At 73.0% G+C, this 57,671-nt stretch carries 44 protein-coding genes, 1 tRNA gene and 1 pseudogene (2 of these 46 running past the window's edge); 30 read left to right on the top strand and 16 right to left on the bottom strand.

Translation table 11 applies throughout. The annotated features are described in order from the left end of the window. Nucleotides 1-389, bottom strand: partial view of a DEAD/DEAH box helicase gene (locus ACZ7DY_RS24845; RefSeq protein WP_471138515.1) — the 5' portion only. The gene continues 2,074 nt to the left of window position 1, outside the view; the window shows 389 of its 2,463 coding nt (coding positions 1-389); it begins with the start codon at nucleotides 387-389; its stop codon lies beyond the left edge, outside the window. Nucleotides 390-469: 80 nt separating this feature from the next. Between ACZ7DY_RS24845 and bldG the strand changes: the two genes are divergently transcribed. From bldG to ACZ7DY_RS24900, 11 genes are all read left to right on the top strand, one after another. After that, a complete protein-coding gene (gene bldG, locus ACZ7DY_RS24850) occupies nucleotides 470-811 on the top strand; it encodes an anti-sigma factor antagonist BldG (protein WP_003975386.1) in 342 nt (113 codons plus the stop codon). 164 nt (nucleotides 812-975) lie between these two features. Further along, nucleotides 976-1,416 carry an ATP-binding protein gene (locus tag ACZ7DY_RS24855; protein WP_471138518.1) on the top strand — a complete coding sequence of 147 codons (441 nt, stop codon included), beginning with the start codon at nucleotides 976-978 and terminating at the stop codon, nucleotides 1,414-1,416. 474 nt (nucleotides 1,417-1,890) lie between these two features. Then, entirely contained in the window at nucleotides 1,891-4,293 is a 2,403-nt protein-coding gene (locus ACZ7DY_RS24860; protein WP_471138520.1) for a sodium-translocating pyrophosphatase, read from the top strand. 207 nt (nucleotides 4,294-4,500) lie between these two features. Further along, complete coding sequence (locus tag ACZ7DY_RS24865; protein ID WP_471138522.1) at nucleotides 4,501-5,088, top strand: small secreted protein; 588 nt, start codon at nucleotides 4,501-4,503, stop codon at nucleotides 5,086-5,088. A gap of 138 nt (nucleotides 5,089-5,226) precedes the next feature. Further along, nucleotides 5,227-6,741 (top strand): DUF7059 domain-containing protein, encoded by a 1,515-nt coding sequence (locus ACZ7DY_RS24870; protein WP_471138524.1) that lies wholly within the window; start codon nucleotides 5,227-5,229, stop codon nucleotides 6,739-6,741. Between the two features lie 192 nt (nucleotides 6,742-6,933). Beyond that, nucleotides 6,934-7,131 (top strand): hypothetical protein, encoded by a 198-nt coding sequence (locus ACZ7DY_RS24875; RefSeq protein WP_471138526.1) that lies wholly within the window; start codon nucleotides 6,934-6,936, stop codon nucleotides 7,129-7,131. Nucleotides 7,132-7,638: 507 nt separating this feature from the next. After that, on the top strand, nucleotides 7,639-10,485 hold the full coding sequence (topA, locus tag ACZ7DY_RS24880; protein WP_471138528.1) for a type I DNA topoisomerase: 2,847 nt from the start codon (nucleotides 7,639-7,641) through the stop codon (nucleotides 10,483-10,485). Between the two features lie 189 nt (nucleotides 10,486-10,674). Continuing rightward, nucleotides 10,675-13,878 carry a dTMP kinase gene (gene tmk / locus ACZ7DY_RS24885; RefSeq protein WP_471138530.1) on the top strand — a complete coding sequence of 1,068 codons (3,204 nt, stop codon included), beginning with the start codon at nucleotides 10,675-10,677 and terminating at the stop codon, nucleotides 13,876-13,878. A gap of 149 nt (nucleotides 13,879-14,027) precedes the next feature. Further along, nucleotides 14,028-15,233: a DNA polymerase III subunit delta' gene (locus ACZ7DY_RS24890; protein WP_471138532.1), complete on the top strand. Its 1,206-nt coding sequence runs from the start codon at nucleotides 14,028-14,030 to the stop codon at nucleotides 15,231-15,233. Nucleotides 15,234-15,359: 126 nt separating this feature from the next. Then, a complete protein-coding gene (locus ACZ7DY_RS24895) occupies nucleotides 15,360-16,937 on the top strand; it encodes an alpha/beta hydrolase (RefSeq protein WP_471138534.1) in 1,578 nt (525 codons plus the stop codon). 85 nt (nucleotides 16,938-17,022) lie between these two features. Next, a tRNA-Thr gene (locus ACZ7DY_RS24900) sits at nucleotides 17,023-17,099 on the top strand. Nucleotides 17,100-17,153: 54 nt separating this feature from the next. Here ACZ7DY_RS24900 and ACZ7DY_RS24905 read toward each other — a convergent pair. From ACZ7DY_RS24905 to ACZ7DY_RS24915, 3 genes are all read right to left on the bottom strand, one after another. Further along, complete coding sequence (locus tag ACZ7DY_RS24905) at nucleotides 17,154-17,495, bottom strand: VOC family protein (protein WP_471138535.1); 342 nt, start codon at nucleotides 17,493-17,495, stop codon at nucleotides 17,154-17,156. Nucleotides 17,496-17,568: 73 nt separating this feature from the next. Then, nucleotides 17,569-18,363: an RICIN domain-containing protein gene (locus tag ACZ7DY_RS24910; protein WP_471138537.1), complete on the bottom strand. Its 795-nt coding sequence runs from the start codon at nucleotides 18,361-18,363 to the stop codon at nucleotides 17,569-17,571. A gap of 242 nt (nucleotides 18,364-18,605) precedes the next feature. Beyond that, entirely contained in the window at nucleotides 18,606-19,394 is a 789-nt protein-coding gene (locus ACZ7DY_RS24915) for a serine/threonine-protein kinase (protein ID WP_471138538.1), read from the bottom strand. A gap of 422 nt (nucleotides 19,395-19,816) precedes the next feature. Here ACZ7DY_RS24915 and ACZ7DY_RS24920 point away from each other — a divergent pair, with 422 nt between their 5' ends. Both ACZ7DY_RS24920 and ACZ7DY_RS24925 read left to right on the top strand, forming a co-directional pair. Next, nucleotides 19,817-20,377, top strand: a complete 561-nt coding sequence (locus tag ACZ7DY_RS24920; RefSeq protein ID WP_471138540.1) for a cupin domain-containing protein — start codon at nucleotides 19,817-19,819, stop codon at nucleotides 20,375-20,377. Between the two features lie 127 nt (nucleotides 20,378-20,504). Further along, complete coding sequence (locus ACZ7DY_RS24925) at nucleotides 20,505-21,293, top strand: SDR family NAD(P)-dependent oxidoreductase (protein ID WP_471138542.1); 789 nt, start codon at nucleotides 20,505-20,507, stop codon at nucleotides 21,291-21,293. A 248-nt stretch (nucleotides 21,294-21,541) separates the two neighbouring features. Here the strand turns inward: ACZ7DY_RS24925 and ACZ7DY_RS24930 are convergent, their stop codons facing one another. The 3 genes from ACZ7DY_RS24930 to ACZ7DY_RS24940 all read right to left on the bottom strand — a co-directional run bounded on the left by ACZ7DY_RS24930 (nucleotide 21,542) and on the right by ACZ7DY_RS24940 (nucleotide 24,441). Further along, complete coding sequence (locus ACZ7DY_RS24930) at nucleotides 21,542-22,186, bottom strand: LuxR C-terminal-related transcriptional regulator (protein WP_471138544.1); 645 nt, start codon at nucleotides 22,184-22,186, stop codon at nucleotides 21,542-21,544. Further along, on the bottom strand, nucleotides 22,150-23,514 hold the full coding sequence (locus ACZ7DY_RS24935) for a sensor histidine kinase (RefSeq protein WP_471138546.1): 1,365 nt from the start codon (nucleotides 23,512-23,514) through the stop codon (nucleotides 22,150-22,152). Before ACZ7DY_RS24935 ends, ACZ7DY_RS24930 begins: the two co-directional genes overlap by 37 nt. A 108-nt stretch (nucleotides 23,515-23,622) precedes the next feature. Further along, nucleotides 23,623-24,441 (bottom strand): alpha/beta fold hydrolase, encoded by an 819-nt coding sequence (locus ACZ7DY_RS24940; RefSeq protein WP_471138547.1) that lies wholly within the window; start codon nucleotides 24,439-24,441, stop codon nucleotides 23,623-23,625. Between the two features lie 214 nt (nucleotides 24,442-24,655). On the opposite strand from ACZ7DY_RS24940, the gene ACZ7DY_RS24945 reads away from it, so the two are divergent. From ACZ7DY_RS24945 to ACZ7DY_RS24965, 5 genes are all read left to right on the top strand, one after another. Next, on the top strand, nucleotides 24,656-25,984 hold the full coding sequence (locus ACZ7DY_RS24945; protein WP_471138549.1) for an aminotransferase-like domain-containing protein: 1,329 nt from the start codon (nucleotides 24,656-24,658) through the stop codon (nucleotides 25,982-25,984). Between the two features lie 151 nt (nucleotides 25,985-26,135). Continuing rightward, nucleotides 26,136-26,735, top strand: coding sequence for a hypothetical protein (locus ACZ7DY_RS24950; RefSeq protein ID WP_471138550.1), 600 nt, complete (start codon nucleotides 26,136-26,138; stop codon nucleotides 26,733-26,735). Nucleotides 26,736-26,882: 147 nt separating this feature from the next. Further along, entirely contained in the window at nucleotides 26,883-27,701 is an 819-nt protein-coding gene (locus ACZ7DY_RS24955) for a response regulator (RefSeq protein WP_471138551.1), read from the top strand. After that, a complete protein-coding gene (locus ACZ7DY_RS24960; RefSeq protein ID WP_471138553.1) occupies nucleotides 27,691-29,853 on the top strand; it encodes an ATP-binding protein in 2,163 nt (720 codons plus the stop codon). Before ACZ7DY_RS24955 ends, ACZ7DY_RS24960 begins: the two co-directional genes overlap by 11 nt. A 519-nt stretch (nucleotides 29,854-30,372) precedes the next feature. Next, nucleotides 30,373-34,095, top strand: a complete 3,723-nt coding sequence (locus ACZ7DY_RS24965; RefSeq protein WP_471138555.1) for an AfsR/SARP family transcriptional regulator — start codon at nucleotides 30,373-30,375, stop codon at nucleotides 34,093-34,095. A 96-nt stretch (nucleotides 34,096-34,191) separates the two neighbouring features. Here ACZ7DY_RS24965 and ACZ7DY_RS24970 read toward each other — a convergent pair whose 3' ends face one another. Further along, nucleotides 34,192-35,976 (bottom strand): bifunctional 3'-5' exonuclease/DNA polymerase, encoded by a 1,785-nt coding sequence (locus ACZ7DY_RS24970; protein WP_471138556.1) that lies wholly within the window; start codon nucleotides 35,974-35,976, stop codon nucleotides 34,192-34,194. Between the two features lie 895 nt (nucleotides 35,977-36,871). Between ACZ7DY_RS24970 and ACZ7DY_RS24975 the strand changes: the two genes are divergently transcribed. Then, nucleotides 36,872-37,714, top strand: coding sequence for a nitrilase-related carbon-nitrogen hydrolase (locus ACZ7DY_RS24975; protein WP_471138557.1), 843 nt, complete (start codon nucleotides 36,872-36,874; stop codon nucleotides 37,712-37,714). Here the strand turns inward: ACZ7DY_RS24975 and ACZ7DY_RS24980 are convergent. Further along, a complete protein-coding gene (locus ACZ7DY_RS24980; protein WP_471138558.1) occupies nucleotides 37,689-40,367 on the bottom strand; it encodes an FtsX-like permease family protein in 2,679 nt (892 codons plus the stop codon). The genes ACZ7DY_RS24975 and ACZ7DY_RS24980 overlap by 26 nt on opposite strands. Before the next feature lie 248 nt (nucleotides 40,368-40,615). On the opposite strand from ACZ7DY_RS24980, the gene ACZ7DY_RS24985 reads away from it, so the two are divergent. Further along, nucleotides 40,616-41,785 carry a DUF2786 domain-containing protein gene (locus ACZ7DY_RS24985; protein WP_471138559.1) on the top strand — a complete coding sequence of 390 codons (1,170 nt, stop codon included), beginning with the start codon at nucleotides 40,616-40,618 and terminating at the stop codon, nucleotides 41,783-41,785. Between the two features lie 37 nt (nucleotides 41,786-41,822). Here ACZ7DY_RS24985 and ACZ7DY_RS24990 read toward each other — a convergent pair whose 3' ends face one another. The 3 genes from ACZ7DY_RS24990 to ACZ7DY_RS25000 are packed head-to-tail and all read right to left on the bottom strand — an operon-like array spanning nucleotide 41,823 to nucleotide 44,634. After that, nucleotides 41,823-42,389 (bottom strand): hypothetical protein, encoded by a 567-nt coding sequence (locus ACZ7DY_RS24990; RefSeq protein ID WP_471138561.1) that lies wholly within the window; start codon nucleotides 42,387-42,389, stop codon nucleotides 41,823-41,825. Then, nucleotides 42,383-43,936: a sensor histidine kinase gene (locus ACZ7DY_RS24995; protein WP_471138562.1), complete on the bottom strand. Its 1,554-nt coding sequence runs from the start codon at nucleotides 43,934-43,936 to the stop codon at nucleotides 42,383-42,385. The genes ACZ7DY_RS24990 and ACZ7DY_RS24995 overlap by 7 nt, the downstream gene beginning before the upstream one ends. Further along, nucleotides 43,933-44,634, bottom strand: coding sequence for a response regulator transcription factor (locus ACZ7DY_RS25000; RefSeq protein WP_471138705.1), 702 nt, complete (start codon nucleotides 44,632-44,634; stop codon nucleotides 43,933-43,935). Before ACZ7DY_RS25000 ends, ACZ7DY_RS24995 begins: the two co-directional genes overlap by 4 nt. A gap of 169 nt (nucleotides 44,635-44,803) precedes the next feature. Here ACZ7DY_RS25000 and ACZ7DY_RS25005 point away from each other — a divergent pair, with 169 nt between their 5' ends. The 5 genes and pseudogenes from ACZ7DY_RS25005 to ACZ7DY_RS25025 all read left to right on the top strand — a co-directional run. Beyond that, on the top strand, nucleotides 44,804-45,442 hold the full coding sequence (locus ACZ7DY_RS25005) for a lyase family protein (protein WP_471138564.1): 639 nt from the start codon (nucleotides 44,804-44,806) through the stop codon (nucleotides 45,440-45,442). Next, on the top strand, nucleotides 45,442-46,560 hold the full coding sequence (locus ACZ7DY_RS25010) for a peptidoglycan-binding protein (RefSeq protein ID WP_471138566.1): 1,119 nt from the start codon (nucleotides 45,442-45,444) through the stop codon (nucleotides 46,558-46,560). The genes ACZ7DY_RS25005 and ACZ7DY_RS25010 overlap by 1 nt, the downstream gene beginning before the upstream one ends. Then, nucleotides 46,557-47,378, top strand: a complete 822-nt coding sequence (locus tag ACZ7DY_RS25015; RefSeq protein WP_471138568.1) for an ABC transporter ATP-binding protein — start codon at nucleotides 46,557-46,559, stop codon at nucleotides 47,376-47,378. The genes ACZ7DY_RS25010 and ACZ7DY_RS25015 overlap by 4 nt, the downstream gene beginning before the upstream one ends. 3 nt (nucleotides 47,379-47,381) lie before the next feature. Continuing rightward, entirely contained in the window at nucleotides 47,382-48,611 is a 1,230-nt protein-coding gene (locus tag ACZ7DY_RS25020) for an ABC transporter permease (RefSeq protein WP_471138569.1), read from the top strand. A gap of 117 nt (nucleotides 48,612-48,728) precedes the next feature. Next, a pseudogene (locus ACZ7DY_RS25025) lies at nucleotides 48,729-50,981 on the top strand (FUSC family protein); the annotation flags it as partial. A 755-nt stretch (nucleotides 50,982-51,736) separates the two neighbouring features. On the opposite strand, the gene ACZ7DY_RS25030 reads toward ACZ7DY_RS25025, so the two are convergent. The 3 genes from ACZ7DY_RS25030 to rpmB form a co-directional block, all read right to left on the bottom strand. Then, a complete protein-coding gene (locus ACZ7DY_RS25030; RefSeq protein ID WP_471138571.1) occupies nucleotides 51,737-52,312 on the bottom strand; it encodes a hypothetical protein in 576 nt (191 codons plus the stop codon). 68 nt (nucleotides 52,313-52,380) lie between these two features. Beyond that, complete coding sequence (gene rpsN / locus ACZ7DY_RS25035; RefSeq protein WP_471138573.1) at nucleotides 52,381-52,686, bottom strand: 30S ribosomal protein S14; 306 nt, start codon at nucleotides 52,684-52,686, stop codon at nucleotides 52,381-52,383. An 11-nt stretch (nucleotides 52,687-52,697) separates the two neighbouring features. Next, complete coding sequence (rpmB, locus tag ACZ7DY_RS25040) at nucleotides 52,698-52,934, bottom strand: 50S ribosomal protein L28 (protein WP_471138574.1); 237 nt, start codon at nucleotides 52,932-52,934, stop codon at nucleotides 52,698-52,700. 116 nt (nucleotides 52,935-53,050) lie between these two features. On the opposite strand from rpmB, the gene ACZ7DY_RS25045 reads away from it, so the two are divergent. The 3 genes from ACZ7DY_RS25045 (at nucleotide 53,051) to ACZ7DY_RS25055 (ending at nucleotide 55,251) form a co-directional block, all read left to right on the top strand. After that, nucleotides 53,051-53,308, top strand: coding sequence for a type B 50S ribosomal protein L31 (locus tag ACZ7DY_RS25045; RefSeq protein WP_471138575.1), 258 nt, complete (start codon nucleotides 53,051-53,053; stop codon nucleotides 53,306-53,308). Beyond that, entirely contained in the window at nucleotides 53,308-54,501 is a 1,194-nt protein-coding gene (locus ACZ7DY_RS25050; RefSeq protein ID WP_471138577.1) for a CobW family GTP-binding protein, read from the top strand. Before ACZ7DY_RS25045 ends, ACZ7DY_RS25050 begins: the two co-directional genes overlap by 1 nt. Before the next feature lie 510 nt (nucleotides 54,502-55,011). Next, the gene (locus tag ACZ7DY_RS25055) at nucleotides 55,012-55,251 is read left to right on the top strand and encodes a DUF397 domain-containing protein (protein WP_223775964.1); all 240 of its coding nucleotides are present in this window, start codon (nucleotides 55,012-55,014) and stop codon (nucleotides 55,249-55,251) included. A 107-nt stretch (nucleotides 55,252-55,358) separates the two neighbouring features. On the opposite strand, the gene ACZ7DY_RS25060 is transcribed toward ACZ7DY_RS25055, so the two are convergent. Next, nucleotides 55,359-55,859, bottom strand: coding sequence for an ATP-binding protein (locus ACZ7DY_RS25060; protein ID WP_471138578.1), 501 nt, complete (start codon nucleotides 55,857-55,859; stop codon nucleotides 55,359-55,361). Nucleotides 55,860-56,162: 303 nt separating this feature from the next. Between ACZ7DY_RS25060 and ACZ7DY_RS25065 the strand changes: the two genes are divergently transcribed. Both ACZ7DY_RS25065 and ACZ7DY_RS25070 read left to right on the top strand, forming a co-directional pair. Further along, complete coding sequence (locus ACZ7DY_RS25065; protein ID WP_471138579.1) at nucleotides 56,163-57,026, top strand: helix-turn-helix domain-containing protein; 864 nt, start codon at nucleotides 56,163-56,165, stop codon at nucleotides 57,024-57,026. A 100-nt stretch (nucleotides 57,027-57,126) separates the two neighbouring features. Beyond that, nucleotides 57,127-57,671, top strand: partial view of an aldehyde dehydrogenase family protein gene (locus ACZ7DY_RS25070; RefSeq protein ID WP_471138580.1) — the 5' portion only. It continues 913 nt past the right edge of the window; only the first 545 of its 1,458 coding nucleotides appear in the window; the start codon lies at nucleotides 57,127-57,129; the stop codon falls past the right edge of the window.

The following is a 57,671-nucleotide window of genomic DNA, read 5'->3' on the forward strand; positions in this document are numbered from 1 at the left end:
GCCAGGGACTTGCCGGAGGCGGTGCCGGTGGCGACGACCACGGATTCGCCGTCCAGGGCGTGCTCGGCGGCCCGTGCCTGGTGGGCCCACGGGTGTTCGATGCCCGCCGCGCGGACGGCGGATATGACCTCGGGGCGGATGCGGTCGGGCCAGACTGCATACCGGGCCTCACGTGGGGGCAAGTGCTCCGTATGAGTGACGCGCGATGCACGGCTCGGCCCCGCGGTGAGCCGGTCAAGAACGGTCCGCGGGGACGTGCGTGCCGGGGCGCCCGCAGAGGGTCCTCCGGGAGAGGAATTTTTGGCCATCGGCATCGAGTGTGTCACTGGCGGGATGGACAATGGTCCCAAGGCGTCGTGCACGCCTGCCGGTAAGTGATTGAATGCCATCGCGGCTGGCGATCCGTCCTGGGGGCTCTGCCGAGGTGTCCCGAGGGATGACCGCTCGATAGCAAGGTGCTGGAGGATCCGTGGACCTGTCCCTGTCGACCCGTACCGTCGGCGATCGTACGGTCGTCGAGGTCGGTGGCGAAATCGATGTTTATACCGCGCCCAAGCTGCGCGAACAGTTGGTCGAGCTGGTGAACGACGGCAGTTTTCATCTGGTCGTCGACATGGAGGGCGTGGACTTCCTCGACTCCACCGGGCTCGGCGTGCTGGTCGGCGGCCTGAAGCGTGTGCGTGCCCATGAGGGCTCGCTGCGCCTGGTCTGCAACCAGGAGCGCATTCTCAAGATCTTCCGTATCACCGGTCTGACCAAGGTGTTCCCCATTCACACCTCGGTCGAGGAAGCGGTCGCGGCCACCGACTGAGTGGCCACCACCGGCCGTGCGGCCGCCGTCCACCGGGTGGCGGCCGATGGCCGGCCGACCGGAAGCCGGTTCCCCCGGGCCCTGGGCCCGGGGCGGCAGTACAGCAGGGGACCGGGCCTGCGGCCCGGCCCCCTGACAGCACGCGCGTATGTCGAGGGGGATGCATGGCCACCGTTGAACTCCGCTTCAGCGCGCTGCCCGAGCACGTCAGGACCGCCCGTCTCGTGGCGGCCGCGGTGGCGCGCAGGGCCGGAGTGGACGAGGCCGTTCTCGACGAGGTCAGGCTCGCCGTCGGTGAGGCCTGCACGCGCGCCGTCGGGCTGCATCAGAGCAGCGGGGTGACGGCGCCGGTGCGGGTCGCTCTCATCGAGGACGAGAAGCAGTTCTCCATCGAGGTCGGCGACGAGGCGCCGCGGGTGGCGCCCGGTGACCGGGCCCCCGGTGCCGGGCTCGGCCCGGGCGAGGAGCTGGAGGCCGAGGGCGAGGACGAGATGGGCCTCGCGGTCATCAGCGGTCTCGTGGACGACGTGGAGGTCACGGCCGGCGAGTCCGGCGGCCTCATCCGCATGAGCTGGCCCACGACCGTGGCCACGCTCCTTCCCTGACCTGCCCCAGTCGGCCCCCCAGCCAGGCCCCTCGGCCGCCGCGCGCCGCGTCACCCCCCTCGGGCCGTAGCCGGCCTCTCCCCGCGCCGCGATCTTTTCCCTCGCGCCCCCGGCCCCCTCCCGGCGCCCCCGCCCCCCCCCCGGCGCCCCCACCCTCCCGGCTCCTACCGGCGTGCCGTATCCCGCCGTCTTGCCGCCCCGCCATACCGCCGTCCCACCCTGCGGCCCTCCGTCCGTACCACGGTGAACAGGGTTTTTTCTCTTTCTGATCATTTGCTGACCTGGATCGACAGGCCGGCGATGCGGCGTCAACGGTTTTGAGGCATTACCGCTTTTGGGGCCAATCCTCGGGCGCGATCATTTGCTGAGAAGCAATCTCAGGTCAATTCCGTTTGTGGCGCTCTGTTTTGATCAGGTTCCGCTCCCTACAATCCGTCCACATCTTGAGCTCAGCCCAAGCGTCAAGGAGGACGAATGGCGGGGCTTTCTACCCCTCATCAGTTTGACCACCCCTCAACCTTCGCAGCCGCAGTCCTGACAGATGACAATCGCCTCATCGTGATCGTCGTCGCGGCCGTCGCGCTCGCGGCGCTCGTCGTCGCCGGCGTGCTGGTACGCCAGGTGCTCGCGGCGGGCGAGGGCACCGACAGCATGAAGAAGATCGCGGCAGCGGTCCAGGAGGGCGCCAATGCCTATCTGGGCCGGCAGCTGCGCACGCTCGGCGTATTCGCCGTCGTGGTGTTCTTCCTGCTCATGCTGCTGCCCGCGGACGACTGGAATCAGCGCGCCGGACGATCGATCTTCTTCTTGATCGGTGCGGCGTTCTCGGCGACCACCGGCTATATCGGTATGTGGCTCGCCGTGCGCAGTAATGTGCGCGTGGCCGCCGCCGCCCGAGAGGCCACCCCCGCGGAAGGTGAACCCGAAAAGGATCTCACCGCCGTTTCGCACAAGGCCATGAAGATCGCTTTCCGCACGGGCGGCGTCGTCGGCATGTTCACGGTGGGGCTCGGTCTTCTCGGCGCCTCCTGTGTGGTGCTCGTCTACGCGGCCGACGCGCCGAAGGTGCTCGAAGGCTTCGGGCTCGGCGCCGCGCTGATCGCGATGTTCATGCGTGTCGGCGGCGGCATCTTCACCAAGGCCGCCGACGTCGGCGCCGACCTGGTCGGCAAGGTCGAGCAGGGCATTCCGGAGGACGATCCGCGCAATGCCGCGACCATCGCCGACAACGTGGGCGACAACGTCGGCGACTGCGCCGGTATGGCCGCCGACCTCTTCGAGTCGTACGCCGTGACGCTGGTCGCCGCGCTGATCCTCGGGAAGGTGGCGTTCGGCGACTCCGGACTCGCCTTCCCGCTGATCGTCCCGGCCATCGGTGTCGTGACGGCGATGATCGGCATCTTCGCGGTGGCGCCCCGGCGCTCCGACCGCAGCGGCATGAGCGCGATCAACCGCGGGTTCTTCATCTCCGCGTTCATCTCGCTGGCGCTCGTGGCCGCGGCGGTCTTCGCGTACCTGCCGTCCTCGTACACGGACCTGGACGGCGTCACGGACGCGGCGATCAAGGGCCACGACGGCGATCCGCGGATCCTCGCGCTCGTCGCCGTCGCCATCGGCATCGTGCTGGCCGCGCTGATCCAGCAGCTCACCGGCTACTTCACCGAGACCAACCGGCGCCCCGTCCAGGACATCGGGAAGACCTCGCTCACCGGCCCGGCCACCGTGGTCCTCGCCGGCATCTCGCTCGGTCTGGAATCGGCCGTCTACACCGCGCTGCTCATCGGGCTCGGCGTGTACGGGGCGTTCCTGCTCGGCGGTACGTCGATCATGCTCGCTCTCTTCGCGGTCGCGCTCGCCGGTACGGGACTGCTGACCACGGTCGGCGTCATCGTCGCCATGGACACCTTCGGTCCCGTCTCCGACAACGCGCAGGGCATCGCCGAGATGTCCGGCGACGTCGAGGGCGCGGGCGCGCAGGTGCTCACCGACCTGGACGCCGTGGGCAACACCACCAAGGCCATCACCAAGGGCATCGCCATCGCCACCGCGGTCCTCGCGGCGTCGGCGCTCTTCGGCTCGTACCGCGACGCCATCGCGGAGGCGGCCAAGGACGTCGGCGAGAAACTGGGCGACGGCGCCCCGATGAACCTCGTGATGGACATCTCCCAGCCCAACAACCTGGTGGGGCTGATCCTCGGCGCCGCGGTCGTCTTCCTCTTCTCGGGGCTGGCGATCAACGCGGTCTCCCGCTCCGCGGGCGCCGTGGTCTACGAGGTGCGGCGGCAGTTCCGCGAGCACCCCGGGATCATGGACTACACCGAGGAACCCGAGTACGGGCGCGTCGTCGACATCTGCACCAAGGACGCGCTGCGCGAGCTGGCCACGCCGGGTCTGCTCGCCGTGCTCACGCCGATCGCGGTCGGCTTCTCGCTCGGCGTCGGCGCGCTCGGCTCGTTCCTGGCGGGCGCGATCGGCACGGGCACGCTCATGGCCGTCTTCCTCGCCAACTCCGGTGGCGCCTGGGACAACGCCAAAAAGCTCGTCGAGGACGGCCACCACGGCGGCAAGGGGAGCGAGGCACATGCCGCGACCGTCATCGGTGACACGGTCGGCGACCCGTTCAAGGACACCGCGGGCCCGGCGATCAACCCCCTGCTGAAGGTGATGAACCTGGTGGCGCTGCTCATCGCGCCCGCGGTCATCAAGTTCAGCTACGGGGACGACGCCAGCGTCGGGGTGCGGGTGCTGATCGCGGTGCTCTCCATCGCGATCATCATCGGCGCGGTCTACATCTCCAAGCGGCGGGGCATCGCCGTCGGGGACGAGGGCAACGCGGAGCGGGTGGCCAAGCCGGCCGACCCGGCCGTGGTCTCCTGACCCCTGCCCGGCAACGGGCCCAACGTGCGGGCGGGCGGCGCTTTTTGAGGCGCCGTCCGCCCGTCGGCATGCCCGGAGGAGGTCGTGAGGCTTCTCTCGCACCGGAGCCTTACTCCGCTTGGTGCAAATGGCTGCAATAGGGGTGGTAGCGCGCCCCCGACATGCGGTTGTCGCCCAGTTGGCGTGTAAGTTCCGGGGCCGAGAGCCATGGAAGGGACCAATCCGGTGAACAAGAAGCTTGCAGCCGCACTGTCCGGCGGTGCGGTACTGGTACTCGCTCTGTCGGGATGCAGCAGCGACGACGGCAACGAGAAGCTCGACAACTGGGCCAAGAAGGTCTGTGACTCCGTACAGCCCCAGTCGAAGAAGATCGCGGACGCCAACGCGGCGATCCAGAAGGAGACCTCCGACAACAGCTCGCCCTCCGACGTCCAGAAGACCGACTCCAAGGCGTTCAAGGACATGTCCGACGCCTACAAGTCGATGGGCGACGCCGTGAAGCGCGCGGGCGCGCCGCCGGTGGACGACGGAAAGAAGAAGACGGACGACGCCGTCAAGGAGCTCAACGCCATCTCCAAGTCGTACGGGGACCTGAAGAAGCAGGTCGACGGCTTGGACACCAAGAACCAGGCGGACTTCGCGGACGGCCTCAAGGACGTCGCCGGCGAGCTGGACAAGCTGAGCAAGAGCGGCAACAAGGCGCTGGAGAAGCTGCAGGAGGGGGAGGTCGGCAAGGCGATGAGCAAGCAGGACAGCTGCAAGAGCGCTTCCGCCACGCCCTCCACCAAGAGCTAGCCCGACGCCCGACGCCCGCGGCCCCCGGGTCACCGGGTATCCCGGTGTACCCGTTTCGACGGTCGTACGTTCCCGAAGCCCTCGGCTCCCCTGGCGGGGCCGAGGGCTTCGGCGCACCGGCCGGGCCACAATGGAGGGGTGAGTAACGCCAGCCTCCCCCTGCCCTCGTCCGACCGCGCCGACGTAGCCGCTTCCCTGCGGGAAGCGTTGCTCGGCGCCGACTTCACCGCCGACGGACTGCTCGAACTGCTCGGGGCGCCCGCGTACACCGCGCTCGCCCGCAGCGAGACCGTGCCCGCGCTGCGGGCCACGCGCGGGGACGGCGCGCTCGCCGCGCTCGTACGCCTCTTCCTGCTGCAGGAAACGGTGGCACGCGCGCGCGTGGCCGACGTTCTGCCCGTCGACGCGCTCCTGGAGAGCGGCTGGCTGACGGAGCGGGAGGGGGAGCTGCGGGCGACGGTGGACGTGCGGCCGTACGGCGGGCCGAACGGCGAGGACTGGTTCATCGTCTCCGACCTGGGCTGCGCGGTCGGCGGCGCCGGCGGAATCGGCAAGCACGAGGAAGGCGTCGTCCTCGGGGTCGGCGGCGCGTCCACGACCCTCGCGGGGGTCACGGTGCGCACGCCCGTGGCGAGCGCCCTCGACCTCGGCACCGGCTCCGGCATCCAGGCGCTGCACGCCGCGCAGCACGCCACGCGCGTGACGGCGACCGACCTCAACCCCCGCGCCCTGCGGTTCACCCGGCTCACGCTGGCGCTCTCCGGCGCTCCGGAGGCCGACCTGCGGGAGGGCTCGCTCTTCGAGCCGGTGGCCGACGAGACGTACGACCTGATCGTCTCGAATCCGCCGTTCGTGATCTCGCCCGGCGCCCGGCTCACCTACCGGGACGGCGGGATGGGCGGGGACGATCTGTGCCGGTCGCTCGTTCAGGAGGCGGGGGAGCACTTGAACGAAGGGGGGTACGCGCACTTCCTGGCGAACTGGCAGCACGTGGACGGCGAGGAGTGGCAGGACCGGCTGCGCTCCTGGGTGCCGCGCGGCTGCGACGCCTGGATCGTGCAGCGCGAGGTGCAGGACATCACGCAGTACGCCGAGCTGTGGCTGCGGGACGCGGGGGACCACCGCAGTGACCCCGGCGAGTACGCGGCGCGGTACGACGCGTGGCTGGACGAGTTCGAGGCGCGGGGGACGCGGGCCGTCGGGTTCGGCTGGATCGCGCTGCGGAAGACCGGGGCCGCCGAGCCGAGCATCACCGTCGAGGAGTGGCCGCACCCCGTCGAGCAGCCGCTGGGCGAGACGGTCCGGGAGTTCTTCGACCGCCAGGAGTACCTGCGGACGCACGACGACGCCGCCCTGCTCGCCGGGCACTTCAGGCTCGCCGACGAGGTCGTGCAGGAGCAGGTCGGGCTGCCGGGCGCCGAGGACCCGGAGCACGTCGTCCTGCGCCAGAACCGCGGGATGCGCCGGGCCACCAAGGTGGACACGGTGGGCGCCGGGTTCGCGGGCGTCTGCGACGGCTCGCTGAGCGCCGGACGGATCCTGGACGCCATCGCCCAACTGGTCGGCGAGGACCCGGTGTTGCTGCGCGACCGCACGCCCGCGCAGATCAGGCTCCTCGTGGAGCAGGGGTTTCTGCTGCCGGTCGGGGAGTGACCACCGCGCTAGGGGAGTGACCACCGCGCCAAACCGGCCAACATCCCCTTCCGCGCCGGGAGATCCGGGCGCCCGGCGCGACGGCAGAGAGGTGGCACGGGCAGGCCCTTTGCCGTTCACCTCGATGTCGCGCTCCCGATTCCCGGGCGTGTCAGCCTCCCCGCAGGGGTACTCGGCACGGGGAGGCAGGCCATGGAGAGCGGACCAGCGATCTTCGCGGGAACGGTGTTCGCGCTGTTCGGCGCCGGGCTGCTGCTGTGGACCGGAGCGCGTGTCGCGCACCGCGCCCCCGTCGCCCAGGGTGTGAGCCCTGTCGCATCGGCGACGGTCGCCACGATCGCCGGATCGGTGGCGGTGCTCCTCGGACTGTGGTGTTTCACGAGGCTGTGACGCGGCACCGGCGGCCGGGCGGACCGTACCGTTCCGGTTGACCGGTGGCCGACCTTCCGATGGCGCCGGCGCCCGCGCCCCGGCAGGGCCGACGCGCCCTGCCGAGCCAGGCGGACCCGTCCCGTCACGCCCGTCCCGGCCTGCCGGACGATCTCCCCGTACCACCGCGGACGCTCCCCTTCCACCCCGCCGGAGACTCCTCTCCCAGTGATCACGCCGGTGTCGTACGGCGAGGGGGCGCGCCGGGCGCGGAAACAGCGGGTCGCTACTCCGGGCGGCAGGAATGGCGGTAGTCGGGTTACCGTTCGAGTGGCCGTTGCGGGCTTTTCCCGTTTGACACGGGGGCGGGATGTACCGTCACACTCCGCAGCGACAGCGCAACGCAAGCCATGCGGGCACTGCCACCGCACTGTCACGAGCACTGCCACCGCGCACTGCGACCGGCATTGCGACCACGTGGTGCCGCCGCGCACTGCCACCGAGTGTCGACCGGAGAGAAGAGCGAAGTTGTCCCCGACCAGCGAGACCGCACAGGGCGGCCGCCGACTCGTCATCGTCGAGTCGCCTGCCAAGGCGAAGACGATCAAGAGCTACCTCGGCCCCGGCTACGTAGTCGAGGCCAGCGTCGGGCACATCCGCGACCTCCCCAACGGCGCCGCGGAGGTGCCGGAGAAGTACACCGGCGAGGTGCGCCGCCTCGGCGTGGACGTCGAACACGACTTCCAGCCCATCTATGTCGTCAACGCCGACAAAAAGGCACAGGTCAAGAAGCTCAAGGACCTCCTCAAGGAGTCCGACGAACTCTTCCTCGCCACCGATGAGGACCGCGAGGGCGAAGCCATCGCGTGGCACCTCCTCGAGGTCCTGAAGCCCAAGGTCCCCGTCCACCGGATGGTCTTCCACGAGATCACCAAGGACGCGATCCGCAGCGCCGTCGCCAATCCGCGCGAGCTCAACAAGCGCATGGTCGACGCCCAGGAGACCCGCCGCATCCTCGACCGCCTCTACGGCTACGAGGTCTCGCCGGTCCTGTGGAAGAAGGTCATGCCGCGCCTGTCGGCGGGCCGCGTGCAGTCCGTCGCCACCCGCCTCGTCGTCGAGCGGGAGCGCGAGCGCATCGCCTTCCGCTCCGCCGAGTACTGGGACCTGACCGGCACCTTCGGCACCGGCCGCGCCGGTGACGCCTCCGACCCCGCGCAGCTCGTCGCGCGCCTCGCCTCGGTCGACGGCAAGCGCATCGCGCAGGGCCGCGACTTCGACTCCCTCGGGCAGCTCAAGTCCGACACCCTCCACCTGGACGAGGCGAACGCCCGCGCGCTGGCCGCCGCCCTCCAGGAGACCCGGTTCTCCGTACGGTCCGTCGAGTCCAAGCCGTACCGCCGCTCGCCGTACGCCCCGTTCCGTACGACGACGATGCAGCAGGAGGCGAGCCGCAAGCTCGGCTTCGGCGCCAAGGCGACCATGCAGGTGGCCCAGAAGCTGTACGAGAACGGCTTCATCACCTACATGCGTACGGACTCCACGACCCTCTCCGACACGGCGGTCACCGCCGCCCGCGCCCAGGTCACGCAGCTCTACGGCAGCGACTACCTGCCGGACAAGCCCCGCACGTACGCCGGGAAGGTCAAGAACGCCCAGGAGGCGCACGAGGCGATCCGTCCGTCGGGTGATCGTTTCCGCACCCCCGCCGAGACCGGTCTGACCGGCGACCAGTTCCGGCTCTACGAGCTGATCTGGAAGCGGACCGTCGCCTCCCAGATGAAGGACGCGACCGGGAACTCCGTCACGGTCAAGATCGGTGGCCGCGCCTCCGACGGCCGCGACGCCGAGTTCAGCGCCTCCGGCAAGACCATCACCTTCCACGGCTTCCTCAAGGCCTACGTGGAGGGCGCCGACGACCCGAACGCCGAGCTCGACGACCGCGAGCGCAGGCTCCCGCAGGTCAGCGAGGGCGACGCGCTCACCGCCGACGAGATCTCCGTCGACGGCCACGCCACCAAGCCCCCGGCCCGCTACACCGAGGCCAGCCTGGTCAAGGAGCTCGAAGAGCGCGAGATCGGCCGCCCGTCGACGTACGCGTCGATCCTCGGCACGATCCTCGACCGCGGATACGTCTTCAAGAAGGGGACGGCACTCGTCCCCTCCTTCCTGAGCTTCGCCGTGGTCAACCTCCTGGAGAAGCACTTCGGCCGGCTCGTCGACTACGACTTCACCGCCAAGATGGAGGACGACCTCGACCGCATCGCCCGCGGCGAGGCGCAGGCCGTGCCGTGGCTGCGGCGCTTCTACTTCGGTGAGGGCGAGGGCTCCGGCGGCGCCGCCGAGGCCGGCAACGGCGACGGCGACCACCTCGGCGGCCTCAAGGAACTCGTCACCGACCTCGGCGCGATCGACGCCCGCGAGGTCTCCTCCTTCCCCGTCGGCGACGGCATCGTGCTCCGCGTCGGCCGCTACGGCCCCTACATCGAGCGCGGCGAGCGCGACTCCGAGAACCACCAGCGCGCCGACGTCCCCGAGGACCTGGCGCCGGACGAGCTGACCGTCGAGTACGCGGAGGAGCTGCTCGCCAAGCCGAGCGGCGACTTCGAGCTGGGCGCGGACCCGGAGACGGGCCGTCAGATCGTCGCCAAGGACGGCCGCTACGGCCCGTATGTGACGGAGATCCTGCCCGAGGGCACCCCGAAGACCGGCAAGAACGCGGTCAAGCCGCGCACGGCCTCGCTCTTCAAGTCCATGTCGCTCGACACGGTCACCCTCGAGGACGCGCTGAAGCTGATGTCCCTGCCGCGCGTGGTCGGCACCGACGCCGAGGGCGTCGAGATCACCGCGCAGAACGGCCGGTACGGCCCGTATCTGAAGAAGGGCACCGACTCGCGCTCCATCGAGAGCGAGGAGCAGCTCTTCACGATCACGCTGGAAGAGGCCCTGGAGATCTACTCCAAGCCGAAGCAGCGCGGCCGGGCCGCGGCCAAGCCGCCGCTCAAGGAGCTCGGCGAGGACCCGGTCAGCGGAAAGCCGGTCGTCGTCAAGGACGGCCGCTTCGGCGCGTACGTCACCGACGGCGAGACGAACGCGACGCTGCGGGCGGCGGACTCCGTCGAGGACATCACCCCGGAGCGGGGCTACGAGCTGCTCGCGGAGAAGCGGGCCAAGGGCCCCGCCAAGAAGACGGCCAAGAAGGCGCCGGCGAAGAAGGCCGCCGCGAAGAAGGCGCCCGCGAAGAAGACCGCCGCCAAGAAGACGGCGGCCAAGAAGACGACGACCGCGGCGAAGAAGACCACCGCCAAGAAGACGACGGCCACGAAGGCGACCGCGGCCAAGGCGACCGCTTCCAAGGCGGCTTCGGAGGACTGACCTCCGCACCGTCTCCGTGTGAGCCGGGTGATCGTTTCTGTGTGTGCCGGGTGCCCCTCGCGGGCGCCCGGCACACGCATATGTGCGGCTCCGCTTCCGGAAACGGCACGTTCCGCCTGCAACTGGACCAGACGGTCGTTTGTTCGGGTGGCTCGGCGGGGAAGCGGCCCGTCCAGATAGGCTGGACGGATGACGCGTGCCGAGCAGCCAACGGCCGGAATCCCGGCCCCCGACGACGCCCTGGTCGCAGATTCCCGAGAGCGTGCCGTCCGCGCCTTGCTGCGCGTACCGCAGTTGAAGAGGCTGTGGAGCGCCCATGTGGTCGACAGTGTCGGCGACGCTCTCGCGCTTCTCGTCCTGGTGATCCTCGCGCTCCAGTCGAGCATCGCCGAGGGCGCCTTCGGCGGCGGTTACCGCGGCGCCGCTTTCGCCGTGACCGCTGTCTTCGGAGCACGCGTCCTCGCGACGCTGCTCTTCGGAGCGGTGCTTCTCGGGCCCCTCACCTCCCTCACCTCACCGGACGGCCCGCTCGACCGGCGCTGGACGATGATCGGGGCCGACGGAGTGCGGGCCGCCCTGCTGGTCCTCGCCCCCCTGTGGATCGACTGGAGCCCCGACAACGCCCTCGCGGTGATCCTGGTGACCTCCTTCGTCATCGGCGTCGCCGAGCGCTTCTGGACGGTCGCCAGGGAGAGCGCGGCGCCCGCGCTGCTGCCCCCGCCGCCGCCGGAGGGCGCGACGATAAGGCCGCTGCCCGACCACATGGACGCGCTGCGGCGCCTCTCCCTGCGCACGGGATTCCTCGCGCTGCCCGCCGCGGCCGCGATCCTCGTCGCCGTCACGCTCGTCGGCAACCTCCTCGGGGCCGGCCTCGACTGGTTCGAGCTGCACCAGGCGGGACTGACCTCCTTCGTCGCGGCCGGCCTCTTCGCCGCCGCCCTCTCGATCGTCTACTTCCTCGAACTTCCCGGTACGCAGACGCCACGCGCGCGTAGCCCCCTCGAAGGGCTCCGCAGGCCGCGCACCGCCGCCGGCACCGACAAGGGCCGCACCGGCGCGATCCCGCTCCTCGTCGCGGCCTGCGCCGCCGTCGCCGCGGCCATCGCGGCGGCCGTCGCCGTCTCCGTCCTGCACGCCAAGGACCTCGGCGGTGGACCCGTCACGTACGGCCTGATCGTCCTCGCCCTCACCGCGGGCACGGCCGTCGGTATCCGTACGGCGCCGAAGCTGCTGCCCCCGCTCTCGCGCCGCCGGATCCTCGCCCTCGCCATCGCCCTGACCGGCATCGCGCTGCTCGCCGCGGGCCTCGTGCCCGACGTGACGACCGTGCTGCTGCTCCTCGCCCTCGCGGGGTTCAGCGCGGGCGCCGCCGCGAACACCGGGCACGCGCTCCTCGACCAGGAGGTCGAGGACCACCGCAGGGCCCGCACCACGGAACACCTCCACGCGGTCGTACGTCTCTTCCTCGCGCTCGGCGCGCTGGTGGCCCCGGTGCTCGCCGCCGCGATCGGCCCGCACCGCATGGTCAACGGCAAGTTCGTCTTCGACCACGGGGGCGCCGCCTTCACGCTGATGCTGGTCGGCGCGCTGCTCCTGCCGGTGGCGGCGCTGGTCCTCGCCAAGGCCGACGACCGGCAGGGCGTTCCGCTCCGGCACGACCTCCTCGACGCGCTGCGCGGCGGCGACGACCCGGTGCAGGCCCCCTGCGCCACCGGCTTCTTCATCGCCCTCGAGGGCGGCGACGGCGCCGGCAAGTCGACGCAGGCCGAGGCGCTCGCGGAGTGGATCCGCGCCAAGGGGCACGAGGTCGTCGTCACGCGCGAGCCGGGCGCGACGCCCGTCGGCAAGCGGCTGCGGTCGATCCTCCTGGACGTCTCCTCGGCCGGGCTCTCGCACCGCGCCGAAGCCCTCCTGTACGCCGCCGACCGCGCGGAGCACGTCGACACGGTCGTGCGCCCCGCCCTGGAGCGCGGCGCCGTGGTCATCTCCGACCGCTACATCGACTCGTCCGTCGCCTACCAGGGCGCGGGACGGGACCTGTCGCCGACCGAGGTCGCCCGCATCAACCGTTGGGCCACCGGCGGTCTCGTACCCAACCTGACGTGCCTGCTCGACGTCTCGCCCGAGGCCGCCCGCGAGCGGTTCACGGAGGCGCCGGACCGGCTGGAGTCGGAGCCCGCCGAGTTCCACGCGCGCGTGCGCTCCGGTTTCCTCACGCTCGCCTCCAGTGACCCCGGCCGGTACCTGATCGTCGACGGCGCCCAGGAGCCGGAGGCGGTCACGACCGCGATCCGGGCCCGGCTCGACACGGTGCTGCCCCTTTCCGAGGCCGAGGTGAAGGCCAGGGAAGAGGCCCGCAAGGCCGCCGAGGAGGAGGCCCGGCGCAAGGCCGAGGAAGAGGCCGCGCGCAAGGCCGAGGAAGAGCGCCTGGAGCGCGAGCGCCAGGAGCAGCTCGCCAAGCTCCGTGCCGAGGAGGAGGCGCGCAAGCGCCGCGAGCTGGAAGAGGCCCAGCGCCGCGAGGCCGAGCGGCAGGCCGAGGAGGCCAGGAAGCGCGCCGAGGACGCGCGCCGGCGGGCCGAGGAGGAGCAGGCCAGGCTCCTCGCCGAGGAGAAGGCACGGCAGGCCGAGGAGGAGCGGCGCCGCCGCGAGGCCGAGGAAGAGGCCCGGCGCCGGGCCGAGGCCGAGGAGCGGCGGCTGGAGAAGCAGCGCAAGGCGGAGGAGGCCCTGCTGCGGGCGGAGGAGGCGCGCCGGCTGGCGGCGGCTTCCGCGGCTGCGGCGGCGGCTGCGGCGGCATCTTCGGCGGCGGCTCCTTCGACTTCGGCTCCTTCGGCGGCGGCTTCTTCGACGTCCTCCGGGTCGTCGGGTTCCGGTTCGTCGGGCTCCGGTTCTGCGAAGTCCGGGGCCGGGCGGAAGGCGGGCCGGGCGGATTCCGCGGCGGAAGAGTCCGTACCGGACAACGAGACGACCGTGCCCACGCCCGTGGTCAAGCCGCCGCCACCTGCCGGGGCGACCGACGAGACGGCCGTCCTGCCGACGATCGGCCCCGAGGACACCGAGGTGCTGCCGCAGCCGCCCGCCCCCGCGGGGTCCGCGGACGAGACGGCCGTGCTGCCGACCGTCTCGGAGGACAAGGTGCCGCCCGGCTACTTCCGGGACGAGCGCCCGTCGTCGGCGTCGTCGCAGGCGCCCTCTCCCGACGGTTCGGACGACCGGACCCGGGAACTGCCGCAGGTCGACGAGATGGGCGTGCCCCAGCGCCCCCGCTCCGAGTGGGCGGAGGAGACGCCGCTCGACGATCTGCCGTCGCTGGCGGACGAATTGCTCGGGTCGCACGAGGACGCCGAGGACGAGGACGACGGCAGGCGGGGGCGGCGCGGCCGCAAGGGCCGCTGAGCCGCCCGGCCCGGCGGCCGGACGGGATGGTCGGCCGGGCTTGTCGGACGGGATTGTCAGAGGCGTCCTCCACAATGGGCAGTCCGGTGTCCGACCGGGCCCGGTGGCTGGCCGGGCCGGAGCAGAGCGCAGCGTAAGGCGGTGACCCCATGAGCGTGTGGGACGACCTGGTGGGTCAGGAGCGGGTGGGCCGGCAGCTGAGCGACGCCGCCCGGGACGCCGACGCGCTGGTGACCGCGGCGGCGTCCGACGCGCCGCAGCCCGAGTCGTCGAAGATGACGCACGCCTGGCTGTTCACGGGCCCGCCGGGATCCGGCCGGTCCACCGCCGCGCGTGCCTTCGCCGCCGCCCTGCAGTGCACCAGCCCCGACCGCGCGCTCGGCGGCGTCCCGGGTTGCGGGTTCTGCGACGGCTGCCACACCAGCCTGATCGGCACCCACGCCGACGTGGAAGTCGTGCGTACGGACATGCTGTCCATCGGCGTCAAGGAGACCCGCGAGCTCGTCCGGCGGGCCCAGCTCTCACCCGCCGTCGGACGCTGGCAGGTCATCGTCCTGGAGGACGCCGACCGCCTCACGGAGGGCGCGGGGAACGTCCTCCTGAAGGCCGTCGAAGAGCCCGCCCCCCGCACCGTGTGGCTGCTCTGCGCGCCCTCCCAGGAGGACGTGCTGCCGACCATCCGCTCCCGCTGCCGCCACCTGACCCTGCGTACGCCTCCGGTGGACGCGGTGGCCGACATCCTCGTCCGGAGAGACGGCATCGAGCCGGACGTCGCGGCGGCCGTGGCGCGCGCCACGCAGGGACACATCGGGCGTGCCCGGCGGCTCGCGACCGACCCACGCGCGCGTGAGCGCAGGGCCGCGGTCCTCAAGCTCCCGCTGCGGGTCTCGGAGATCGGCGGCTGCCTCAAGGCGGCACAGGAGCTGATCGACACGGCGACCGAGGACGCGAAGCAGGTCGCCGAGGAGGTCGACACCAAGGAGACCGACGAGCTGAAGGCGGCCCTCGGCGCGGCTCAGGGCGGCCGCATGCCGCGCGGCACGGCCGGTGTGATGAAGGACCTGGAGGACCGGCAGAAGCGCCGCAGGACGCGTACGCAGCGCGACAGCCTCGACCTCGCGCTGACCGACCTGACCGCGCTCTACCGTGACGTGCTCGCCCTCCAGCTCGGCTCGCGGGTGGCGATCGCCAACACCGAGGTGCAGGACATGCTGCAGCGCCTGGCCCTGGAGTCCTCGCCGGAGTCGACCCTGCGCCGCATCGAGGCCATCGGCGCCTGCCGCACCGCTCTGGACCGCAATGTGGCGCCGCTCCTCGCGGTGGAGGCGATGACGGTGGCACTGCGGGCCGGCTGACACGGCACGGACGCGCCGCGCGGCCCGGGTGCTCGTGATCGCGGGCGCCGGTGATCGAGGGTTGACCGAGTCACTCGTACGAGCGCGGTGTGTGATCGCCTGCTCGCGGAGAGTTACTATCACGTGATGGACAACAGCCGTCGCGGCCGCCCTAGCCGTCGCAGCCGTCAGTTTTCTCTCCGCACGTGCGGCGCCCTGCTCGTCACCGCCGGGCTGCTCATCCCCGGCTGCTCGTCGGCGAGTTCGACGGCCGACGCCTCGCCCGTCTCGCTGTCCCGCGCGATGCCCGCCGAGCTTGCCCCGTACTACGGGCAGAAGCTGCGCTGGCACGCGTGCGGAGTCCCCGGCTTCGAATGCGCCTCGATGAAGGCCCCGCTCGACTACGCCAAGCCCGGGGCGGGCGACATCAAGCTGGCGGTCGCCCGCAAGCGGGCCACCAAGAAGAACGATCGCCTCGGCTCGCTCCTGGTCAACCCGGGAGGCCCCGGCGGTTCGGCCATCGGCTACCTCCAGTCGTACGCGGGCCTGGGCTACCCCGCACAGGTTCGCGCCCACTACGACATGGTCGCCGTCGACCCGCGCGGCGTGGCCCGCAGCGAGCCCGTCACCTGCCTCGACGGCAAGAGCATGGACGCGTTCACGCAGACCGACGTCACCCCCGACGACCGGCGCGAGACGGACGAGCTGCGCACCGCCTTCCAGAGGTTCGCGGACGGCTGCAAGAAGCGGTCGGCCGAGATCCTGCCGCACGTCTCCACGGTCGAGGCGGCCCGCGACATGGACGTCCTGCGCGCGGCGCTGGGCGACGAGAAGCTGTCGTACGTCGGCGCCTCGTACGGGACGTTCCTCGGCGCGACGTACGCCGAGCTCTACCCCGAGCGGGTGGGCCGCCTGGTCCTGGACGGCGCGATGGACCCCTCGCTGCCCGCGCTCCGCATGAACCAGGAGCAGACCGCCGGCTTCGAGACGGCGTTCCGGTCCTTCGCGAAGGACTGCGTGGCGCGCGGCGGGGAGTGCCCGCTGGGCACCAGGAGCCCCGAGGACGCGGGCCGGCGCCTGAAGGCCTTCCTCGGCGGGCTGGACCGTAAGCCGCTGGCCACGGGCAGCGGAAACCGGGTGCTCGGTGAGGCGCTCGCCACGACGGGCGTGATCGCGGCGATGTACGACGAGGCGGGCTGGCCTCAGCTGCGCGACGCGCTGGCCTCGGCGATGAAGGAGAGGAACGGCTCGGGCCTCCTCGCCCTCTCCGACGGCTACTACGAGCGGGACGGCGACGGGACGTACGCGAACCTCATGTTCGCCAACGCCGCCGTGAACTGCCTGGACCTGCCGCCCTCCTTCGACTCCCCCGCCGACGTGAAGAAGGCACTGCCCGCCTTCGAGAAGGCATCCCCGGTCTTCGGCGAGGGCCTCGCCTGGACCTCGCTGAACTGCACGTACTGGCCGGTGCGGGCCACGGGCGTCCCGCACCGCATCGAGGCGAAGGGCGCCGCCCCGATCGTCGTGGCGGGCACCACCCGCGACCCCGCCACCCCCTACCGCTGGGCGAAGGCCCTGGCCTCCCAGCTCTCCTCCGGCCACCTCCTCACCTACGAGGGCGACGGCCACACGGCGTACGGCCGCGGCAGCGAGTGCGTCGACTCCACGATCAACGCCTACCTCCTGAAGGGCACGGTCCCCAAGGACGGAAAGCGCTGCTCATAGCCGTCACAGGGGGGTGTGCGGAGCACCCCCGAAAACTGTGTAGACTTGGCCGCGTTGCTGATCGCACCATGGTGCGGGACGGCGCGCCGCCTTAGCTCAGATGGCCAGAGCAACGCACTCGTAATGCGTAGGTCTCGGGTTCGAATCCCGAAGGCGGCTCCATTGGAACCCCAGGTCAGATCTCATCTGGCCTGGGGTTTTTTCGTTGCTCTGGGGTCAGTGCGGGGTGGCGCCGAAGCTGATTTCGTTGCCTTCCGGGTCCTGGTAGGTGACCTTGCGGACGCCGTTCGCGTACGTTTCGCGGACTCTTGGGGTCAGGCCCCGGCCCGTGACCCCCTCGATCAGGGCGTCCAGGTCGTCGACGAAGAGGGTGTGCAGGGCGTGGCCGGCGTGTTCGGGGCGGTGTTCGATGACGAGTGATCTGTGTTCCGCGAGCTGCCACACCGCCTCCGTGTCGCCCGCGACAAAGGTCGGCGGGGTGCCGAGAAGCCGTTCGTACCAGGTCAGCGCCGTCGCGTAGTCGTCCACGGGGATGCCTGCGAAGAGGTCCAGGGCCATGACGCCATGGTAGGTCCGGGGCCCCCGGGGCGGTGGATGAGCGCGCTGGGGCCGGGGTGCGGTGCGGGGGCGGTCACCTCGACCAGCGCTGGGAGGCCTTGCCCGATGAGCAGGTCGCCGTGCTGACGCCGCCTCCGAAGGGCAGGTCCAGGCAGCCGCCGTTGCTCGTGTTCTTCAGGGTGCTGCCCGAGCCCCAGCGCCAGAGGGCGCTGCCCTGGGCGCAGTTGCCGACGAAGACGGCCTGGCCGAGCATGTTGGCGTACAGGCACGAGCCCGAGTTCTTGTTGACGACCTTGAACGTGTTGTTCGCCGCGCTCACCGTCTTCCAGGTGGAGCTCGCATCGCCGCAGCTGCCGTCGTCGGCCGAGCCGTACACCTGGATCAGGCATGCGTCGCTGTCCGCGTTCTTCAGGCGGAAGGGGCCCGACGAGGGGGTGCCGCCGGAGTCGCCGGAGCCGCCGCCGTTTCCGGATCCGCCCGCTCCGTCCGAGTCCCCCGATCCGCCGCCGGGTGAGCCCGCGCCCGAGCCGGACGAGTCGTCGTTCCCCGATCCGCCCGGCGTGGTCGAACCGTCCTTGTCCTTGCTTCCGTCCTTGCCCCCGGAGCCTGCCGCGCCGTCGTCGGAGTCTCCGTCGCGTGACGGGTTCTTCTTGTCGTTCTTATCGTCTTTGTCGTCCTTGCCGTTCTTTTTGCCTTTTTTGTCTTTCGCGTCCTTCGACTTCTTCGCCGCCGGCTTCGCTTCGTCCTTGCCCGTGGGGTCGGCCGGGGCCGTGACCGCGGAGGACGGCGTCGAACCGGCCGCGCTGTCCGGGCCCGTGACGTACGGCAGGTTCTGGAGAGCGATGGTCGTCCCCGCGGCGACCACCACGACCGGGACGGCGGCCAGGAGGATGCGGGTGCGTCGGCGCTCGCGCCGCGGGGGGCGGGTCGCGTCGGGCTTCGTCTGAGGGGTGGGGTCGAGGGCGGGGGAGGGGGGTGGGGGTGTTGTTGCGGGGGATGCAGGTGTTGCAGGGGGTGCGGGTGTTGGGGTGAGGAGGGGTGTGGTGGGTTCGGGGGCCGGGAGTGTTTTCGGGGCTCCTGCCGCGAACGTCGCTCGTTCCGTCAGCAAGTTCATGACGGGGCCGGCCAGACCGGGGCGGGCGGTGGGGCGTGCCGGTCGGCGAGTGCCAGCAGTTCGGGGGCGGTCGGGCGGCCCTCGGGGTCCTTGTCGAGGCAGGTCGCGACGAGTTCGGCGAGTTCGGCGTCGCGCTCGCGCAGCGGCGTCAGGTCGGGCTCGTCGTGCACGATGCGGTAGAGCGGGCTGCCCTCGCCCGCGTCCGTGAACGGCCAGCGGCCGCTCGCCGCGTAACCGACGAGGAGGCCCAGCGCGAAGATGTCGGAGGCGCTGGTCAACCGCCGTTTCCCCGAGGCCTGTTCGGGCGACATGTACGCGGGGGTGCCGACGACGAGACCGGTCTGTGTCAGCTGGCTCTGCTCGGCGGCGCGGGCGATGCCGAAGTCGATCAGGGTGACGCCGTCGAGGGTCAGCATGACGTTCGACGGTTTGAGGTCGCGGTGCACCATGTCGTGGCCGTGTACGGCCGTCAGGCCCGCGGCGACCTCGCGCAGCAGCAGCCACAGGGCGTCGCCGGACAGCGCGTCGGACGGGGCGCCGCCGTGGTCCTCCACCGCTTCGGAGAGGGTGATGCCGGGCACGTACTCCGTTGCGAACCAAGGGGGTTCGGCGTCGCGGTCACTGGCGAGGAGGGGCGCGGTGGCCTCGGCGGGGAGCCGCGCGAGGTTGTCCATCTCCTGCCCGAAGCGGCGCAGGAAGCCGCGGTCCTCGGCGACGACCGAGGCCAGCATCTGCTTGACGGCGGCGTACCGTCCGTCGACCACCCCGAGGTACACCCGTCCCATGCCGCCGGCCCCGAGCCGGCCCACCAGCGGGATCGGGCCTATGCGTCGCGGGTCATGCGGACGCAGGGGCTCGGCGCCGCTGCCCGTCAGGTCGAAGGCCGGTTGCGCGTCGGCGCTTTGGCCTTGGTTCTGGTCTTGGCTTTGGCTGTTGGTGTTCTGGTGGGTGCCCTGTTGGTCGGGTCCCTTTTCTTCGCTGGGTTCCCCGTGCGTACCGTTCGGTCCGCCTGCCCCGCCTGCCCCGCCTGCCCCGCCTGCCCCGTTCACGCTCTCCCCGTTCACCGGCCCCCCGTGACCGGGTCCACAGTCTGGCCCATTGATCGGCCCGATCGGAAGAACTTTCGGAAAATCGATTCTGGTTACGAAGTACTCGGACCGGGGAGCGATCGACCATGGCCCAGGCGCATGAGGCACATGAGACAGACGTGGCACGTACGTGTGAGACGGCTGAGACCGCCGAAGAGGTGGCCGCGCGCCACGGGTTGCGGCCGCTGCCCGTGGAGGGCGGGCTGTTCCGGCGGACCTGGGCCGGACCTCCGGACGCCGCCGGGCGCCCCACCGGGTCGGCGATCATCGCCCTGCTCACCACGGCCCCCGGCGACTTCTCCGCCCTGCACCGGCTGCCGATCGACGAGGTCTGGCACTTCTACGAGGGCGACGCGCTGGAGATGCTCCTCCTCGCCCCCGACGGCACCGACAGCATCGACGGCACCGACGGCACTGTGTTGCTCGGTGCCGGTGGGCGCGTGCAGTTGGTGGTTCCCGCCGGGACGTGGATGGGGGCGCGGGTCAGGGCCGGCGGGCGGTGCGGGTGGTCGCTCTTCGGGACGACCATGGCGCCCGGGTTCGTCGAGGAGGACTACGAGGGCGGGGACCCCGAGACGCTGAGCGCGCGGTACCCGGGGCGCGCCGAGCTCATCCGGGAACTGTGCCGGCCGGGGCACCCGCTGCGGATGCGGACGGACGGGAGTGACCTGCATGGGTGAGGAGAGGCTCGTCGGCCATGGCGGTGGTGGCCATGGTGGTGGGGGAGGTGGCGGTGGCGGTGGTGTGTCCGGGGAGCGGCGCCGCGGCCGGAGCCGTGGCCGGAGCCCTGGTAGTTCCCCGGAGGCCGTGGCCGGCTTCGGGCGTGACGACTCGCTGCCCGGGCTCGGCGGGCGCGTCGCCCTGGTCACCGGGGCGAGCGGCGGTATCGGTGCCGGGGTCGTCCGGCGGTTCGTCCAGGCCGGTGCCGCCGTCGTCGTCCACCACCGGCGGGGCGGCGAGCGCGCCGAGGAGCTGGTCCGGCAGATCGTCGATGCGGGCGGGGACGCCGTCGCCGTACCGGCGGATCTGACGCGGGAGGAGGAGTGCCATCGCCTCGTGGAGGCCGCGTACGCGTGGCGCGGGCGCCTGGACGCGCTGGTCAACTGCGCAGGGATCCAACCGGTGCTGGACCTCGCCGACATGACGGCCGCGGACTGGCGGGCGGTGGCGGAGGCGAACGTGACGGGCGCGTTCTGCTGCACGCAGGCCGCCGCCGGGCTCATGGCCGGGCAGGCCGGCGGCGGCACGGTGACGCACATCGCGTCCATCGAGGGGACGCGTCCCGCGCCCGGGCACGCGCACTACAGCGCGTCCAAGGCCGCCCTGATCATGTTCGCCCGCTCGGCGGCCCTGGAGTACGGGCCGCGCGGCATCCGCGTCAACACCGTCTCGCCGGGCCTGATCGACCGGCCGGGACTCGCCCAGGACTGGGCCGAGGGCGTGGAGCGGTGGACCGGGGCGGCGCCGCTCGGCCGGCTCGGGCGGCCCGAGGACATCGGTGACGCGTGTGTCTTCCTCGCCTCGGACGCGGCGTCCTGGATCACCGGGACGGACCTGGTCGTGGATGGCGGGGTCGGGGCGCGGCCCGGTTGGTGAGGGGAGCGGCCCGGTTCATGCGGCAACCCCGGCATCGAGACGCTCGGGGCGCCGGCCGTCGCGCTCGGCGTGCCGTTCAGCGTCCTCGTGGAGTCACCCGCGCCCGCGGTGACGGCGATCCGCGCGGGCGAGGCCCGACGATGCTCGCCGAGAACTCCTCGTACGCGGGCACGCTGCAAGGGAGCGGCCCGGTTGGTGGAGGGGGAGCGGCCCGGCTGGTGACGGGGGAGGGGGGAGGGGGCGCCGGGTCAGCGGTCCAGGTAGGCCAGGACCGCGAGGACCCGGCGGTTGTCGGTGTCCGAGGGCGGCAGGCCCAGCTTGGGGAAGATGTTGCCGATGTGCTTGGCCACGGCCTTCTCGGAGATGAACAGGGCTTCCGCGATGCCCGCGTTGGAGCGCCCCTGCGCCAGGCACTCCAGGACCTCGCGCTCGCGTGAGGTGAGCGAGGCCATGGCGGCGTCGCGGCCCTTGCGGACCAGGAGCTGGGAGACCACCTCGGGGTCCATGGCGGTGCCGCCCGCGGCGACGCGTTCGATCGCCGAGATGAATGCCGCGCCGTTCGACACCCGGTCCTTCAGGACGTAACCGACCCCGGCGGAACCCGTCGCCAGCAACTCATGGGCGTACAAAGGCTCCACGTACTGCGAGAGCAGCAGGACCGGCAGGCCCGGGACCCGTGTCCGGGCGGTCACCGCGGCGCGCAGGCCCTCGTCGCTGAAGTCCGGCGGCAGCCGGACGTCGACGACCGCGACGTCCGGGCGCAGCTCCGTGAGCGCGGCGAGCAGGTCGGGGCCGTTGTCGACGGCCGCGGCCACCTCGTGCCCGAAGGCGGTGAGCAGCCTGCTGAGGCCGTCCCTCAGGAGGAAGTGGTCTTCGGCGAGGACAACGCGCACGGCACCTCCAGCGTCACCATGGTCGGGCCGCCGGGCGGGCTGCTCACGGCGAGGACGCCGTCGAAGGTCGCGAGCCGCTGCTCGATGCCCCGCAGCCCCGAGCCGCGGGAGGCGTCGGCGCCGCCATGACCGTCGTCGGTGACGGTGACGCGCAGGGTGCCGCTGCCACTCCCACTCCCATTGTCGTCGCTGCCGCCGCCGTCGTGGCGGATGTCGATCCAGGCGCGCTCCGCGCCGGAGTGCTTGGCGGCATTGGCGAGGATCTCCGAGACGGCGAAGTACGCGGCCGACTCCACCGGCGGCTCGGGGCGCGCGGGCAGGTCGGTGACGACCTCGGTGCTGAGAGGGCTGATCATCGCCAGGGACCGTACCGCGTCGGCCAGTCCGCGGTCCGCGAGGACCGGCGGGTGGATGCCGCGCACCAGGTCACGCAGTTCCTGCAGCGCCTTGGTGGAGTTCTCGCGGGCCTCCGCGAGCAGGGTGCGTACGGCGGCGGGGTCGGACTCCAGGAGGTGCTCGGCGGCGTCGAGCGTCATGCCCATCGCCACGAGCCGGACCTGTGCGCCGTCGTGCAGGTCGCGTTCGATGCGGCGGATCTCCGCCTGCTGTGTGTCGGCGGCGGCGGAGCGGGTGGTGGTGAGGTGGTCGATGCGGTGCGCCATCTCGGCCATTTCCGCGCGCAGTTCGCTCTCGCTCGGGGCGAGCATCGCGCGCAGGTACCGTTCGTGCAGCCGGACGGCGCGGGGCGCGGCCCAGTAGAGCGCGAGCGGGAACTGCAGGGCGCCGAGCACGCCCGCGAGGCCGGCCGTGGGCCCGTTCCGCACCGGCACGAAGAGGTACCAGACGCTGTCCCACCCCCGGGAGAGGTCCACGCCGAACACCGCCGTGGCCAGGCCCCACACGCCGCTGATCACCAGGGCGAGCGGCCCGAAGGCGATCAGGCCGCCGACGTACGGGTCGATGCCGGCCCAGCGCCAGTCCCGCCATACCTGACCCTCCTTGGCCGCCAACTTGGCGCGCAGGGCGCGCCCTTGGTCAGTTGTGGGCAACTCGCCGTAGGGCGCGGGGAATTCCTTGCCCGACCACTCCTCGGCCAGCGCACGCTGCCGGTCCGCGAGCCTCCGCACGCTTCTCATCAGGCCGGGCAGCAGCTTGGCGTGGGGGCCGCTCCCGAAGAGGAGGTGGGAGTGGGCCATCCAGAGGGTGATCCAGAGGGATATCCAGAACGCCTTCAGGGAGAGGGCCCAGAGGAGGAGGGAGCGTCTGAAGGCGGCGGTAGTGGTGCTTCTGGTGCCGGCGGTTCGGCCGGCCTCGTGTCCTGCGGTCATGGACTTCCCCCTCGCGTGGCTGAACTGCGGTTTCATGCTCTTTCGCGCGGTCCGCGGTTCATTATCGGGCGGGGCGGGGGAGGAAGTCGGTGGTAAAAACTCCCCTCTTCAGGAGCGGGTGCGCGCGGCGGGGGAGACGCGGGTCAGCCAGGTGCGGAGGGCCGCGTTGAACTCGTCGGGGCGTTCGAGGTTCGGCATATGGGCCGCCGATTCGACGACGTGCAGCGCGGAGTCGGGGAGCGCGGCGTACATGGCCTCGGCGTCGGAGACCGGGGTGTACGTGTCGTCGCGTCCCACCACCACGAGCGACGGGACGTCGGCGCGGGTCAACAGGTCGCGGTAGTCCGGGCGTTCGGCCCGACCGCGCAGCGCCGCCGCTGCTCCCTCCGGCGGTGCGGCCATCATCATGCGGTGGACGTACGCGGACGCCTCCGTGTTGTACGGGGCCACCATCTTGTCCCGTACCTCGTCCGCGTACCCCTTCATGCCCTCCGCCAGGAGACGGTCGGCGAGGGCGTTGCGGGCGGCCTTGCCCTCCGGGGTCTCGGCCGCGGGGAAGGTGTCCGCGAGGAGGAGTCCGGTGATGCGCCGCGGGAAGAGGCGGTAGCACTCCATGACGATCTGGCCGCCCATGGAGAGGCCCCCGAGCGCGAACTCCCGTACACCCAGGTGGTCGAGGAGTGCGGCGAGGTCCTCGGCGAAGGTCGCGAAGCCGGTGGTGCCGGGGACGACGGTGGACTCACCGTAGCCGCGCAGGTCCGGGGTGATGACGCGGTGCGTCGCCGCGAGTGCGGCGCGCTGCGGGGCCCACATGGAACGGTCGAAGGGGTGACCGTGGAGAAGGACGAGGACGCCCCCGACTCCGTCTGTGCTGCCGCCCTCGTCGTCGTAACCGATGGTGATGCCGTTGAGCTGTGCGGTTGCCATGGGGGGAGGCTAGGCGGGCCCAACTGGTCGGTGCAATAGGATCTTTGCTCTCGGTGCAATCGGGTGGGGGTGGGCGCGATCGGGGGGGGGCGATCGGGTGGGGGCGGGTGTGGTCGGGTGGCCGGGGGTCGAGCCCGGAGGTCGAGCTCGGGGCTGAGGCCGGGATGGGCATGGGGATGGGGTGCGTGAGGTGCGGCGTGAGGACTATCGGCGCGTGGCCGACGACGTGGCGCGGGAGATCGAGTCCGGCGTGCTGCGCGCCGGTGAACAGCTGCCGCCGCAGCGCGTCTTCGCCCGGCGGCGCCGGATTGCCAACTCCACGGCCATACGCGTGTACGGGGAGCTCGCGCGGCGCGGCCTGGTCGTCGGGGAGGTCGGGCGCGGCACCTTCGTACGGGCCGCCGCACCGCACCCCGGTGGCGCCGCCCTGACCGAGGGCCCGCCTGGCGCGCCCGCACATCCGGCCGTCAACCTCGAACTCAACTACCCGGTGACGGAAGGCCAGTCGGAGCTGATGGGCAGGTCCCTCGCACCGTTGCTGCGGGCCGACGTGCTGCTGGAGGCGACCCGGACCGCCGCGCCCGCCGGGACCCCGGAGGCGCGGGAGGCCGCTGCCTCCGTACTGGCGCGGAGCGGCTGGCGGCCGGAGCCGGAGCGCGTGCTGTTCGCCGGGAACAGCCGACAGGCCATCGCCGCCGCGCTCGCCTCGCTGGCCCGCCCGGGCAGCCGGATCGGTGTCGAGGAAGTGACATATCCCCTGGTCAAGGCCATCGCCACGCAGCTGGGCGTGCGGCTCGTGCCGATCGCGATGGACGAGCAGGGCATGCTGCCCGGCGCGCTCGCCGACGCCCACCGGCGGTCCTCCCTCAGCGGCGTCTACGTACAGCCGACCCTGCAGAATCCGCTGTCGGTGACGGCGGACGAGGAGCGCAGGGATCAACTCGTCCAAGTTCTTGAGGAGTTGGGGCTGCTCGCCGTGGAGGACGGCACGTGGGGGTTCCTCGCGCCGGACGCGCCCGCTCCGCTCGCCGCCCGGCTGCCCGGGCGGGTCATCTTCGTCGACAGCCTCTCCAAGCGACTCGCGCCCGGCCTCACCGTCGGCACGCTCGCCGCCCCCGCCGCCCATCTGGACGCCCTCGCGCGCAGCCTGCGGTCCGGGGCGTGGACGGCGGGGGCGTTCAATCTGGCGGCGGCCGTGCGGTGGGTGGCCGACGGGACCGTCGACGCGCTGGTCGCGGCGAAGCGCGCCGACGCGGCCCTGCGGCACCGGATCGTGCGGGAGCGGCTGATCGAGGCGGGGGTGAGGGGACGGTTCCGTACCGATCCTCGTGCTTATTACTGCTGGTGGGAGCTGCCCTCGCCGTGGCGGGCCGAGACCTTCGTCGCGGCGGCGGCCGAGCGTGGCATCGCCGTCACGCCCGGCTCGGCCTTCGTCACGGGTAGCAGTTCCGCACCGGACGCCGTGCGGATCGGCCTCGCGTCACCGCCGTTGGACGTCCTCGCGGGGGCGCTGGGGGCGCTTGCGGGGATTGTCGCGGGGTGAGGGGAGGGGACGGGGGTGGGAGGGGTGGCCCGTACGTCTTGACCCGTACGTCTTGAGAGGGATGGTGGGTACGACCTTTGTCTTCTGGCGGGGGCGGTTTTTCGTTCTCCGGCCGTACGGAATCCGGGGGCCGGGCCCGAAGACTGGTGACATGCCCTGGAACAAGAAGAAGTCCGGCGTCGTGGCCGTCACCGTCCTCGGGTGTCTGGCCGCCGCCGGCACCGTCGCCGTCGCGGCGCCCGCCCTCAAGGACAGCGCGCTGATGCCGGACGCCGTCAGCGAGCACGTCTTCAAGGAGAAGACGAAGTCCTTCGCGACGGCGGCGGACGCGCCCACCAAGGGTGACCTGGCCTTCGTGCTGCCGGAGTGGATTCCGAGGGACGCCGTGAAGGTCCGGGTGAAGGTGAAGACCACCGGCGACGCGAAGCTGATCCGGTACACGCTCAAGGGTGGGAGCGGTAGCGGGAGCGGTGGCGGGGGGCGGGACGGTGTGGTCGGGGGTGTGCGGTCGGGGGTGAGTGCGGGCTGTGGCGACGGCGGCGTCGGCGTTCGGGTCGGGGCGCCGGAGCTGGACGCGTCCTGGTGGCCGGACCGTACGCCGTCCCGCTCGCGGTCGCGGATGGAGTGCGGTGACTTCTCGGCGTACCGGGTCGCCGTCGACGGCGACACCGTCTACGCCTGGACGAACGGGGACCCGTCCCCGGGGCGCCGGGCCGGCCTCGGCGAGGGGCACGCGGGGAGCCACGCCTAGGCCCCGCCCGGCGGCCGACGGGGGACGGGCCGGGGCGGGTCCAGGGCAGAGTCAGGGTGACAGGCACTTATGAGGATCCTGTCAGGCCTGCGTACGGAACCCGTTTGCCTCTCCTGCAACAGGCGGCGCGTGCCTATCCTCGACGCCATGTGCGCATCTGTCCTGATCGCGGAGGACGACGAGAAACAGGCCGAGCTGGTCCGCCGCTATCTGGAACGCGAGGGCCACCTGGTCTCCGTCGTCCACGACGGGTCCGCCGCCCTCGCCGAAGTGCGGCGGCAGCCTCCGGACCTGCTGATCCTCGACGTGATGATGCCCGGCGCCGACGGCCTTGAGGTCACCCGGCTCCTGCGGGGCGCGGCCGGACGGCCCGAGCTGACGAGGCTGCCCATCCTGATGCTGACCGCCCGCTCCACCGAGGACGACCTGCTCAGAGGGCTCGACCTCGGCGCCGACGACTACCTCACCAAGCCGTACAGCCCGCGCGAGCTGATGGCCAGGGTGCGGACCCTGCTGCGCCGCGCGGGCGGCGTCCACGCGCCGCTGCCCGACGCCGACGGGCGGATCCTGCGCGTCGCGGGGCTCGTCGTCGACCCCGTGCGGCACGAGGTGACCGTCGACGGGCGCCACGTCGAGTGCACGCCGGGCGAGTTCGACCTGCTGACCGCGCTCGCGGAGGAGCCGGACCGCGTCTTCACGCGCCCTCAGCTCCTCGACCGTATCCACGGTTCGTCCGGTTACATATCCGCGCGCACGGTCGACGTGCACATCCTCAACCTCCGCAAGAAGATCGAGACCGACCCGCGCCATCCGGACCGGCTCGTCACGGTCTTCGGGGTCGGATACAAGCTGGCAGGGGCAGGGGCAGGGGCAGGGGCAGGGGCAGGGGCAGGGGCAGGGGCAGAAGGGGCTGGGGCCGGGGCGGTCGTGGGCGGGGTCGGGGCGGCGGCGCGGCGTGGCGCGTGACATCCCGCTCCGCAAGAGTCTGCTGGCCCGGCTCCTCGCCGTCTCCGTCCTCGTCTCCATCGGCTCCATCGCCGCCACGGCGTGGCTCGCGGCACAGACGACGTCGGGCGCGTTGCGGCAGGAGCAGGGGCAGGTACTCGCCGACGACGCCCGCATCTACGACAAGCTCCTCGGCCTCGGCGCGAGCGCGCCGGAGTGGCGGGGCGCCGACGCGGCCGTCCGCGAACTCTCCCGGAGCACCGGGCGCCGCATCGCCCTCACCACGCAGGACCGCAAGGTCATCGCCGACTCGGCCAGACGCACCTCCCTCCCCCCGACCGCCTCCGCCGTCCTGGACCCCCTCGCCATCGACTCGGCCCTCGCGCCGGGCCGTACCACGGACTACGACCCGAACGCGAAGACGGACGAGACGGGCGAGGAGACGGCCGCGAAGGGTGGCCGCACAAGCACAAGCGGAACCACGAGCAGAAGCACCAACAGAGACAGCCGCAGCTCCGGCGACACCGGCACCCCCTCCACCGGCGCCCCTTCCACCGACGCCCCTCCCACCAACAGCACCGCCGCCGACCGCATCGACCCCCGCGCCGTAGGCCCCTACCGGCTCACCAAGACGGAACGCGCCCAGCTCAAGAAGGCCGCCGAGCGGAAGGCGGCCTGCCTGGCCGGTCTGGGGCTGACGCCTCAGGTCGTCGTCGGCCCGGGCGGGCGCCCCACCGTCCAGGTCGACCACGACCCGGTGGACCTGCTGCAGTCCAGTTGCCGCACGTGGACGCTGGAAATGCCCACCGTGACCGAGCTGAAGGCCCTCAAGAAGCTCAACTCCCTCTCCGACGCCTGCCTGAGGCGGCACGGGCTCGACCCCGTCCCGGTCGGCCTCGACCTCACGGGACGGGCCGGGACGCGGCCGGTCGGCGCCGCCGTCCCGACGTACCCGCCGGTGGAGCCCGAGGCCGACCGCGCGACGCCGTCCCGGACACCCGGATCCCGTGGTGACGCCGGAAACCCCGAAAACCCCGGATCCCCTGGGGACGCCGGGAGCGCCACCGGCCCCGACCCCGCCGGCGGGACCGGTCCTGACGCCGGCCCCGACCCCGCCTCCACCACCGCGACCGCCGCGGCCGTCGCCTCCTGTGTGGACACCGCGCGCCGCGAACAGCTCGGCCCCTACGTCTCCTCACCCGCGCTGCTCTTCATCACCAGCTCCGACGGCACCCGCAGCACACCGGGGTTCAGCCTCTCCCGCGCCAACACCACCCGCCTGGCCGGGCTCGCGGCAGCCGTGCTCGCCGTCACGGTCGCGGTCACCGCGCTCGCCGCGACCCGGCTCACCCGGCCGCTGCGCGCGCTGACCACGGCCACCCGGCGCATGAAGACGGGCGAGACGGGCGAACCGGTGCCCGCGCGGGCGACCCGCTCGGCGGGCGAGATCAGCCAACTCGCCGCCGCCTTCAACGACATGGCCGCCCACCGCAAGACCCTGGAGGAACAGCGCAAGGCCATGGTGAGCGATGTGGCCCACGAGCTGCGCACGCCGTTGTCCAACATCCGCGGCTGGCTGGAGGCGGCCGAGGACGGTGTCGTCGACACCGATCCTGAGCTGGTCACCTCGCTCCTCGAAGAGGCCCTGCTGCTCCAGCACATCGTCGACGACCTCCAGGACCTGGCGGCCGCCGACGCCGGTACGCTCCGTCTGCACCGCGAGCCGGTGCGCGCCGCCGAGATCGGCGAGCAGGTGGCCGCGGCGCACCTGGCCCGCGCGGACGCGGCCGGGGTGAAGCTCAGGGCCACCGCGTTCGGCGATCCCGTCGTGCGGGCCGACCCGCTGCGGCTGCGCCAGGCCGTCGGCAACCTCGTCTCCAACGCCGTCCGGCACACCCCCGAGGGCGGCAGCGTCCGCGTCACCTGCCGCACCACGGCCGACGCGGTACTGATCGAGGTCGCCGACACCGGCTCCGGCATCGCGCCGGCCGACCTGCCGCACGTCTTCGACCGCTTCTGGCGCGCGGACAAGTCGCGGACCCGCGCGACGGGCGGCAGCGGCCTTGGCCTGTCGATCGTGCGGAAACTGGTGGAGGCGCACGACGGCACGGTGACGGCGGAGAGCGCGCCGGGGAAGGGCTCGCTGTTCACGGTGCGGCTGCCGATGGCGTGACGGCGGAACCTGCCGAGGCCGCGGACGGCGCCTGACCGAGTGCCTGAGCCCAGGGCCTGCGGGACTTTCCGGGCCCGGGGCCCCGCGGGAAGTGGAGATGTACCGACGACCGCGTGGAGACTCGGAGGCGCCCGCGTAGAGAGTCGGTGGGGCCCGCGTGGAGCGGGTGTGGAGGGCCGGGAGCCCGGAGGCCGGCGTCGGCGGGGGTCTTGAGGCAAGGCCGGGGCGGGTGTGGGGGTGACCGCCGAGGCGGGCGCGCCGTCCGGCAGGACGAAAGCCCCGGTCGGTCACCTCCGCCGACCGGGGCTCTCTCTGCCCCCGGACCCGGCCGCGGCGGCGACACTCCCCCGAGCTACGCGCTGTGCGCGAGTACCGGCGGGCCAGGTCCGATGTAGTGATCAGATCAGGGGCCGCCAACAGATCGCTAACATGTGGCCAACGGTCCTCCGGTACGGCACGGTCGGCCGGAACGCACGGACGCGACAGGGCGGTACGGCACGGGGGCACGGGGAGACGCGCGTGAGTGAGCTATGCGGGCTGCGCTTCGGCCTGCTCGGGGCTCCCGCCGTGTACGACGCCGAGGGCGAGCCCCACCCCGTGCGCGGGGCCAAGGTGCGCGCCCTGCTGGCCGCGCTCCTCCTGGAAGCCGACAGGGTCGTGTCCACCGTCGCCCTCAAGGACGCGCTGTGGGACGACCGCCCGCCGCCCTCCGCGCAGGCCTCCCTCCAGAACCACGTGACGCGGCTGAGGCGTCTCCTCGACGATCCGCTGCGGCTGCGCGCCGTGCCGCCCGGCTACCGACTGCGGGTCGATGAGGGCGAGTTGGACGTACGGGTCTTCGAACGCCACGTGGCACGGGCGCGGATCGCCCACGCCGACCGCGACTGGGAGCGGGTGGCCGACCACGCCGCCGAGGCGCTCGCGCTGTGGCGGGGCACGCCGTTGGGCGGCCTCCCCGGCTCCCTGGCCGACCACCCTCTCGTACCGCGCCTGGAAGAGGCACGCCTCCTTGCCCTTGAATGGCGGTACGACGCCGCTCTGGAACTCGGCACCGGTCTCGCCGCGCTCGCCCCCGAACTTGCCTCCCTGGTCGCGCAACACCCCCTCCGCGAGGCGTTCCACCGCCAGCTGATGCTGGTCCTGCACCGCACGGGCCGCCAGGCCGAGGCCCTCGCCGCCCACCGTGAACTCCGCCGCAGGCTCATCGAGGAGCTGGGCGTGGAGCCGGGCCGCGCGGTACGGGACGCGCACCAGGAGGTGCTGCGGGGGCCGGCCGCCGACGCGGAGCCGTCGGAGGAGCGGGGTGGGGGAGCGGGGCGGCCTGGGGCGTCCAGGGGTTCCGGGACTTCCGAGGGCTCCGGGGGTTCCAGGGCTTCTGGGGCTTCCGGTGACTCCGGGGATTACGGGTCTTTCGGGGCCTCCGAGGCTTCTGGGGCTTCCGGGGACTCCGGGGACTCCGGGGATTTCAGGGCTTCTGGGGCTTCCGACGGCTCCGGGGATTCCAGGGCCTCTAGGGCTTCCGGCGACTCCGGGGATTACGGATCTTTCGGGGCCTCCGAGGACTCCGGGGCTTCCGCGGACTCCGGGGCCTTCGGGGCTTCCGAGGCCCCCGGGACTTCCGGGGATTCCGCGGGTGCTGGGAGTGCCGCGGGTGCCGGGAGTACCGCGAGTGGCGGGAGTGGTGGGAGTCCTGGGTGTTCTAAGGGCGCGGAAAGGCCGCGGCACGGCGCTGCGAGCACCGGAAACAGAAGAGGCATCGCCCAACTCCCGCCCGCCCCCGCCCACTTCACCGGGCGCGCCGACACCGTCTCGGCCCTCCGGCTCGCCCTCGCCGAGGGCCCGCGCCTCGCGGTCGTCTCCGGCATGGCGGGCGTGGGCAAGAGTGCGCTCGCCGTGCACGTGGCGCACGCGCTGCGCGAGGAGTTCCCCGACGGCCAGCTCTACGTCAACCTGCGCGGCGCGACGCCCGGCATGGACCCGCTCACCCCCGGCCGGGCACTCGCCGCGCTCCTCCGCGACCTCGGCGCCGAACCGTGCCGCGCCCCGGGCGGGGCCGAAGACCCCGACGCGGCCGGGGCGTTGCTCCGCTCGGTGCTCGCGCCCACCCGCACGCTCATGGTCCTGGACGATGCCGCGACGGCCGCGCAGGTACGGCCCCTGCTGCCCGCGGGGCCCGGCTGCGCGGTCATCGTCACCAGCCGTTCGCCGCTGACCGCGCTCGACGGCGCCGCGCGCTTCCCCCTCGAACCCCTCTCCGACGGGGAGAGCGCGGCGCTCCTGCGCGCCGTCTCGGGCCGTGCCGGACTCGATGCCGGGCACCCTCTCGTCGAACTCGCGGGCCGTCTCCCGCTCGCCCTGCGCATCGTCGCCGCCCGCCTCGCCGCCCGGCGCGCCCTCACCCCGGACGCCCTCGCCGAACTCCTCACCGTCAGCGGCGGCCGTCTGCACCACCTGGAGTACGACGACCTGAGCGTGCGCCGTTCCCTCGCCGTCGCCCTCGACGCCCTGCGCACCTCGGACCGCGAGGCCGACCGGGACGCCGCCCTGGCGCTCGCCCGGATCGGCGCGCTCGACTTGCCGACGTACGGAGTGCCGTTGCTGGCCCGCCTGTTGGGCACGGGTGAGCTGCGCGCCGGGGCGGCCCTCGACCGGCTCGTCGACGTCGCGCTCCTCGACGAGACGTCCTACGGCCGGTACACCCCGCACGATCTCGTACGGGACTTCGCGCGGGAGACGGCGGCCCTCGGGCTCCCCTCCTCCGGGGCGGCACCGTCCGAGGCCGTTGCCGGCGGGGTCGTGGAGGAGGCCTTCCACTGGTACGCGGAGTCCGCCCGCCGCACCCTCCTGGCGATCATGCCGGAAGGCCTGGACCGAACGGACCGCCTACGCGGCGTCACACCCCACCTCGACCGGCCCGCCCCGGTCGACTCATCCGTCCCGGTCAGCCCATCGGGCCCGCTCGGCCCCTCAGGCCCACCCGGCCCGCCGAGCCCGGCAGGTCTGCCCGGGTCGTCCGCCCGGCCTGGCGTGCCCGGCTCGCCCCACCGGCCCAGCTCCCTCGACCGGCTCGGTTCGCCCGACCGGCCCGGCTCCTCGGACCGGCTCGGTTCGCGCTCCCTGCCTGGTTTCCCTCTCCGGCCCGACGCGGGTGGCGACGGCGTGCCCGGTTCCCCCGACCGGCCTGGCTCGCCCGACCGTCCCGACTCGCCCGACCGGTCCAGCTCCGCCGACCAGCCCGGCTCCCCTCACCGGTCCGACGCCGGTGGCGACGGCGTGCCTCTGTCCGTCGAGGCCGCCTTCGCGTGGGGTGACACCGAGCTCGCCAACATCCTTGCCCTCACCGAACGCCACGAGGCCCCCGACGGTCTCCTCCCCGTCCTGGTCCGCTGCCTCTTCCCGTACCTGCAACGCCGCGGTCGCCTCACCGAACTGGACACCCTCGGCACGCTCGCCCTGGCCGCCGCCCGCCGCGAGGGCGACCGCGGCGCCGAGGCCCAGGCCCTCACCGACCTCGCCGGGCTGCGCTTCATGTCCGGCCGGGGCGGCGAGGCCCTCGCGTTGAACGACGAGGCGCTCACCCTCTGGCGTGAACTCGGCATCGTGTCCTGCGTACGCCGTGGCCTCAACAACCGCGGCCTCCTCCTCGAAGGACTCGGCCGCCACGCCGAGTCCGCCGAGGCGCTCCACCAGAGCCTGGCGCTCGCCGACGAACTCGCCGACCCGATCGGCGAGGCCATCACGCTCAGCCATCTCGGCAACCTGTACGAGCACACCGACGCCCGCGCCGCCATCACCCACCACGAACGCAGCCTCGCTATCGGTGAGGCCATCGGGCACGCCGTCGTCCGCCAGTCCGCCCACTGCAACATCGGCTACGCCCACCTCACCCTCGGCGAACCGGCCGCCGCGCTCGCCCACTTCGAGGAGAGCCTGCGGCTCCATGGCGAGTACCAGGACTGGCACGGCGCGTCCCAGGCCCGGCTCGGCCTGGTCCGCGCGCTGCACGGACTCTCCCGCGACGGGGACGCGGCGCGGGAGTGCGCCGTGCTCCTCGACCGCGCCGAACGGCGCGGCGACACCCACATGACGGGACTGGGCCGCCACCAGCACGGCCTGCTGCTCCGGGCGGCGGGACGCGAGGACGAGGCACGCGAACAGTGGCGTGCCGCGCTCGACGCGCTCGAGGGCACGGACAGCAAAGTGGTGGGCGAGCTGCGGGTGTTGCTGGACGGGCGGGGGTAGACGCGGTGACCCGGGCTCGGGTGCGGGGTTCGCTCCGGTGCGGGGGTGTTTACGGGTGCGGGTGCGGGTGCGGGTGCGGTGTGGCTACGGCTGCGGCTACTTCGCGTCCGCGTAGCACTCCACCACGGACGTCGTGAACGGGAACCGGACCGGTGTCTCCCCGAAGGCGATCCTCCCCGCGAGGTTCCCCGCCTCGCCGATGGCGCGCGCCACCGCCTCCGCCTCGTCCGCGGGACAGTGCACGATCACCTCGTCGTGCTGGAAGAAGACGAGCTCGGCGCGCAGCCCGCGCTCCGCGATCGTCCTCCGCAGCGCGGCCAGCATCAGCAGCGCCCAGTCCGCGGCACTGCCCTGCACCACGAAGTTGCGCGTGAACCGGCCGCGCGCGCGGGCGTCCGACGAGGCGTAACCCGGCGTGAACTCCGCCCCGGCGGCCGCCGGTTCGGCTCCGCCACCGTCCGGTGCGGCACCCGTCGTGTCACGCGGAGTGGCACGCGTCCCGGCGAAGGACGGGGCGGTGCGCTCCGCGGGGGCCTCCTGCGGAATGCCCGCCTCGTCGTCGTCCTCCGCACCCACCGCCGGCGGACTCGTGCGGCCCAGCCAGGTCCGTACGAGCCGTCCCTCCTCGCCCGCCTTCGCCGCGTCGTCGACGTACGCGACGGCGAGCGGGAAGCGGCGGCGCAGCGCGGCCAGGTTCTTCAGGCCGTCGCCCGACGTCTGCCCGTACACGGCGCCGAGCAGCGCGAGCTTCGCGTGCTCGCGGTCGCCCGCGAACGCGCGGTCGGACAGCCGGGTGTACAGGTCCCCCTCGCTGCCGGCCACCTCCATCAGGCCCCGGTCGCGGGAGATCGCGGCGAGGACCCTCGGCTCCATCTGGTCGGCGTCGGCCACGACGAGCCGCCAGCCCGGGTCGGCGACCACGGCCCTGCGGATGATCTTGGGGATCTGGAGCGCCCCGCCGCCGTTCGTCGTCCAGCGGCCGCTGACCGAACCGCCCGGCGTGTACTCGGGGCGGAAACGGCCGTCGTGCACCCAGTCCTGGAGCCAGCTCCAGCCGTGGGCCGTCCAGATCCGGTACAGCTTCTTGTACTCCAGGAGGGGTTTCACCGCGGGGTGGTCGATCCCCTCGATCTCCCACCGCCGCGTCGACCTCACCTTGATGCCGGCCTGTGCGAAGGCCTTCACGACGTCGGCGGCCAGGTCGGGGCGGACACGGCGGCCGAACGCGGCCGACACGTCGTCGGCGAGCTCCGCGAGGCGGCGCGGCTCGCCACGGCCCGCGTACCGCTCGCCGAGCAGGTCGGTCAGGAGCGCGCGGTGGACGTCGGCGCGCCAGGGCAGGCCCGCGACGTTCATCTCGGCGGCCACGAGCATGCCCGCCGACTCGGAGGCGGTGAGCAGGCGCATGCGGCCGGGGCGGTCCGTCGCGTCGTGTCTTCGCTGCTGCTCGGCGTGGACCGCCACGAGGTCGGCGAGGGAGACGTCGATGCCGCCGGGGCGCGGCTCGAAGAGGGAGTCCTGAGTGCCGGGCTCGGCGGCGCGGGGCGGGGGATCGGGGGGTACGGGGGTGTGGCGGAGGCGGGCCAGGGCGGCGGCCGCGGAACGGGGCTCGCCGAGGCGGCCCTCGTGGCCGAGGAGGAGGAGCTCGGCGGCCTCGATGTCGTAGCAGCGGTCGACGCGGACGTGGGCGGCGAGGAGGCGGGGGTAGATCCCGGCGGTCGACCGCCAGACCCACCGGGTCACCTCGGGGCGCTTCCGGACGGCCTCGGCGAGGTCGGGCTCGCGGATGACGGGTCCGACGGGCAGCCCGTCGCCTCCGAGCGCCACAAGCTCGGCACCGCCTCCCTCCGTGGCCGCGATGGCCCACCGCTCACTCTCCATGGGCCGAGTCTGACACCGGGGTCTGACATCGACGGGGGCTGGCGGGGCGCCTTGGGCGGGGGCGGGGGCGGGTCGGCTTGGGCTGAGGTCTGCGCCCCGGGTCCGGTTGTGGGCGCGGGGCGTGGGGGGCGTGGGGGGCGTGTGCAGCCCGGTGGGGGTAAGCGCCTGGGGATCGTCTGTGGGTGCGGGGCCGCGGGGGTATGTGCGTACTCGCTATCCCTGCGCCGCGCTGCACGAACAAAGACGGCATAGTGTGCTCGGTGCTCCGTGCGCACATACCCCCACGTCCCCTCCCGTCTCGCGTGCGGCTGCCGGCCGGCAGGGGGCAGGTCCCGTCCGGGGTAGCCGCGGCCGGTCCCTCCGGCCTGGCCCTTGCACTGGCCTTGCGGTGCAAGTAGGTGCCTGTCCTGTACTCCGGTCATGGGGCCGGGGAGAAAAGGCACTCGCTCCCGCCGCGCGCAGCGCCGTAGCTCCCGGGGCCCCGACCCCCGTCGCGGGCCCTCGCCCCTGACCGCTCGGCGCTGGCGCACGCCCAACCCCCGAACCTCCCGCATCGAGTGCACGCCCCGCCCCCAGACCACTCCTCGCGCCTGCACGCCCGCTCCCTCCCGAGTCCCACCTTGCGTCGCGGTGCAAGGCCCACCCCCGTCCCGAGTCCCGACCCGCATCGCGGGGCAAAGCCCGCCTCCGTGTCGGTCTCCCACCCCCGCCCCCCGCCCGGCGTCGCGGAGCGAAGCCGCTGCCCCTACTCCCGCCCTGCGGCGCGGGGTAAACGGGTGGGTGGGTGGGAGGGATCCGCCGCGGAGCGGCGGGGCTGGGGCTAGGGAGAGGAGGGCCCGCACCTGACGGGTGTACCCGGCGTGCGGGGGTGGCGGGGCGCTGCGAGGCTCGCTGCATGCGAGTGGCGCTGGCACAGACCGACTGCGCCCTGGGTGAGGTCGGGCAGAACCTGGAGACCGCACGGGACCAGGTCGCCCTGGCGGCGACCCAGGGCGCCGATCTCGTCGTCTTTCCCGAGCTGAGCCTGCACGGCTACCACCTGGGCGGCCTGAAGAAGGACATGTCGATCACCACGGACGACCCCCGCCTGCTCGCCCTGACGGAACCCGGCGGCCCGGACGTCCTGGTCGGCCTCCACGAGCACACCGCCCTGCGCGCGTACAACACCTCGGCGTACTTCACCGGCGGCCGCCCGCTGCACGTCCACCGGAAGCTGTACCTGCCCAATTACCTGGCGTGGGAGGAGCGCAAGCACGTCAGTCCGGGCCAGCACCTGCGCGCGTACGACCTGCCCGGCGGGCACGGCCGTGCCGCCACCCTCATCTGCAACGACGCGTGGCAGCCGGTGCTGCCGTGGCTCGCCGTGCAGGACGGCGCCGAGGTCATCCTCGTGCCGACGAACAGCGCCGCGAGCCTGGATCCGGAGGCGATGGACACCGGCGTGTACTGGGACACGCTCCTGTCGTACACCGCCCGCATGCTGCAGTGCTGGGTCGTCTTCGTGAACCGGGTCGGCAATGAGAACGGCGCCTCGTTCTGGGGCGGTTCACGCGTCGTCGACCCGCGCGGCACGGTCGTCGCGCAGGCCCCGAAGTGGGAACCGGGCCTGGTGACCGTCGACATCGACGTGCACGAGGCCCGTCGGCAGCGCCGCGCCGTACCGCTGGTCGCCGAGGCACGGCTCGGCCTGGTCCACCGCGAGGTGCGCCGCCTCATCGACGAGGGCGGCGACAGCTGAACCGGGGGCGGGGGGCCGGGGAGGCCGCGGGCAGGCTGCCCGTGATGGCCCGGGTCCCGGCTACCGCGGCGGCCACCGCCACCACCGCGCACACGCCCACGCTCACCCCGAGCACGTCCCACGGCACCGTCACACCGGCCGGCACCGACAGGCGGGCCAGGGCGGCGGACAGGGCGCCCAGGTTGACGGCGGTGACGGCGAGGCCGAGGACCGTGCCCACCGTGACGGCCGCCAGCGCCTCCCCGGCGACGACCAGCCGCACCTGGCCGCGGGTGGCGCCGACGAGGCGCAGCGAGCGCAGCTCCGTGTGGCGTACGGGTGTCGCCATGAGGAGGGTGCCGGCGAGCGAGATGGCCGTGTAGGCGAGGGAGATGCCGAGGATCATCAGCAGGCCGAGCCGTGTCTGGGGCCGCGTCCGCGGATGCGTCGCGGCCAGCCACTGGTCGACGGTGCGGACCTGGCCCCCGCTGCGGGCCGCCAGCGTGGCGACGGCATCGGCCTCGGTACGGGCACTCACGGCGGCATCGCCGCTGGCACCGGCGCCGGCCCCGTCCCGGTTCAGGCTGCTCCGGGCGACCCGCGCGTCCACGGCATCGGCCCCGGCACTGGCGCTGGCACTGGCGCCGGCCCCGTCCCGGTTCAGGCCGCTCCGGCCGGCCCGCGCGTCCACGGCATCGGCCCCGGCACTGGCGCTGGCGCCGGCCCCGTCCCGGTTCAGGCCGCTCCGGGCGACCCGCGCGGCGCTGGCATCGGCCCCGGCGCTGGCACCGGCACCAGTACCGACGCCAGCACCAACACGGGCACCGCCACCAGCACCAGCACCAGCACGGGCACCAGCCCCGGCACCGCCACCGACGCCGGCACCAGCACCAGCACGGGCACCAGCCCCGGCACCGCCACCCACGCCGGCACCACCACCACCACCGGCACGGGCACCGGCACCGCCACCACCACCAGCCCCGTCCCCACCACCAACCCCGCCCCTCCCCAAGCGCACGTCGATGCGGTCCACCCTCGCGGTCCGCGCGTTTGCCGTGGTCACGTAGGCGCCGTTGTCGCCGGTTCCGCGGGCGAGGACCGCTGCGATCCGCAGTCGGGCGGGGTGACCGTCGCCGAGCCGGACGTCGACGCGGTCGCCGACCCGGTGGTTCTCCCACTCCTCGTTGACGACGATCGACCGGTCGTCCAGGTCGCGCAGGTCGCCCGCGACCACCGGCAGTCGGGAGGTCGCCGCCAGGGCCGCCGGGTCGGTGACGGCGCGGGCGTCGGACCGGATGAGGGCGCTGCCCTCCTCCCGTACGAACACGGCGGTCGACGCGGACGGGGAGACCGCGGCCGCCCCCGGCACGTCCCGGGTCCTCACCGGGCGCAGGTGCTCGCCCGTCACGACGAGGTCGGCGGCGGTCTGCTGTCTGGCCTGTGCCGCCTTCGCGCCGCTCACCGTCTGCGCCGAGCCGAGCAGGCTGCCCCCGAGGGCGACGGTGACGAGGACGGGGGCGGCGACGGCCGCGGTGCGGCGTACGGCGGCGGCGGAGTTCTCGCGGACGAGGAGAGCGATGGCGCCGGGCAGCCGGAGGGCGCGGACGACGGGGCGTACGAGAACGGGGGCGAGTGCGGCGGCCGCGGTGATGAGGATCATCGGCTGGGACGTGTACGTCTTGCGCGTGAGGAGGGCGGCCGGGTCCATGACCAGGGCCCGGCCGAGGAGTCCGGCGGCGCACGCGAGCAGGGCCGCCCCGGCGATCCGTCGGCTCCACGGCATCAGGCCGCTGTCGACGGACGCGTCGCGCAACGCCTCGGCCGGGGCGATGCGCCCGGCGCGCCGCGCGGCGGCCCAGGCGCCGGCGAGGGCCACCGAAAGGCCGGTCCAGAAGGCGAGTTGGAAGGGCCAGGAGAGCCAGGACGTCGTCGCGGGCACCGTGAACCACGGCGGCGCCACCTCGGCCCCGACCAGCACCCGGGCCAGCAGCGGGCCGCCCCACGCCCCGAGCGCGCACCCCGCGACGGACGCCGCTGCACCCACCGCGAGCGCCTCGCCCAGCAGCAGTCTGCGCACCTGCCCCGGTGTCGCCCCCGCCATCCGCAGCAGCCCGAACTCCCGCCGCCGCAGCGCCACGACGAAGCCGAACGTCGACGCGGTGACGAACACCGACACGAAGGCGGCGACCCCGCCCGCCGTCCCGAGGAAGGCGTTGACGGCGACCAGCGCCTCGGCGTCCCGCGCGGTGCCGGGGTCGGCGCGGCGGCGGTCGTCGCCGGTGAGGACGAGGGCCCGCCCGCCGACGAGTGCGCGCACGGCCCGGGCGGGTGCGTCGACGCCGACGGCGTCCCGGGCGGCCCCGTCGAGCCGGACGGGCCCGAGCCGCCGCAGCTCGCGCAGAAGTTCGATGTCCACAGGCTGTGGATGAGCGAGCGGCTTCGATACGTACGCGGTGCCCGGCCCCCGCTCGACCCGCACGGTCAGCCGGTCCTGCCCCATCACGACCACGGGCGATCCGGCGAACCGCACGGGCGCCCGGTCCGGCGCCGAGAGGCTCGCGGCGAGCCCAAGCCCCATGGCCGCGGTGAGCCCGACACCGAGGGCAACGGCCACGAAGGCCCCGAGGAGACTGCTCCACCGCCGGCGCAGGGAGGAGAGGAGGACCCGCTTCACCGTCCCGCCACCTCCACCTGTGCGTGCCGATGGGCACCACCAAGACGTACGACGCTTTCGCTCATGTCCCCAGCCAACCGCCGTGCGCCGTGCGGAACACGACCACTGGGGGGCGTCCGGGGGTAGGGCCAGCCATACCCCCCGGCCCCCGGGAGGCCGCGGAGGCTCCGGCCCGAAGCCCGCCCCCCCCGGGTCTCCCCCTCCGGCCCGCAGCTCGCCACCCCCCACCTCCTCATACCCTTGGGCCCATGGATTCGGTGATCGACAGGGCGTTCGCGGCGGCGCTGTACGGCGACGGGGACGACGGTCTTGACACCGGCGCCTCCCTCCTTGCCGCGGCGCCCGACGCCGACGACGAGCTGCGCCGTCGCGGCGAGGAGTACCTCGGCCGGGCCTGGCGGCACGGCTGGCAGCCCGCCGACGTGATCCGCCTCGTCCGCCGCGACCTGGACGATCCGCACGTCCACCTCGCCGCCGACCTCATCCGCGCCGAGACCGGCCGCTACGCCCACCTGCCGCCCCGCTGGGCGGGCCAGCTCGCGGACATCGCGCCCGCCGCGAAGGCGTCCGGGACGCGTGACCGGGACCGCTTCACCCGGGCCACCACCCACCTCCAGCTCTACCGCCTGCTCCTGCGCCTGCCGCCCCTCGAACCGGTCGGACCGCCGCCGGGCGAGACCGTCCCCGGCCCGTCCGAGGGCGAACCCCGCGCCCTCACCCGTATCCGCGCGCTCCTCGCCAAGGCCGAGGCGACCGGCTATCCGGAGGAGGCCGAGGCGCTCACCGCCAAGGCACAGGAGCTGATGGCCCGGCACTCGCTCGACGAGGCGCTGCTCGCCGCCCGTACGCACGCGAAGGACACCCCCGGCGCGTGCCGCGTCGGCGTGGACGCCCCGTACGAGACGGCGAAGGCGATCCTCCTCGACGCCGTCGCCACCGCGAACCACTGCCGCGCGGTGTGGAACGAGGCGTACGGCTTCTCGACCGTCGTCGGCTTCGCATCCGACCTGGAGTCGGTCGAACTCCTCTACACCTCACTCCTGGTGCAGGGCACCGCGGCGATGACCAGGGCGGAGGCCGGGCAGCGCGCCGCGGGCCGCAAGCGCACCAAGACGTTCCGGCAGGCCTTCCTTATGGCGTACGCGCACCGCATCGGCGGGCGCCTGGCCGCCGCGGGCGAGCACGCGGTGACGGAGGCGGTGACGGAAGCGGCACAGCAGGCACGGGACACGGCCGCGCTCCTGCCCGTCCTCGCCGCCCGCGAGGTGGCCGTCACCGACCGTGCCGAGAAGATGTTCCCCGAGACGACCACCACGCGGGTCCGCGGGATCACCGACGGCGACGGCTGGGCGCACGGCACCGCCGCCGCGGACCGGGCCGACGTCGCGCACCGGGGGCGCGGGCCCGCGCTGCCTTGACGAGCCGGGGCCGGGTGTGGCTACTTCCGGGGCGTGGTCACTTCAGGAAGTCCGAGCACACGTGGGGTCCCAGCTCCCCGCCCGACCGGGGCACCAGCGTCACCCGTACGTCGTCCGGACGCGTCCGCCCGCGCTCGTCGAGGACGGCGCGGGCGCGGGCCAGGCTGCAGACCAACTGGCCGGTGAAGTTGCGGTCCTGGACGGAGGACGGGTCGAGCTCCAGATCGGGCAGGCCCACCGTGAGCCGGTCGCCCTCGCCCGTGACCTCGAACCGTCCGCTCTCGACCAGCGAGGAGAGCCCGGCCCGCCGCTCAGCACTGGAGGGGCCTTCCATCAGCAGCTTGATGACGGCCGCCGGTTCGGTGATCTGCCGGTCGGGACGGGAGACCCCTTCGAGCCGTCCGGTCTCGGAGACGAAGTAGATCCGCAGCCCCTTGGTCAGCCCGCCCGCCGCCTCGCCCGCGTCGACCACGCCGGTGGGCCGGACCCCGCAGCCGCCGAGGAGCAGCGCCGCCGCCACGATGAGGACGGCCAGCAGAACGACCTTCTTGCGCGCTCCCTTACGTACTTCCGAGCGCGCTCCCTTGCCTACGACAGTCAGCACTCGGCCACCCCTTTCGCCCTCCCCGCCCTCCCGGACCTCTCCGCCCGCTCCTCCGTCTCCGGGTGCCGCCACGGCAGCCGGAGCGTGAACACCGCCCCGCCTCCAGCCCTGTTGGCCGCTTCGACGGTCCCGCCGTGCAGCCGGGCGTTCTCCAGCGCGATGGCCGTGCCGAGTCCGCTGCCCTCCGACCGGGTCCGCGCGCTGTCCGCCTTGTAGAAGCGGTCGAAGACGTGGGGGAGGACGTCGGGAGCCAGGCCGGGGCCCCGGTCGGCGACCTCGACCGTCACCAGGTCGCCGGCCGCCCCCAGGGTGAGGGTGACCGGTTCGGCGCCGTGCCGCAGCGCGTTGCCGACGAGGTTGGCGACGGCGACGTCGAGGCGGCGCGGGTCGACCACGGCCCGTATGCCGTCGGGGAGTTCGGTCCGTACCCGGGACGTCCAGCCGCGCAGTGCCAGCGTGTTCCGGATGGCGTCGGCGAGGTCGACGGCGCCGAGGTTGAGGCGTGCCGCGCCGGAGTCGAAGCGGGACATCTCCATCAGGTCGTCGACGAGCCGGGTGAGCCGTGCCGTCTCGGCGCTGACCGTGCGGGCCGCCCGCGCCGCGTCCGGCGGCAGCCTGTCGGCGTCCTCGTCGAGGACGGTGGCGACCATCGTCATCGCGGCGAGCGGCGTGCGCAGCTCGTGCGAGACATCGGCGACGAACCTCCGTGCCTTCGACTCCTGTTCGCGCAGTTCCGCGACGGACGTCTCAAGCGCCTCGGCCGTGCGGTTGAAGTCCCGTGCCAGGTCGGCGAGTTCGTCCCTGCCGCGCGGTACGTCGACCCGCGTGGCGAGCTCCCCGGCGGCGTGCCGGCGCGTGGCGTGCCCCAGTTCGCGTACGGGGCGCAGCACCGTGCGGGCGGCGAGCAGCGCGAGGGCGACGGTGAGCAACAGGACGGGCAGCAGACCGTCCCGTACGGCGTCGAGGATGCCCGCCGTGTCGTCCTGCTCGGCGCGGAGCGAGCTGACGGCGAAGACGTCGAGCCCGGACGGGGCACCGGAGTCGAAGGTGACGGGCGTGCCCACCACCAGATAGGGGCTGCCGTGCCGGTCGACCCGCTGGAGGCTCATGCGGTTCCGGGTCCGCACGGCGTCGCGCAGCGCTGCGGTGATCCGCGTGCGGTCGGCCGACGCGTCGGACGACGCCGTCAGCGAGCGGTACTCGGCGACCACGACGGTCTCCCCGAGCCCCTCGGCGACACCGGCCGCGAAACGCGTCAGGGAGACCTCGTCGGGAGGCATGGCGAGGTCGGCGGCGGCCTGGTCGACGCGGTTCTTGAAGTCGGTGCGCACCGCGTCCTGTTTGCGTTCGAGGACGGCGTCGCGGGACTCCCGGTAGGCGAGTCCGGTGGCGGTGACCGCGCTGACCAGCGCCACGAGCACGAAGGCGACGACCAGCCGGCCGCGCAGCCCGCCCCACACCTTCCAGGGCCGCCGCGCCCCGTCATCCCCGGCCCGCCGCACCCCGTCACAGGCCCGCCGCTCCCGCCACCCCGCCGCCCGTCTCATACGGGACCGAACCGGTACCCGAAGCCCCGTACCGTCTGCACGAACACCGGCTTCGCGGGCACGTCCTCGATCTTGGCGCGCAGCCGTCCGACCGCCGCGTCCACGAGCCGCGAGTCCCCGAGGAAGTCGTGCTCCCACACCGACCGCAGCAACTGCTCGCGGCTGAAGACCTGCCCCGGCGAGGCGGAGAGCTCCAGCAGGACGCGCAGTTCGGTCGGCGGCAGCGGGACGGGTGTGCCGCGCTTGGTGACGGTGAGCCCGGCGCGGTCGATGACGAGACCGGCGTACGCGTCCTCGCCCGGCCGCCGCCGCACCGGTTCGGCCCGCCGCAGCGCTGCCCGGATCCGCGCCTCGAGGACGGGCGCGGTCACCGGTTTCACCACGTAGTCGTCGGCGCCCGCCTCCAGGCCCCGCACGATGTCGCCGTCGTCGCCGCGCGCGGTGAGCATGACGACGGGGATCGTCGACCCGCTCGCGCGGATCCGGCGGCAGACCTCGAAGCCGTCCATGCCGGGCAGCATCAGGTCGAGCACGGCGAGCCGGATGCCGCGGCCCGCGGGCCCGGCGAGCAGGGCGAGGGCGTCCTCGCCGGTGGCGGCGGTGTCGACGGCGTACCCGTGGCGGCGCAGCACGAGCTCCATTCCGTCGCGCACGGACGCGTCGTCCTCGATCAGCAACACATTCGGGACTGGCGGCATTGGGGACGCGGGCGGCACGGGCGGTACTGGGGGCATGGCGATGATTATGGGCGAGGGTTTGCCCAGTTCAGGGCCGTTAAGTGTGATGAACGGGTGGGCGCCACGCATTGTTACGTTCTCATCATGCGGTGATGGACGGGCCACCATGTGCGGGCCCGACGGTGGGCCCATGAGCATCCACATCACACCCGGCGCGACCACCGTCCGGCGGCGTCTCGCGGTCTTCGTCGCGCTCCCCGTCCTGGCGTTCACGGCGGCCTGCGGAGGCGGTGGGGGCGCGGGCGGGGCCGAGGACGCCGGCGTCGCCTCGGCAGCCCCGCCCGCGGAGAAGCCGCCCGCGGAGAAGCCGGCCGCCGGGGGCGGCGGCAAGAGCGCCTTCTACGACGCCCAGTTGACGTACGTCCGGTGCATGCGCGCCAAGGCCGGCCTCAAGGACTTCCCCGACCCCCGGCTGAGCGGCTACCTCGACTGGGCGAAGATCGACGAGCTCGTCGACCCGGAAGGGGGCGGCGAGGAGTACAAGGGCGGCAAGGGCGGGGTCTGCGTGCCCGAACTGAGGGCCGCGATGAACCTGGAGCCGAAGCGCGACGCCCAGCAGGACTACGAGTCGATGCTCGCGCACGCCAAGTGCATGCGCGAGAACGGCGTATCGAAGTTCGGCAACCCGACGATGTCCGGCGGCAACGTCCTGCCCGGCGGCGAGACCGACCCCGCCGACCCGACGATGGACCGCGGCTCACCCGCGTACAAGGAGGCCCGCGAGGCCTGCAAGGACAAGCTGCTCGAAGGCCTGGACGGGATGCAGTGATGCGGCGCCGCAGGGTGGTGGGGGTGGGCGTGCTGGCCGCCGTGGCCGCCGGGGCCGGCACGCTCGTCGTCACGGGAAGCGGCACGGGGGCCGGGGACGGGCGCGCCGCCGGCCTGCCGCCCGCCACCACGACCGTCACCCGCACCGACCTCGTGGAGTCCAGGACGGTCGACGGGAAAGTCGACTTCGCCGACCGCCGCGCGGTGAAGTCGGCGGTCGGCGGGACGGTCACGGTCGCCGCGCGGGAGGGCGCCACCGTCGCCCGCGGACAGGCCCTCTACGAGCGGGACGACAAACCGGTGACGCTGCTGTACGGCCAGGTCCCCGCCTTCCGTGAGATGCGGGCCGGGTCGCGCGGCAGCGACGTGCTCCAGCTGGAGCGGAACCTCGTCGCGCTCGGTTTCGGCGAGGGCCTGTACGTCGATCCGCGCTTCGACGCTGCGACGGAGGCCGCGGTCAGACGCTGGCAGCGGACCCTGAACCGCACGCCCACCGGCCGGGTCGGCAAGGGGGACGTGGTCTTCCAGCCCGGCCGGGTCAAGGTCGTCTCGGCGGACGCGGCGCTCGCGGACCCGGTCGGCCCGGACGGGCCGGTCCTGACGGTCGCCTCGACGAGACCCGTCGTACGCGCCGAACTCGACCAGAGCGACGCCTCCCTCGCCGCACGCGGCACGAAGGTCGAGGTCACCTTGGGCAGCGGCAAGAAGGAGCCGGGCCGGGTCACGGGCACGGTACGGCCGCAGGACGCGGAGGCGTCCGGGGGCGGCGGCGCGGGTAGCGGGTCCGGCGGGTCGGGGGACGGGATCACGGTCGAAGTCACCCTGGACGGCGGCTGGTCGGTGGCCGCGGGTGAGGACACCCGGGCGACGGCGAGCGTACGTTTCGTCAGCGAGGCCCGCAGAAACGTCCTCACCGTCCCCGTCGAAGCGGTGGTCGCCCTGCGCGGCGAGGGCGGCGGCTACGGCCTTCAGGTCATCCGGGGCGCCACGTCCCACAGTTCGTCCGGCACCACGTCCCGCATGGTCCGGGTCGAGACGGGCATGACGGCCGACGGCAGGATCGAGGTCGAAGGTCCGGGCCTCAGGGAGGGCACGAGGGTCGGGATGGCGACCTCATGACCGGGACGCGGCCCACCCCGAACGCCGGCACCGAGCCCGCCCCCGCCTCCGTCTCTGCCTCTGACTCCGCCGGTCCCCCCAGCCCCGTCGTCGAACTGCGGGAGGTCACCAAGACGTACGCCGGGGACGTGCACGCCCTGCGCGGGGTGAGTCTCACCGTGCGTGCGGGTGAACTGCTCGCGATCGTCGGCCCCTCGGGATCCGGGAAGTCGACGGTCCTGAACATCATCGGCACGCTCGACCGGCCGACCTCGGGCACGGTCCGCGTCGCGGGCCACGACGTGAACGCGCTCGGCGACGCCCGGCTCTCCGCCCTCCGCGCCCGCCACATCGGCTTCGTCTTCCAGCACTTCCACCTCGCGGCGGGCCGCGACGCGGTCGACAACGTCGCGGACGGGCTGCTGTACGCGGGCGTGGGCCGCAAGGAGCGCCGCGCCCGCGCCCGGGCCGCCCTGGAGCGCGTCCGCCTCGGCCACCGGCTGGACCACCGGCCAGGGGAACTCTCCGGCGGCGAGAAACAGCGCGTGGCGATCGCCCGCGCGCTGGTGGGCGAGCCGTCCCTGCTCCTCGCGGACGAGCCGACGGGCGCCCTGGACACGGCATCCGGCGAGATCGTCATGGAGCTGCTCCACGAGCTGAACGCGGCGGGCACGACGGTCTGCGTGATCACCCACGACCACGACATCGCCGGCTCCCTCCCGCGCCGCGTCCGCTTCCGGGACGGCGCGATCGTCCCGGAGACCGGTACGGCTCCGGAGACAGGAGGCACGGCCGCCGCCCCGGACACCCGTACCGCTCCCACACGGCAGGTGAAGTAGACGATGAGACCGCGTACGCGCAAGAGACCGACCCACCTCCCCGATCCCGCCCCGAAGGCCTGCCGCCTCGCGCCGGGGGACGTCCTGCGGGTCGGCGCGGTCGGCCTGCGCGCACGCCGCGCGCGGGTCGTGCTCTCCGCCCTCGGCATCGCGATCGGCATCGCCACGATGGTCGCGGTCGTCGGTCTCTCCCAGTCCAGCAAGTCCGACCTGATGGCGCGGCTCGACCGGCTCGGCACGAACCTCCTCACCGCCGAGGCGGGCAAGGACGCCATGGGCCGGGACGTGAAGCTGCCCAAGTCGGCGGTGGCGATGGTGGAACGCATCGGCCCCGTCCGGCACGCCACGGCGACGGGGAACGTCGACGCGCACGTACGGCGCAGCGACGTGGTCCCCGAGGAGCGGACGGCGGGCGTGACGACGCAGGCGGCCGGCACCGACCTCCTCACCGCGCTCAACGCCCGCGTACGGGAGGGGACGTGGCTGAACAGGGCGAACGAGAGGCTGCCCGTCACGGTCCTCGGCGCGGTCGCGGCGGAGCGGCTCGGCGTCACCTCGCCCGGCGAGAAGATCATGATGAACGACACGTACGTGGTGGTCGTCGGCATCCTGGACCCCGTCGAGCTGGTCCCGACCCTCGACCGCGTGGCCATGGTCGGCTTCCCGGCGGCGGAGCGGTACTTCCACTTCGACGGTCACCCGGGCACGGTCTTCGAGCGTTCGTCCGACAAGGCGGTCGAGGACGTACGGGAGGTCCTGGCCCGCACGGTCAACCCGGGCGACGAGGGTTCGGTGAAGGTCTCCCGCCCCTCCGACGCGCTCGCCGCGAAGGCGGCGACGGACAAGGGCCTGACCACCCTCATGCTGGGCCTGGGCGCGGTGGCGCTCCTGGTCGGCGGGGTCGGGGTCGCCAACACGATGGTGATCTCGGTCCTGGAACGGCGCGCGGAGATCGGCCTGCGCCGCGCGCTGGGCGCCACGAAGAACGCGATCCGGCTCCAGTTCCTGACCGAGTCCCTGCTCCTGTCGGCGCTGGGCGGGGCGGCGGGCGCGCTGCTCGGCACGACGGTGACGTACGCCTTCGCGCTGCTCCAGCACTGGGCGCCGGTGGTGCCGCCGTGGTCGCTGACGGCGGGCTTCGCCGCGACGCTCGCCATCGGCATGGCGGCGGGCCTCTACCCCGCGATCAGGGCCTCCCGCCTCCACCCGACGGTCGCACTGACGGCGGCGTGAGGGCGGGCGGGGCGCCGACGGCGAGTAAGGCACCCTCCAGTACCCAGCCACGCCCACATGCCGCCCCACATACCCCATAAGCCCCATGCACCCCACATACCCCCGTATCATCACAGAGTGACCTGGCTGCGCGCGCTGAAGGAGACAGCACGCTCGGGCCTGACCGTCGAACGCAAACGCCTGGAGCCCCTCGTCGCCCTGCGCGGCGCCGCCGGCCTCGCGATCATCATCGGCGTCAGCCTCACCCTCTTCGGCCCGGCGGTGGCCGCGAGCTCTGCGTTCGGCGCGTTCCAGGCGGCCATCGCCACGTTCCAGCGCAGCTGGCGCCCCCGGCCGGAGCTGGCGCTGGCCTCCGGCACCAGCCTCGCCGTCTCGACCTTCCTCGGCTACCTGACCGGTTCCCACCTGCTGCTCTTTCTCGCCCTCCTCTGCCTGTGGACGTTCCTGGCGGGGATGAGCTGGGCGGCGGGCCCGACGGTCGGCATCATCGCGTCGTCCAACGTGGCGATCATGCTGGTGACGGTCACGCTCCCCACCTCGGTCGCGGCGGCGGCGGGCCATGCGGCGATGATGATCGTGGGCGGCTGCGTCCAGGCGGCGCTGGTGATCATCTTTCCGGTACGCAGATGGGGCGCCCACCGGGACGCGCTGGCCGACGCGTTGGCGGCGGTGGCGGACTACGCCCGCAGGCTCCGGCACGACCCGGTGGCCCTCTTCGACCCCGAACCCATGATGGCCGCGCGCGACGCGGCGACGATCACCCCGCGCCAGGCGCGGACCCGCCCCGCGGAACTGCACGGGGCGCGGGGCGTCGCGGAACGCATCCGCCCGGTGCTTGCCTCCCTGGCGGACCCTGCGGTCGGCGTCCCGGCGGAGGGGAAGGAGAGGGACAGGGTCCGCGAACTCCTGGCCGCGGCGGGGGCGGTCCTGGACGCGGCGGCCCGGGCGATCCGCCACGGTGACCCGGTCAGGATCCCGCCGGCGGCACTGGCCGCGCTGCGGACACCCGACACGGGGGCGATCCTGACGGGCCCGGCGTACCGGGCGGCGACCCGCCTGGGCGCGCTCCTGAAGGACGTACTGGAAACAGCAGGCACCACCCAACCCACCCGGCCCCCGGACACGGGGTCGGCGCCGGGATCCCTCCCGGACGGAGGGCGGGAGGCAACGCCCACGTCGGCATCAGCCGGGACGCCGGGACCCCCGCCCGTCGAGGACCCGGGCCCGGAGCCCGGGCGGGCCCCGGAGTCGGGGGCCGCGTTCAGTTCCGGTTCCGGGGCGGGGGGTAGGGCTGCCGGGGGTTCCGTTTCTGATACTCAGCCCGTTCCTCTCCTTCGGCCCACCCTTTTCGCTCTTGCGCCCGGGGCTCTGCGGGCCGTGCGGGGGGAGTTTCGAGCGGACTCGCCGGTGACCCGGCATGCGATCCGGGTCACCGCGGTGGCCGCCGCCGGGTATCTCCTCGGGACCTGGATTCCGTTCGGGCACGGTTACTGGGCGCCCATGGCCTCCGTCATGGTGATGCGGCCCGACTTCTCGCAGACGTACTCCCGTGCCGTGGCCCGGTTCGGCGGCACCCTCGTCGGTGTCGCCCTGGCCACGGGGCTGGTCCAGCTGGCCCACCCCGGCACGGGGCCGTCCGCCGCGCTCGCAGTCCTCTGCGCCGGGATGATGTACCTGCTGATGCGCACCGGCCAGGTGGCCGCGCAGGCCTGCGTGGCCGCGTACGTCGTCTTCCTGCTCGGGATGGGCGGCCAGCAGTGGACGCAGACCGTCCCTGAGCGGGTCGTCCTGACCCTGCTCGGCGGAGTCCTCGCGATGATCGCGTACGCGGTCTACCCCGCCTGGGAGACCCCGCGCCTGCGCACCCGTCTCGCCGACTGGCTGATCGCGTACGGCCGTTACGCCGCCGCCGTCGTCGACCACTACGCCCACCCGGCCGGCAAGGCCTGCCCCGACGTACGCCAGGCCCTGCTCGCCGCCCGTGACGCCCGGGTCGCCTGGCAGGAGGCGGGGAACCGGGCCGAGAACGAGCCCGTCCGCCACCGTGGCATCTCCCGGGCCGCGGCCGCCGACGCGGAGCAGGCCCTCGCGCAGATGGGCCGCGTCGCGATGCTGATGGAGGCGCATCTGCCGGAGCGCGGCGACACGCCGGTGCCTGCCGCGGCCCGCCTCGCCGAGGCGTTGCGCAAGGCGACGGAGCAGGGGGCGAAAGCGGTGCGGGAGCGGCGCGTGCCGCGGTGGGACGCGGTCCGTACGGCGCTGGAGGAGTGGGACGGCGAGGGCGTCCCCGACCGGGTGGTCCGCAGGGGAGCGGGTCTGCTCCTGGAGACCCTCGACGAACTGTCCGACGCCCTGGACACGTCGCCCCCACCGATGCTCGTGGACGGCGCAACGACAAAGCACCCCCAGCCCGGGCCCCGGCCAGAGCCCGGGCCCCGGGCTCAGCCCGCGCCCGACCCCGCACCCGCGTCCAAGTCCAAGGCTCAACCAGAGCCCGAGCCCGAGCCCCATCCCGCACCTCAACCCGAGCCCGAGGCGCAACCCGGGACCCACCCCGAGCCCGGGTCCCGCCCCGAGCCCGGGCCCCCGCCCCCGCCCGAGTCCGAGGCCCGGCCCGAGGGTCAGCCCGCGCCCGACCCCGAGTCCAAGCCCGGCCCCGAGCCCCAGTCCGCGTCCGATCCCAAGCCAAAGCCCGAGCCGGAGCCCCAGTCCGCGCCCGAGCCTGCGCCTCAACCCGAGCCCGCACCTCATTCCGAGCCCGAGCCAAAGGCTCAGCCCGAGCCCCAGCGCCAGCCCGAGCCCCAGCCCGGACGCCAGTCCCAGCTCCCACCCGGGCCTGCACCTCAACCCGAACCCGGGCCCGAGCCCCACCCCGAGAGACCGACCTCCCCCCAGCCACCGCCCCCCGACGTCGACGGGCCGCGGAGCCCGGAGGATCCCGGTTCCGCGGCCCGTTGAGGTGTGGCCCAGTCTCTTGCCGCGTCTGCCGCCCGGACCGGACCGGGGCCGTCAGAGACCCCGCACCCCCGCCCGGCCCATCGGCCGTCCCGCCTGTTCAGCCCGCTAGCGTCCGGCCCATCCGGCCCGCCCCGCCCGTCAGCTCGCTAGCCGTCCAGCCCATCCCGTCAGGACTGCGGCATCCCCGCAGTCGGCAGGCCCTCCGGCAGTTTTCCGCCCTTTGTCTTCAGGAACTCGTCCTTGCCCGCGCCTTCCCAGGTCACCGTCAGCTTCTTGCCGTTGACGGAGTCGATGCGTCCCTTTGTGCGGTCCGTGTTTCCCGTCGGGCACTTGAGGTCGATCGTCTGCGCGCCCGCCTTCTCGCCGGCCGTGCCGTTGCAGAGAACGTCCTCGCCGAGGAGCGTCGCCGTCTTGCCGGTGACGGCCAGGGCGAGCGGTTTCCCGCCGGTCGTGGTGACCCACGTGCCCTCCAGGCTGCCGGCCTCGCCACCCGACCCGCCCGACCCACCCGACCCACCGGTCGAGCCCTCGTCCTCGCTTCCGGAACCGCCGGTCGAGCTCGCGCCCGACGTTCCCCGGTCCTTGCCGCCACCACCGTCCCCGTCCCCGTTCCCGTCTCCGTCACTGCTGCAGCCCGTCAGGACCAGGGCGGCGGCCAGTCCGGCCACCGCGGCGCCCCTGCGGATGCCGCCGGTGCCACGGATCGTGCGGGCGTTGCGGGCGCTGCGGACGTACGTACGCACTTCAAGTCCCCCCAGTGAAGACGGCGTTGCCGGGGTCGGGTCGGGCCCCGGTCAAATCGCGCGCCAAGCTACCAGGAGGACTTGCGCACCCCGGGGAGAAATCCGGCGTGCGCTTGCTCACGCAGCTTCACCCTGGACAGCCCGAACGCCCCCACGTAACCGCGCGGCCGCCCGTCGACGCTGTCCCGGTTCCGCACCCGCGTCGCGCTGGCGTCCCGCGGCTGGCGCGCCAACTCCCGCTGCGCCGCGGCCCGTTCGGGCCCACTCGTGCCGGGCCTGCGGATGATCTCCTTCAGCTCGGCCCGCCGTGCGGCGTACCGCGCGGCGACCGCGCGCCGCTTCTCGTTCTTCGCGATCTTGCTCTTCTTCGCCATCGGCCGGCCCCTCAGACCTTCACGCCACGGGCACGGATCCTGGCGACGGCCGCCTCGATCCCGATGCTGTCGACGGTCTTGACCGCCTTCGCGCTGAGCCGCAGCCGCACGTACCGGCCCTCGTTCGGCAGCCAGTACCGCCTGCGCTGGATGTTGGGGTCGAAGCGGCGGGACGTCCGCCGGTGGGAGTGGGAGACGTTCTTGCCGAAGCGGGGCTCCGCGCCGGTCAGCTGGCAGTGGGCGGACATCGTGGTGACGCACCTCTCGGTCGAGGGATGGGACTCCCGCGAAGCCTAGCCTATTGAAAACGGGAGTCATTTTCATATACTGGCCACACCGACTTCCGAAAGGAGCCCTGACCACCATGCGCAAGGACATCCACCCCCGTTACGGCCCCGTCGTCTTCCGCGACAAGGCCGCCGGCTTCGCCTTCCTCACCCGCTCCACCGCCGTCGCGACCGCGACCGCCGACAGGACGGTGGAGTGGGAGGACGGCCGCACGTACCCGGTCGTCGACGTCGAGGTCTCGTCCGCGAGCCACCCCTTCTACACGGGCACCGCCCGCGTACTGGACACGGCGGGCCGCGTCGAACGCTTCGAGCGCCGCTTCGGCAAGCGCTGATGGCCGGCACGGACCGGCCGCGCCGGCAGGTCGGCCCGCGCCGGGAGAACGGCGCGCGCCGGTTGCCCGTCGTGATCGTCGGCGGGCTCCACGCGGCCGCCCGCAAGGCCGCCGTCGACGACCTCCTCACCGCCGTCCCCGGCAGCGTCGCCCTCCACCACGACCTGTCGACCGCCGCGCGGGGCACGGTCGTCCGCACGGTCCGCGACGCCTCCGGCACCCATTCCACCGGCGAGGCGCCGCTGGTCGACGACTGCGCGTGCTGCGCGCTCCGCGAGGACCTGGTGCCCGAACTGCACCGCCTCGCGGACGCCGGCCCGACCCGGCTGGCGGTCGTCGAACTGTGGGACTCCGTCGAGCCCAGACCAATGGCCGAGGTCATCGCCGCCCACGACGACGGGGCGCTCGAACTCAGCGGTGTCGTCACGGCGGTCGACCCGGCGCTCCTGCTCCCCTGCCTCGGCAACGGCGACGACCTGATGGACGCCGGACTCGCCGCGGCCCCGGCCGACCGGCGCACGGTCGCCGACACCTGGGCGCGCCAACTGGAGTACGCGCCCGTGCTCGCCGTCGCGGACTCCGCCGAGGCCGACGACGAGGACCGCGCCCTGCTCGCCCAGCTCCACCCGACGGCCCACCGGGTCGCCATCGGCGGTGGCGGACTCACCGCGGCGGCCCTCGCGGGCTTCGACGTCGAAGCGGCCGCCGCGGCCCAGCACCCGGCCTGCGCACTGCTGCCGGCCGAGGCCGACGCATGCGGGGTCTCCACCCTCGTATGGCACCGGGAGCGGCCCTTCCACCCGGAGCGGCTCTACGTCGCCCTGGAGGACCTGACCTGCGCCGCGGCGCGCAGCAGGGGCCGCTTCTGGCTGGCCGACCACCCGGACACGCTGCTCGCGTGGGACGCGGCGGGCGGCGCGCTCTGCGTCGAGAGCACCGGGCCGTGGCTGGCCTCGCTGCCGGACGCCGCGTGGGAGCTGGTCCCGCCGGTACGCAGGGTGGCCGCCGCTCTGGACTGGCATCCGGAGCACGGCGACCGCTGCAACCACCTGGTGTTCACGTCGCCCGGACTCGACCGCGACGGAGTCGAACGGCTCCTGGAGTCCTGCCTGTTGACGGACGAGGAGTACGCGGCCGGGCGCGACGCCTGGAAGCACCTGCCCCCTGCCTTCGACACCCTCCTGGAGGTCTGAGTTCTGGGTCTGGGTTCTGAGGGCTGAGTTCCGAGGTCTGAATCACCCGGCTGAACCACCAGAGCGATCCACCCCCGACACCCCACCCACGCCACCCCGCGCACGCCGTCGTCCGTGCACGGGTCCGGGCCTCCCGCGCCGCACCTCCCTCCGGGTGCCACGGGAGGCCTTTGCCGTGCGCGGCACCGTTCCCGATCCGGCCAACCTTGCGGCGGGGTCCATTATTTGAAATCTGGAACAGAAAAGCCCTCCGCTGCGTCTCTTCCTAGGCACGAAGGGTTCGATCCGGGCGATCCCGCGCGGTTATCGGCACGGAACTTCATGGACGGCATGCGGCGTTCGCATGGCATGGGGGGATTCGGAACAGGTGCTGACAGGCCTGTAACCAAGGGAACACCCCGCGTGCACGTGCATCTGCCCATGCATCGGCATGTGAACACAGCTATGATCCGGGACAGTTGACCATTGCATCTAGAGCCACTCACGGCACTGCACCACCGGGGAGCGACTGTGCACCACGCGTTTAACGGCATGGCGGCCACGGAGCTTCACGGGGTGGTCTGGCAGAAGAGCAGACACAGCAACTCGCAGGGCTCCTGCGTGGAGTTCGCCAAGTTGCCGGGCGGCGACGTCGCCGTGCGCAACTCCCGGTTCCCGGACGGTCCGGCGCTCGTCTACACGCGCGCGGAGATCGAGGCGATGCTCCTGGGGATGAAGGACGGGGAGTTCGACCACCTGATAGGTGGTTGACCCGCTGACCGCCGGTCAGCCCGCTGACCACGGCCCGCACCCCGGTGTCCGACCGGTCCGGCGCACACCCAGCCTCCGACCCCCGGCGCCCGCCCAGCCCCCACCCCTCAATCCACGTGCGGCCCAAGCCGGAACAGCGCCCACACCACCTTGCCCCGCAGCGCGCCGGCGAGCGGGTGCCACCCCCAGCTGTCGGCGAAGGAGTCGACGAGGAACAGTCCGCGCCCCGACTCCGCCGAGAAGTCGTCGTCGGCGTCGCGCGTGACCGGGCTGTCGTCGCTGGGGTCACGTACCGCGCACACCAGACGGGACGCCCAGCGCATCAGGTGCAGCCGCACGGGCGGGTCCTGGTGGTCGCGGGGCGTGTCCGCGGGCAGCGCGTGCCGCAGCGCGTTGGTGACGAGCTCGGAGACGACGAGCGCTATGTCGTCGAACCTCTCGTCCAGGTCCCACTGCCCGAGGGTCCTGCGGGTGAAGTGCCGTGCGCTGCCCACCGCTTCGTAGCGGGCCGGGAGGGCGACGGAGGCCGTGTCGGAGACGGCCGAGGGGTCGATCGGAGGTAGCCCCTGCCGTAACGGCTCGAGCATGGTCGATCCATTCGTCCCCATGCGAGGCACTCCCCGGTTTCGCGGTACGTAGCGATGGAGCGGTGGCGCGGTCGGTCGCCGATGGTGCGGTCGGTACAACAGTGGCGCGCGGACCATGGTTCCGAATGCGTACAGCAGATGCAAGGGCAGATGCACGTGCACGCGCCGGACTTGGCCCTTCCCGTGCCACTTCTTGCCCATTTCTTCCCACGACTTCTTCTGAGCGGCTTTCGAAGGCTTTCCATTTCTGTAACCGGACGTGTACGGCCCGAAGCGTTTAATGGCAGACTGCTGGCTTCCAGTCGATGGGGAGGATTGAGCGAAGTGACCGCAGGGGAGTCGAGCGGCTCGGTGGTACGGCGCATCCTGCTGGGCTCGCAGCTGAGGCGGCTCAGGGAGTCCCGCGGCATCACCCGTGAAGCGGCCGGATACTCGATCCGCGCATCCGAATCGAAGATCAGCCGCATGGAGTTGGGACGGGTGAGCTTCAAGTCCAGGGACGTAGAGGATCTCCTGACGCTCTACGGCGTCACGGACGAGGCCGAGCGCGGCGCGCTTCTCTCCCTCGCTAAAGAGGCCAACCTCACCGGCTGGTGGCACAGTTACTCGGACGTCCTGCCCGGCTGGTTCCAGACGTACATCGGTCTGGAGGGCGCCGCTTCACTGATCCGTGTCTACGAAGTCCAGTTCGTCAACGGCCTGTTGCAGACCGAGGCATACGCGCACGCCGTCGTCGCGCGCGGCATGAAGGGCGCGAGCAAGGGCGAGATCGAGCGGCGCGTCGCGCTGCGCCTGGAGCGCCAGAAGCTCCTCATCTCCGAGCACGCACCCCGCTTCCACTGCGTCCTGGACGAGGCGGCCCTGCGCCGCCCGTACGGCGACCGGGAGGTGATGCGGGGGCAGATCCAGCACCTCATCGAGATCTCCGAGCGGCCGAACGTCACGCTCCAGGTGATGCCCTTCAGCTTCGGCGGGCACGCGGGCGAGAGCGGCGCCTTCACGATGCTGAGCTTCCCGGAGTCCGACCTCTCCGACGTCGTCTACGTGGAGCAGCTCACCGGCGCGCTCTACCTCGACAAGGCAGAAGAGGTCGCCCAGTACGAGCGGGTGGTGACGCAGCTCCAGAAGGACAGTCCCGATGCGGTGGGCAGCCGAGATCTTCTCCGTGGTCTGCTCCAACTCACCTGAAACATAAGTACTATGACGTGAAATCAGGTGTCCGCCTCTGATTGCGTCCGCCTGTGTCCGTCTGCGTCCGTCTGCTGCCGCGGCAAGGGGTGTCCCTCTCATGTCCTTCTTCACCGACCTGGCTCATCAGTACATCGACGGGGAGTGGAAGGCCGGATCGGGTTCCTGGGACATCATCGACTTCAACCCGTACGACGGGGAGAAGCTGGCGTCCGTCACGGTCGCCACGGCAGACGAGATCGACCAGGCCTACCGCGCCGCCGAGCGTGCGCAGAAAGCGTGGGCCGAGACCAATCCGTATGCCAGGCGCGCCGTCTTCGAGCGCGCGCTGCGGATCGTCGAGGAGCGCGAGGAAGAGATCACCGAGGCGATCATCGCCGAGCTGGGCGGCACCCGGCTCAAGGCGGCCTTCGAGATCCACCTCACCAAGGAGTTCCTGCGCGAGGCGGTGCACCTCTCGCTCAGCGCCGAGGGGCGCATCCTGCCCTCCCCGGACGACGGCAAGGAGAACCGCCTGTACCGCGTCCCGGTGGGCGTGGTCGGGGTCATCAGCCCCTTCAACTTCCCGTTCCTGCTGTCGATCAAGTCGGTCGCCCCGGCGCTCGCCCTCGGCAACGCCGTCGTCCTCAAGCCGCACCAGAACGC

This window comes from Streptomyces sp. NPDC037013, assembly GCF_055607265.1.

Coding starts and splice junctions, on each gene's coding strand:
- ACZ7DY_RS25020 (WP_471138569.1), top strand. CDS start 47,382: ATGAGACCGCGTACGCGCAAGAGACCGACCCACCTCCCCGATCCCGCC.
- ACZ7DY_RS24855 (WP_471138518.1), top strand. CDS start 976: ATGGCCACCGTTGAACTCCGCTTCAGCGCGCTGCCCGAGCACGTCAGG.
- ACZ7DY_RS24975 (WP_471138557.1), top strand. CDS start 36,872: ATGCGAGTGGCGCTGGCACAGACCGACTGCGCCCTGGGTGAGGTCGGG.
- ACZ7DY_RS24865 (WP_471138522.1), top strand. CDS start 4,501: ATGGAAGGGACCAATCCGGTGAACAAGAAGCTTGCAGCCGCACTGTCC.
- ACZ7DY_RS24875 (WP_471138526.1), top strand. CDS start 6,934: ATGGAGAGCGGACCAGCGATCTTCGCGGGAACGGTGTTCGCGCTGTTC.
- ACZ7DY_RS24860 (WP_471138520.1), top strand. CDS start 1,891: ATGGCGGGGCTTTCTACCCCTCATCAGTTTGACCACCCCTCAACCTTC.
- ACZ7DY_RS25010 (WP_471138566.1), top strand. CDS start 45,442: ATGCGGCGCCGCAGGGTGGTGGGGGTGGGCGTGCTGGCCGCCGTGGCC.
- ACZ7DY_RS25005 (WP_471138564.1), top strand. CDS start 44,804: ATGAGCATCCACATCACACCCGGCGCGACCACCGTCCGGCGGCGTCTC.
- rpmB (WP_471138574.1), bottom strand. CDS start 52,934: ATGTCCGCCCACTGCCAGCTGACCGGCGCGGAGCCCCGCTTCGGCAAG.
- ACZ7DY_RS24895 (WP_471138534.1), top strand. CDS start 15,360: ATGGACAACAGCCGTCGCGGCCGCCCTAGCCGTCGCAGCCGTCAGTTT.
- ACZ7DY_RS24995 (WP_471138562.1), bottom strand. CDS start 43,936: ATGAGACGGGCGGCGGGGTGGCGGGAGCGGCGGGCCTGTGACGGGGTG.
- ACZ7DY_RS25015 (WP_471138568.1), top strand. CDS start 46,557: ATGACCGGGACGCGGCCCACCCCGAACGCCGGCACCGAGCCCGCCCCC.
- ACZ7DY_RS25045 (WP_471138575.1), top strand. CDS start 53,051: ATGCGCAAGGACATCCACCCCCGTTACGGCCCCGTCGTCTTCCGCGAC.
- ACZ7DY_RS24935 (WP_471138546.1), bottom strand. CDS start 23,514: ATGACCGCAGGACACGAGGCCGGCCGAACCGCCGGCACCAGAAGCACC.
- ACZ7DY_RS24985 (WP_471138559.1), top strand. CDS start 40,616: ATGGATTCGGTGATCGACAGGGCGTTCGCGGCGGCGCTGTACGGCGAC.
- rpsN (WP_471138573.1), bottom strand. CDS start 52,686: ATGGCGAAGAAGAGCAAGATCGCGAAGAACGAGAAGCGGCGCGCGGTC.
- ACZ7DY_RS24890 (WP_471138532.1), top strand. CDS start 14,028: ATGAGCGTGTGGGACGACCTGGTGGGTCAGGAGCGGGTGGGCCGGCAG.
- ACZ7DY_RS24905 (WP_471138535.1), bottom strand. CDS start 17,495: ATGGCCCTGGACCTCTTCGCAGGCATCCCCGTGGACGACTACGCGACG.
- ACZ7DY_RS24955 (WP_471138551.1), top strand. CDS start 26,883: ATGTGCGCATCTGTCCTGATCGCGGAGGACGACGAGAAACAGGCCGAG.
- ACZ7DY_RS24940 (WP_471138547.1), bottom strand. CDS start 24,441: ATGGCAACCGCACAGCTCAACGGCATCACCATCGGTTACGACGACGAG.
- ACZ7DY_RS25050 (WP_471138577.1), top strand. CDS start 53,308: ATGGCCGGCACGGACCGGCCGCGCCGGCAGGTCGGCCCGCGCCGGGAG.
- ACZ7DY_RS24970 (WP_471138556.1), bottom strand. CDS start 35,976: ATGGAGAGTGAGCGGTGGGCCATCGCGGCCACGGAGGGAGGCGGTGCC.
- ACZ7DY_RS24915 (WP_471138538.1), bottom strand. CDS start 19,394: ATGGGACGGGTGTACCTCGGGGTGGTCGACGGACGGTACGCCGCCGTC.
- ACZ7DY_RS24950 (WP_471138550.1), top strand. CDS start 26,136: ATGCCCTGGAACAAGAAGAAGTCCGGCGTCGTGGCCGTCACCGTCCTC.
- tmk (WP_471138530.1), top strand. CDS start 10,675: ATGACGCGTGCCGAGCAGCCAACGGCCGGAATCCCGGCCCCCGACGAC.
- ACZ7DY_RS25000 (WP_471138705.1), bottom strand. CDS start 44,634: ATGCCGCCAGTCCCGAATGTGTTGCTGATCGAGGACGACGCGTCCGTG.
- ACZ7DY_RS25060 (WP_471138578.1), bottom strand. CDS start 55,859: ATGGGGACGAATGGATCGACCATGCTCGAGCCGTTACGGCAGGGGCTA.